Here is a 55,390-nt window from a genome sequence, read left to right as displayed (position 1 = left end):
TCGCTATTGCTTGGCCGCCAGTTCACCCGGGAAGAAGTGATTGTAAGCCAGCGTGTAATCGGGCTTGTTCATCAATTCGTAATAGGTGGTCCGCTTGACCCAGTCGCGCTGGCTGTCCAGCACCTTCTTGATGAAGGCGTCGCCTTCCAGCGTGGTGATCATCGCGCTCCATGCGTCAAGCTGGGCGGTCAGGATGTCGTCGGGGGTTTTCAGGATGTTCACCCCGTCCTCGTCCCGCAGCTTCAGCAGGTCGGCCGAATAGTTGTCCAGCGCGAAGGCGGTGTTATAGGTCGATACCGCCTCGACCCCGTGTTCCAGAATGGCGCGCAGATCCGGTTCCAGATCCTCGATCACGTCGCGGTTGAACAGGAATTCGAACGCCTCGGACGCCTGATGGTACGAGCCGAGGTAATAGTTCTTGGCGACGTCCTGCGCGCCGAAGCGAAGGTCGGATGAGGGGTTGTTGAACTCGAAGGCGTCGATGACGCCGCGCTCCATCGCCGGGACGATCTCGCCGCCCGGAAGCTGGGCGACCGACATGCCCATGGATTGCAGCAGATCGGCGGCCAGACCGACGGTGCGGTATTTCATGCCCTTGATGTCGGCCACGCCGTTGATCGGGTTCTTGAACCAGCCAAAGGGCTGCGCCGGCATCGGAAAGCCCAGCAATCCGACCACGTTCAGGCCCATGTTGTCCTGCGTCAGCTCGCGATACAGATCGCGGCCGCCGCCCTGATAGAACCAGCTCAGCATGTTGGTCGGGTCGCCGCCGAACACCGGGCCGGTGCCGAACAGCGACGCGGCCTTGTTCTTACCGTACCAATAGGCGCAAACCGAATGGGCGATGTCGATGACGCCGTCGCTGACGCCGTCCATGACCTGAAACGCGCCGACGACCGCGCCGGCGGGCAGCAGGTCGATCTTGATGCGGTCGCCCGACATGGCCTGCACGCGGTCGACATATTGCTGCGCCATGGTCTGCCAGATGTCCGATGCCGGCCAACTGGTCTGCATCTTCAGAACCAGCGGGGCCTGCGCCAGAACCGCCGGTGCGGCCAGCATCGTGCTTGCCGCGGCACCACCGGCGATGACGCCACCCCGACGAAGGAATGAACGCCGTGATACCGGCGCCGACGGCTTGTGTGGATCCGTTGTCATTCTTGTTTTCTCCTCCCTGTTAGCATTCGCCCGTTTTAGCGCCCCTCCCTGGCGATGAACCGTGCGGTTTTGAATGCAAAATTCAGTCTGCCTTCTAAACCGTCGCTCTGGCAACAGTTTAGTTCAGAAGTTTCGGATTACCGCGTTCCGGCAAGGCGCACGCGTGCCGTGGGGGCGCCTTGGCGCGCCGCCCATGGGCGTTCAGGCGGGCTGTGGCGCGGTAAAGTTCCGACCGTCCTTCAGCAGCGCCATGCCGGTCTGTTCGTCCGAGATCAGGACCGTCGGCGACAGGCCGTGCAGCGCCGCCCGGATCGCGGTGATCTTTTCCTTGCCGCCCGACACGAGTATCCGGTTCGGCGTGTTGCGGATCTGCGAAAGCTCGGTCGCGATGACGCGCTTGTTGATCTCATGATCCACGACCTGCCCGTCGGCGCCGATGAAATTATACAGCACGTCGCCCACCGCGCCCGCATCGACAAGCGACTGCCGTTCCTCTTCGGTCAGATAGCCAGTGCGGTAGCTGGTCGTCAGCGAGGCGATGTCGCCGACCGAGATCAGCGCCATGTCCATCTTGTCCGCCATCTGGAAAATCGCCGCGAGCCCGCAGCGATCCAGAAGCGCCCGCCGCGTCTCGGGGCTGTCGACGACCGCCGGGGCGGGGATCAGATAGCCCTCGGCCTGAAACAATTCGGCAAAGCGCCAGGCGAATTCGGCGGGGTTATAGCGCCGTGCGGCGGCGATGCCGCCCAACAGCGATATGACCTGAAGGTTTTCGATCGCATTGGCGGTGATGAAGGGCAGGGTGGCATATAACGTCCGCCCCCAGCCGACGCCGATCGTCGTCCCCGACTTTATTTCCTGCGACAGATAGCTGCCGGCGGCGGCGGCGATGACCGGGATCGGGTTCGCCCCGGGGTCGGCGTTGGGCGCGAGGATGACCCGTCCGATGCCGAATTTCCGCTCCAGCTCCTGCTCCATCCGGGCAAGTTCGCTGAGCGTCGAGGATATGGTGATGCGCACCTCGTTCCGCCGCCGGGCGTCGGCCAGAAGGCGCACGACCATGACACGGTTGATGCCAAGCTGCTTGGCGATTTCGTTCTGGGTCAGCCCGTCACCGTAATACATCCAGACGGCACGGGCGCGCAGCCGTTCGGATTCGTTCTGGGGTGCGATGGGTTGAGTCGCGGCGGTCATAGGCTCTCCGTCACCGGCGGCCGTTGCATGGGCGCGCCGGCAGTCTGGGTCATCTGAGGCCGGCCGGCGTAGCCTGCCCGAAGTCTCACTAGGACGCTATAACAGACGCGGGAATAGGTAAATTGATCAGTTCGGGACGCCGCCAGTGACAGCCGGACCCGCGCCACGTCCGAGGATGAGGCGACGCAGAAAGGCACGTGCAGTTCGCGCAGCACATCCGCGATGCCGGGCATCGGCTGGGCCTTGGCGCGGATCAGGTCAAGGATTTCGGCCGAAAGCTCCGGCGCGGCCTCGGGCGGCAAAACACCGCCCTCGCGGCCGGGTAGGGTGCGCAGGGTATCGGCCCGCTTGAGGCCGAGCATGTTCTGAAACGCCGCCGGTTCGATCGTCAGGCCGTGGCGCGCATAGACGTTGCGATAGGCTTCGGCGCTGAGCATCTCGGTATTCACCAGCACCCCGTCGCAGTCAAAGATCGCGGCCGTCATTCCGGTTTCCCCCGTTTCGTGCCCCGCGGCGGTCGCCGGTGTTCGGGGATGTTCATCGAAGACCCGGCGTCCGGACGTGGCACGATCATATCGGAACAGGCGATATTTGAACAGTTGTCTTTACAATGACACAAATGTGCAGTAGCTTCGCCTCAATGCTTTGGCGGAGGAGTTTTCACGATGCAGATCGCAAAGGTTGGCCTTGCGGCCGAGCTGCTGGCATATGCCGAAAAGCATGGCGAGGTCGTTGTCGGTCTGGCCGGCGCGGGGCAGATGGGCACCGATATGGTCGTGCAGATTGGTCTGATGCCGGGGGTGCGGCTGGGTGCGCTGTCCGAGGTCAACATGGACGCGGCCCGCGATGCGCTGCTGCTGGCGGGGTGGGGCAAGGACGACATCGTCAGCACCAATTCGGCCAATGACATCGACCGCGCGATCGGTAACGGCAAGGTCGTGCTGACCGAGGATTTCCGGGCGATGTGCATGTCGGGCAAAATTCAGGTGATCATCGACGCCACCGGCAACCCGAATATCGGCACGCTGATCGCGCTTGAGGCGTTCAGGAACGGCAAGCATGTCGTGATGCTGAACGTCGAGGCCGACATCACCATCGGCCGCCACCTTGCCGCCGAGGCGAAAAGCGCCGGCGTGGTCTATACCGGGGCGGCGGGCGACGAGCCTGCCTGCACGGTGGAGATCATGGGTTTCGCCCAGTCGCTCGGCTTTGAAATCGTCGCCGCCGGCAAGGGCAAGAACAATGCGCTGAAATTCGACGCGACGCCCGACCAGTACGAGGAAGAGGCCCGGCGGCGGAACATGAACGCGCGGATGCTGGTCGAATTCGTCGACGGCTCGAAAACCATGATCGAGATGGTCGCCGTCGCCAATGCCACCGGCCTTGTTCCCGATGTGCCCGGCATGCACGGCCCCGACGCCACCCGGGACGAACTGGCGCAGGTGCTGTGTACCAAGGCAGACGGCGGTATCCTGAACAAATCCGGCGTTGTCGATTATTCCATCGGCAAGGGGGTCGCGCCGGGCGTGTTCTGCATCGTCAAGCCGAAACACCCCCGGGTTCTGGAACGCATGGCGGACCTGAAGGTCGGGCCGGGGCCGTGTTTCAGCATCTTCCGCCCCTATCACCTAACCTCGCTCGAGGTGCCGCTGTCGGCGATCCGTGCCGTGATCAAGGGCCAGCCCGATATGGAGCCGGTCGATTACCCGGTCGCCGAATGCGTGGCGGTGGCCAAGCGCGACCTGAACCCGGGCGATACGCTGGGCAAGATCGGCGAATATGACTATCGCGGCTTTGCGATGACGTGGAAGGACGCGCGCGACCAGCAGGCGCTGCCGCTGGGTCTTGCCGAAAGCGCGGTGGTCAACAGGCCGGTCAAGGCGGGCGAGCGGCTGAGCTATGAAAACTGCACGCCGAACGACGATTTCGTCGTGACCAAGATCCGCCAGCGGCTGGATCAGGCGGACAGCCGCTTCGCCGACGCATGATGCGGCGCCCCGGTATCCGCTGAACACGCCCAAGGCGCGGCCGCACGGGGCGCAGGCCGCGCAGATTCCCCGTTCCCTGCAAAAGGTTCCGCTTTCATGGCCAAAACCAGCACCAGCGCAAAGAAAATTCAGGCCGCGTCGTCGGGGGATAACCGCCCCTATGCCTTTCGTACCTATGCGCCCGAGGTGCTGCGCGATGCGCTGCGTCAGATGTACCTGATCCGACGGTTCGAGGAAGGGGCCGAGGAAAGCTATACCCGGGGGCTTATTCACGGCACGATGCATCTGTCGATCGGGCAGGAGGCCAGCGCCGTCGGCACCTGTCTTGGCCTGCGCGACAGCGATCAGATCACCTCGACCCATCGCGGCCACGGCCATTGCATCGCCAAAGGGGCCGAGGTCGGGCGCATGTTCGCCGAGTTCTTCGGCAAGGAAACCGGCTATTGCAAGGGGCGCGGCGGCTCGATGCACATCGCCGACGTGGCACGGGGAAACCTTGGCGCCAACGGCATCGTCGGCGGCGGCATCCCGATCGCGGTCGGCGCCGCCCTGTCGATGAAGATGCAGAAACGCGACGATGTGGTGATCTGCTTTTTCGGTGACGGCGCCAACAACGAAGGCGCGTTCCACGAGGCGCTGAACATGGCCGCGATCTGGAAGCTGCCGGTCGTGTTCGTATGCGAGAACAACAAATACGGCATGTCGGTCTCGACCGAACGCTCGACCGCGGTGAAGCATATCGCCGATCGCGCGGCGGCCTATGCGATGCCCGGCGTCACCGTCGACGGCAACTCGCTTTCCGCCGTGACCGAGGCGGTTGACGCGGCCGTCGCGCGGGCCCGCGCGGGCGAGGGGCCTTCGTTGGTCGAGAACCTGACCTATCGTCATCGCGGCCATTCCAAAAGCGACCGCAACCGCTATCGCAGCAAGGACGAGATCGAGGAATGGGTCGCGCGCGATCCGATCGGGCGGTTCGAAGCCGAGTTGCAGGAATACGGCGTCATGGATCAGGCCCAGATCGACAGCCTGCGCGCCGAGGTCGAGACCGAGATCGCCGAGGCCATCGAATTCGCCAAGAACAGCCCGTCGCCGCGTCCCGAGGATGCGACACGCTTCGTCTATACCGCGTGAACCGGGCAGCAACGGAAAGCCATGATTATGAGCGAGACCCGCGAACTTTCCTATTCCCAGGCCATTCAGGAGGCCATCGCCACCGCGATGGAGGCCGATCCCCGCGTGTTCCTGATGGGCGAGGATGTGGGCGTCTATGGCGGTGCGTTTCAGGTCACCGGCGATCTGGTGCACCGCTTCGGCAGCGACCGGGTGATCGACACGCCGATTTCGGAACTGGGCGGCGCCGGTGTCGCGGTCGGCGCGGCGCTAACCGGAATGCGCCCGATCTTCGAGTTCCAGTTTTCCGATTTCGCGGCGCTTGCCATGGAACAGATCGTCAATCAGGCGGCGAAGCTGCGGTTCATGCTGGGGGGTGAGGTCTCGGTGCCGCTGGTCATGCGTTTTCCCAGCGGCTCGGGGACCGGCGCCGCCGCCCAGCATTCGCAAAGCCTCGAGGCGTGGCTGGGCCATGTGCCGGGTCTGAAAGTCATCCAGCCCTCGACCCCCCACGACGTCAAGGGCATGCTGCTGGCCGCCATCGAAGACCCCGATCCGGTCATGGTTTACGAACATAAGCTGCTTTACAAGATGAAGGGCGCGGTGCCGGAGGGCCATTATACCGTGCCCATCGGCAAGGCCGCCGTGCGCAGACAGGGGCGCGACGCGACCGTCGTCGCAACCTCGATCATGGTGCACAAGGCGCTGGCCGCGGCCGAGGAGCTCGCCGCCGAGGGGATCGAGCTTGAGGTCATCGACCTGCGCACGATCCGCCCGATGGACACGCCCACGATCATCGAAAGCGTCATCAGGACCGGCCGTCTGATCACCGTCTATGAAGGTGTGAAAACGCTGGGCATCGGCGCCGAGATCTCGGCCGCGATCGCGGAAAGCGAGGCGTTTGATTACCTCGATGCGCCGATCATCCGGCTGGGCGGGGCGGAATCGCCGATCCCCTACAACCCCGAGCTTGAAAAGGCCGTGGTGCCGCAGATCCCCGACATAATCCACGCCGCCCGCGCGCTGGTGAAGGGGGAAAGGTGATGGCAACCGAGGTCATCCTGCCCAAGGTCGACATGGATATGACCACCGGGCGCATCTCTCGCTGGCTGGTGAAGGACGGCGCGACGGTCGCGAAAGGTGCGGTCCTGTTCGAGATCGAGACCGACAAGGCGGCGATGGAAATCGACGCCCCGGCAGATGGGACGATCAGGATCACCGCGCCCGAAACCGGGGTCGAGATCGCGGTGGGTGAGCCGGTCGCATGGATCTTTGCCGAAGGGGAGGCGCCGGCCGAGCCGTCCCCGGCAGCCGCCGCAGCGGCGCCCCGTACGACAGGGGCGGCTGACGCCCCGGCTGAAGTGACGGCTGTGGCCGGACCGGCCGCGCCAGCACAAGCTGAACCGGCCACGCCGGCGCAAGCTGAACCGGCGGTGACCGCGCGCACCGGCACGCGCGCCACACCGCTTGCCCGCCGTCTGGCGCGCGAAAGCGGTCTGGATCTGGCGGCGGTGGCCGGCTCGGGCCCGCATGGGCGGGTTCAGCGCGCCGATATCGAGGCGGCCGTCTTGGCCGGTGCCACCTCGGCGCCGCCCGCCGCGTCGTTCCGCTGCGTCGGAAGGCCGGACGCCGCGCCGGCGCCGACAGCGCGCTTGGCCGCGGGGCTGTTGAACGCGGTCTGGCTGCGTCAGGGTGCGGGCGTGCCGGTGGTGATGATTCACGGCTTCGGGTCCGAACTGTCCGCGTGGCGGCCGTTTCTGGCCGAGGTTCCGGCGGACCGCGCGGTTCTGGCGCTGGATCTGCCCGCGCACGGGAAATCCGTCACCCGCGACGTCGCCGGTTTCGACGATCTGGTGACGCAGGCCGAGGATACGCTGACCGAAAGCGGCATCACCTCGGCGCATCTGGTCGGCCATTCGCTGGGTGGGGCGGTCGCGGCCGCGCTTGCCGGGGGGCTTCGTCTTGAGGTGCAAAGCCTGCTGTTGATTTCGCCGGCCGGGCTTGGGCCGGAAATGTCGCCATTCGTCGAGAATTTCGCCCGCGCCACCGAGGCCGCCGCGGTCGCGGGCTGGCTGCGCGAGGTGGTCCACGACCCCGCCAGTCTGTCCGACGCCTTTGTCCGAACCGTCGCCCGCACCCGCGCGGATGGCACGCAGGCCCTGGCACAGACCCGTCTTGCCTCGGCGCTTTTCGGCGGCGGCGTGCCGTCATTTTCGATCCGCCCGGCGCTGGCGCAGAACGCTTGCCCGACGCGCATCGTCTTCGGGCTTGAGGATCGGGTGTTCCCGTGGCGGCAGGTTCTGGGACTGCCCGGCTCCATTGCCTTGCACCTGTTCCAGCAGACCGGCCATATGCCGCAGGTCGAACAGCGCGAGGCGGTGGGGCGCATCCTGCGGCAGATGCTGAACTGAACGGACCGACCCTCCCCCGGTCCGTTCATCCCCCGCGCGTCCCCGGATGCGCGGGGTCTTTCATGGCTTGGCGGCGGAGCGGATCAAACAAGGGATAGGGCGGCAACGTCGCGGGCGCATCGCCGGGCGACAACGAAAAAAGCCGGACCCCCGGGGGCCCGGCATACTCGTAACGCAACCCCGGTGGTTCACAGCTCGGTCACGCAGCGTTTCGCGCGCGGGATCGCGGCGGAGCTCATCGACAGTTCGGTCACGCCGTTTTCGACGAAGAAGGGGATCAGGTCGGGCCGCGCGGCGGCCTCGCCGCAGACGCCGATCCAGATGCCGGCCTCGCGCGCGGCCTTGCATGCGGCGGCGATGGCGGCAAGCACCGCCGGGTGTTCGGTCCGGTTCAGGTTCGCGACCTTGGGGTTCAGACGGTCGGCCGCCATCACATATTGGGTCAGGTCGTTGGTTCCGATCGAGAAGAAATCGACCTGCCGCGCCAGATCGGCGGCCAGAAACACCGCGGCCGGGGTTTCGATCATCACGCCAAGCTCGAACCCGCCATGGGCGACGCCCTCGCGGTCCAACTCGGCCCGGCATTCCGCGAACAGTTGCTTGACCGCCTCGACCTCGCCGCCGTCGGCGATCATCGGCAACAGGACCTTGACGTTACCGACCACCGCCGCACGCAGCAGCGCGCGCAGTTGCGGCTTGAATATATCCCGCCGCTCCAGACACATGCGCACCCCGCGCCAGCCAAGGAAGGGGTTGTCCTCATGCTCGAAATCAACCCCGGCGATGGGCTTGTCGCCGCCGATGTCAAGCGTGCGGATCACCACCGGATAGGGCGCGAAAGCCTCGGCCAGCGTGCGATAGGTCCGGGCCTGCTCATCCTCGGTCGGCAGGGTCTTGCGTTCCATGAACAGAAATTCGGTGCGAAACAGGCCCACACCCATGGCGCCGGTCTCCAGCGCGCCCGGAATCTCGGCCAGAGTACCAAGGTTCGCGGCGACCTCGATCCGCTTGCCGGATCGGGTGACGGGTTCCACGGCGCGATAGGCTTCCAGCGCCTTGCGGTCGGCGGCCTCGCGGGCGATGGCCATGGACAGGGCGGTGCGGGTGGCGGCGTCGGGTTCGACAAAGACCTGGCCCGTGCCGCCGTTCAGCCCGATGGTCAGCGCCGATTTCAGCCGGTCTTCGGCGATCGCGGCGCCCAGCACGGCCGGAATACCATAGGCGCGCGCCATGATCGCGACATGCGAGGTCGCCGCACCCTTGCGACAGACGATGCCCGCCACATCGGCGAGTTTCGCCTTGGCCAGATCCCAGGCGGTGATCTCATCGGCCACGATGACCGCGCCGGGCGGCAATTCGGCCAGCGACACATCGCGCTCGCCCAGCAGCGACAGCACGATCTGGCGGGTCACGCTGCGCATGTCTTCGGCACGGGCACGGATATAGGGGTCCTCCATCGTCTCGAAATCGGCGGTGAGTTTCGTGCCCACGGTCATGGCGGCACTTGCCGCGTCCCGGCCATCGGCGATCGCCGCCCTGACGGCCTGATCAAAATCGGCGTCGCGGGCCAGATCAATCAGCGCGTCGATGATCCCGGCGGCATCGGCGCCGATATCGGGACGGTCCTTGTTGGCGGCGAAGCCGGCGGTCACGCTGTCGACCGCCGCGGTGAAACGCGCGGTCTCGGCGCCCATGTCGGCCACCGGCACGGGGTCGATTTTCAGCACCGGCGGAAAGAACGCGAAGGTCGGTCCCAGCGCCGTGCCCTCGCTGGCGGCGACGCCCCAGCCGTCGCGGTCGGGCGCGCCCTGTGGGGATGCGGTTTCGCCTTCGCCCTTCGCCGTGGCGGCGCTGGGGCCGGCTTTCTTCAGCGCCACATCGCCCGCGCCGGGGGTTTGCAGAAAGGTGGTCAGCGCGGAAAGCGCCTCGGCCTCGTCATCGCCGGTGGCAAGCAGCGTCGCCTCGTCGTTTTCCTTGATGCCCAGAAGCATCAGCTTCACCGCGGATTTCGCGCTTGCCGTCTGGCCGTTGCAGCTGATCTGAATGTCCGCGCCAAAGCTTTTGGCCAGCTTCACGAATTGCGTGGCCGGACGGGCATGCAGCCCGTCATGGACCCGGACGACAAAACTGCGCTCGATCATGGGCGTTACCTTTCAAGACTGGCGATGAGGTCGGGCGGTTCGCGCGGGAAAGCGGTGTGGGAAAGCGGTTTGGGGCGTCAGTTCCGGATGATGATTTCATTGCCGGCGGCGATGGCCGCGATCAGCGCATCGGTGTTCACGCTGCTGGCGCAGATCTCGCCCGGGCGCTGCGGGGTGTCGCTGTCGTTGAAGTTGATTACCACATGGCCGATGTCGCGGATCTTGTTCCATGCCAGATCGCCGATGCCGGTCAGCACCGCCGAGACATCGCCCACAAGGATCTCGGCCCCCGGCACCGGGGCATCGGGGTCCACGTCCTCGGCCAGTCGGTGCAGCACGGAAACCTCGGCCAGTTCATCGGGGACACCTTCGGCGAACAGGATCAGAACACCGCCCTCGACCAGATCGGCCACATCTGGGCCGACGGTGGTGATGGTGGTGCGCAGATAGGTTTTCATGGTGAACTCTCGCTTTTCTGGGTTTCGGCGGGCAGGCGGAGGGCGGGCGATGCGCCGCCTCCGCCTGCCGGGTCATCACAACGCGAAGCTGGCAAGCCAGGCGATCAGGACCGAGATCGGCCCGGTGATCTGGCGGCTCAGCAGCACCGCCGGGACGCCGATTTCGATGGTTTTCGGCTTTGCCTCGCCAAGCGCGAGACCCACCGGCACGAAGTCGCATCCGACCTGGCTGTCATAGGCGAACAGCGCCGGAAGCGCCATCGCGGGCGCGATCGTGCCATTGGCGATCTGCGGGCCGATGATCGCCATGCCGATGACCTGCGCGATGACCGCGCCCGGCCCGAGAATGGGCGACAGGAACGGCAGCGAGCAGATCGCCGACAGGATCACCAGACCGACGATGTTATTGGCCAAGGGGCCCATCGGGGCGGCCAGCAGATCGCCGATCCCGGTGTAAAGGATGAAACCGATCAGCATGGTCACGAAGGCCATGAAGGGCAGCACGTTGCGGATCACCTGATCAATCGTGCGGCGGCCGGCGTTGAAGAAGATGTTGACCACCTTGCCCATCGCCCGCCCGATCGAGGTGATCATGTTGATCAGCCCGTTATCCGCCGTGCCCCCGTCGTCGAACCCGGCCGCAACCGATCCGGCGCCCGCGCCGCCACCGCTGCCACCACTTCCGACACCGCCAGCCGAGGCTGTCGCGGCCGTCGCAACCGGCATCGCGCCGCCCTCGGCAAGGGTGATGTTTTCCGGCTTCACGTCCGAGACATAGATATCCTCGGTGATGAACTGCGCCAGCGGGCCGGATTGACCGACCGGGGTCAGGTTGACGGTCGGAATGCGCTTGCGCGGATAGACCCCGCAGCGCGCGGTGCCGCCGCAGTCGATCACCACCGCCGCGATCTCGCCTTCCGGCGGCGGTGAGCGGAAGCCGTCCACCGCCGTCCCGCCGGTCATCTCGGCAAGGCGCTGCGCGAGCGGCGGAATGCCGCCCCCGGTCACCGCGACGATCTTGTCGCGCTGCGGGGTCAGCTGGATCACCAGCGGGCCACCCCAGCCGTTCGGGCCATGTTCGATCCGGACTGCTTTGAATTCGTCACTCATCGAATGATCTCCCCCACCCGGCGATTACAGTTCGATCTTCTGGCGCGAGGCCATCAGACGGGTGATGTATTCGGTGACGATGCCGCGCAGCAGGATGACGATGACGCCGACGCCAAAGTAGAACATCGCCAGCCGCACGTGATAGCCCGAGGACACCGTGCCCACCGCCTCAAGCTGCTGGATGGCGACCAGAACGCCGCCCCAGACGAAATATTCGCCGGGGTTGGCGTGCGGGAACAGGCCAAGGATCGGGTGGCAGAAGGAAACGGCGGAATCGTAGAACGCCGGCTTGTGCTTTTCCTCAAGGAACGTGCCGAAGGTGTAGGCCATCGGGTTGGTCAGGAAGAACATCGCCAGAACCGGCAGGATGGTATACCGGGTCAGTGCGATCCGGCCGGCGAAGCGCGCGAAGCCATGGACCCGCTGTTCGCCGACCATCTCGGTCAGGGCATAGAAGGCGGTCATCAGCACGATCAGCGTGGGGATGATGCCGGTCACGAAGCCGGCGAAGGTCTCGCCGCCTTTCTGGAACACGCCGATGAAATGCTTGCCGATGCTGGTCAGCCACGAAAACTGTTCCTCTTGCGCGAGCCCCTGCACCTGATCGGCATAGCTGGGGCCGCCACCGGCATCCGTGGCAGTGGTGGCCGCCTGCGCATAGCGCAAAAGCTCGGCCCCCGCGCCATGGCCGCCGGTGGTGGTGGCGGTGGTGGCGGCGTGCTGGGCGCCCAGATTAAGCTGGTCCGCATAGGATCCGACCCAGGCCAGATAATGCGGCGCCATTTCCGTCGTCTGGATGGCGATATCTGAAATTGACACTTTGTCCCCCCTCCCTGGAAGGTGATGTTAACGTATGATCATGCGTCCGCTGACCGGTCAGGCCGGCTGCGGCTCCATCTCTACGGACTGACTACGTTTTGCTTTCTCAAGCTGTTCGACGGCCTTCGTCAGTGCGCCGACGCGGCCGTTCTGGTTTTCGCTGGTCCCGAGCGTGGCCTTCAGACGCGCCAGGCTTTGGCCTTCGTATTCGGGCAGGGGCAGGAATTTCGCGAAAACGCTGCGCCCCTCCATCACCATGACCTTGCGGACGATGGACTGCGGGTCGGTCACCACGATGGCGATGACGCCCTTGCCGAACCTGCCGCGAGAGTTGCCCGCACCCATGTGCCCGTCGGACCATTTTTCGGTGATGGCGGCCATCACGCTGCGGAAGTGACGCATCTGCATCCATGTCCCGACGCTTTGAAGCAGCCAGACCACGCCCAGGGCCAAAAGTGCGATTTTCCAGAGTTCCATCCCGTCAGCCTCCCTCCGACAGAAATTGGCAGAAGTGCAGGCACTTCCGCTCATCGTGTTGTGAGTGTACATTTGTAATTTTATATGTCAATATGTTCTGATATATGGGGGCGCGTGGTTTCCGCGCGGGTCGTTGTCACCTCTCTCTCGTTTCGCGCCGCGCGTTCCGTGGCACGGCCATTGACAGCAACATGCACCAATGCGGCGATCCCGGGCAGGGATTTATGCGCCGGGTTGTGTTTGATGGCTGGCGGCGCTGATAGCGACCCCGGGGGCAACCCGGTGTCCCGGATGGCGGCGACAGCGGTTCGTTCCGGCTAAAATACGTGCTGCAAAACCGCGCTGTGGGGTCATGCCGTCATGCCGCGCGGATGATTGCGTCACCGATGATGATGCCGCCTTCGGGTTTTCATTGACCGCGAGAAGCCCATCGGGAATCGTTCCGTGGTGAATTTTCGTGATGAAGTTGGGGGGCAATCAGATGACGGTCAGAATCGGTGTCATCGGCACGGGCATGATCGGGCGGGATCATACCCGCCGTATTCAACAGGTGCTGTCCGGCGCCCGGGTCGTCGCGCTAAGCGATTACGACCCCGCCGCCGCCCGCGCCGTGCAGGCCGGGCTGGTCCCCGAGGCACAGGTGTTTGAACGCAGCGAGGATCTTGTCGCCTCGGATCAGGTCGACGCGGTTCTGGTCTGCTCGACCGGCGCCACGCACGAGCCTTATGTTCTGGCCGCAATCGCCGCCGGCAAGCCGGTTTTCTGCGAAAAGCCGCTGGCCACCACCGCCGCAGGCGCCGATCGCATCGTCCGGGCCGAGGTCGATTTTGGCAAGCGTCTGGTTCAGGTCGGGTTCATGCGCCGCTATGACGCCGGTTACCGGATGCTCAAGCAGGTGGTCGACACCGAGATCGGCGCGCCGCTGATGGTTCACGCCGCCCATCGCAACCAGTCGGTGCCGGAAAGCTATGCGACGCCGATGGCGATCCACGACACCTTGATCCATGAAATCGACGTTCTGCGCTGGCTGCTGGACGATGATTATGTCTCGGCGCAGGTGGTTTTCCCGCGCCGGACCCGCCACAGCCACGCCGGGCTGGCCGATCCGCAACTGGTGCTGCTGGAGACGAAAAAAGGCGTCCGCATCGACGTCGAGATATTCGTCAATTGCCGCTATGGCTATGACATCCAGTGCCAGATCGTGGGCGAGGAGGGGCTTGCCAACCTGCCCGAGCCGATGGCCATTACGCTGCGCAAGGACGCGCGGCTTCAGAACGCGCTGCTGGTCGACTGGAAGGAACGCTTCATCGACAGTTATGACGTAGAGCTTGCCGATTTCATCGCCGCCGCCGCGCGGGGGACTGCCGTCGGCCCGTCAAGCTGGGATGGTTATGTCGCCGCGATCACCTCGGATGCCTGTGTCGAGGCGCAGGAAAGCGGTAAGATCGTGCCGATCTCGCTGCCAAAGCGGCCGGCGCTTTACGATCAGGGGTGACCATGCGGTTTGCGATCAACCATGTCTCGGTCCCGAAACTGGACATCGGCGCGTTCTTCGCCATGTGCCGGCGCCTTGGCGTGACCGAGGTCGAGATCCGCAACGATACGCCCGATGTGGTGGCACAGGTGAAACCGGCCGAGGTCCGCGCGGCGGCGGCCCTGCACGGCGTGACGATCCTGTCGATCAACGGCCTTTACCCCTTTAACCAATGGAGCGGCGACCTGCCCGACCGCGCGCAGCGGCTGGCCGATTATGCCGCCGCTTGCGGGGCGGGGGCGCTTGTCCTGTGCCCGCTGAATGACGGCCGGATGGTGCCGCATTCGCGGTCGGTGGCCGCGCTCGACGCGCTGAAGCCGATCCTGACCGAACGCGGCCTGCACGCGCTGGTGGAACCCTTGGGCTTTGCGACATCCTCGATGCGCACCAAGGCCGAGGCCATCGCCGCGATCACCGAGACCGGGGACGACGGCACCTATCGGCTGCTGCACGATACGTTTCACCACCACCTGTCAGGCGAGACGGCGGTCTATCCGCGGCGCACCGGGCTTGTTCACGTCTCGGGCGCGGGCAGGCCGGGCGCGGCGCCGCGCGACATGCAGGACAGGGATCGCGGATTGGTCGGGAATGGCGATGGTCTGGAAAATATCGGACAGCTTCGGGCACTTCTGGCCGGCGGCTATCAGGGGGTGATTTCCTTCGAGGCTTTCGCGGCCGAGGTGCACGATCTTCCCGATCCAGAAACTGCGCTGAAAACCAGCATGGCCTATGTCAGGGCGCAGATTTGACCGCCCCGGACCCGATGCCTTTATGGGGGTTTGTAACGATCGGCCGGGGTTCGGTTGATCAATATGGCGGTCCGTTGGAGAAGATGGGGTCTTTTTCAAAACACATCGGGCGCCCTTTGGCCAATAACGGCTATGGGGCGGTGCGGCTTGGGCTTCGGTCGGGGGTGATTACGGGTGTCGGCGACGCGCATACGGGCCGGCTCATCCGTGCAGGCGTCGATGTGCCCGGCGTCAACACCGACCCCGAGCGGCTGACGACGCTGTGGGGGCGGGATCGGGCGGATGCGGCGGCCATAGCCGATCCGGCGGCCGGGATCAGGCCGGAGCTCGGACGCAAGGTCCCGACTGAACCCCCGGGCCTTGGCGAGGCAGGGCAATGGCGAATGGCGGCACATCGCCGTGGCCGCCGCCGGCGACAGCGCGGAACTGCGGTCGTTCTGTGCCGATCACGTGGAACATGCCGCGCGTCGGCGGCTGCTGAATTGAGGGCTAAATGATCCGATACGGCACCAACCCCATCGCATGGGCGAATGACGATGACCGGTCCATCGGCGCCCATATCCCGACCGAACAGATCCTGCACGAGGCCGGCGCGCTGATCGGCTTTGACGGCATCGAGAACGGCCATCGCTGGCCCGACGACCCGCAGGCGCTGAAGGATCTGCTGGGGCGCCACGGGCTGCAATTCATCTCGGGCTGGTATTCGACCGAATTGCTGACCCGTTCGGTCGAGGATGAGATCGCGGCGGTGCAGGGCCATCTGGCGAAACTGAAGGCGAACGACTGCGCGATCTGCATCGTCTGCGAATGCTCGAACACGGTGCATGGCGACCCGGACGTGCCGGTGAACGACCGGCCCCGTCTGACGGCCGGAGAGATGGCGGCGTTCGGCGCCAAGGTCGAGGCTTTCGCGGCATATCTGGCCGGGCAAGGCATCACGCTCGCCTATCACCATCACATGGGAACCGTGGTCGAAAGCCCCGAGGAGATTGATGCCTTCATGGCGGCGACCGGGCCGGCGACGCATCTGTTGTTCGATGCCGGCCACTGTGCCTTTGGCGGCGGCGATCCGGCGCGGGTCTTGGCGAAACACGCCGCACGGGTGGCGCATTTTCACGCCAAGAATATCCGCCGCCCGGTGACCGAACAGGTGCGCCGCACGGGGATGTCGTTCCTTCAGGCGGTGAAGGCGGGCGCTTTCACCGTACCGGGTGACCCCGAAGGCGCGATTGATTTCGTGCCGCTTTTGCGGATTCTGGCCGATGCCGGTTATGACGGCTGGCTGGTGATCGAGGCCGAGCAGGACCCGGTTCTGCGAAACCCGCTGGAATATCAGTCTATGGGGTTACGCGCGCTGAAGGGCGCAGCGGCGCAAGCCGGGCTTGAAACGGGACCTGATATGGGGTCCTGATGCGGTTGGCGGCCAGGTTCGGGGGCGCTGCCCCCAATCCGGCGGGCGCCGGATTTCCCCCGGGATATTTTCACAAGGAAGATGAGGCAGATTGATGAGCGGACTTCTTCACAGGCCATTCGGCACGCATGGCAAGGTTCATCAGATCACCCCGGCGGACGCGGGCTGGCGCTATGTCGGCTTTTCGCTTTATCGCCTGCGCGCCGGTGAGACAGCCGCGGGGCAGACCGGGGCGAACGAGGTCATTCTGGTCATGGTCGAGGGCAAGGCCGCGCTGATGGCGGCGGGGCGGGATTGGGGCGAGTTGGGCGCGCGCATGGACGTGTTCGAGCGGACGCCGCCGCATTGCCTTTACGTGCCGAACGGTCAGGACTGGACGGCCACGGCGGTGACCGATTGCGTGATCGCGGTCTGCGCGGCGCCGGGACAGGGCGGGCATCCGGCGCGACGGATCGGGCCGGAGGGGATTTCATTGACCGGGCGCGGCAAGGGGACCAACACCCGCTATATCAACAACATCGCCATGGAGGGCGAAGATTACTGTGACAGCCTGTTGGTGACCGAGGTGTTCACCCCCGCCGGCCATTGGTCGAGCTATCCCAGCCACCGCCATGACGAGGATGATTTTCCCCGCATCACCTATCTTGAGGAGATCTATTATCACCGGATCAATCCACGGGACGGATGGGCGGTGCAGCGGGTCTATACAGACGATGGCACCCTTGACGAGACCATGGCGGTGCGCGACGGGGATGTGGTCTGCGTGCCGCGCGGTCATCACCCCTGCGGGGCGCCGCACGGTTTCGATCTGTACTATCTGAACGTCATGGCGGGCCCGCGCCGGAATTGGCGGTTCGTCAGCGCCCCCGAGGTCGCAAGCGTGATCGACAGGGATGCCTGACCCATCGCGGCCGAAAGCCGATCTCAGGCCGAGATGATCTGCAAAAGCGCGGCCCGCAGCGGCGCGTGCAGGGCGCCGGCCATTTCAAAGGCGGCGGCGCCATCCTCGCCCTGAACCACCATCGGCATATCCTTCCGGTGCAGGATCGGCGCGGCGAAAAGCGATTCCGAGAAGCCGGTGAATATCGACGGGCTTTGCAGGAACGGCCCGGTCAGGATGATCTTTTCGGGAAACAGCAACCGGCACAGGTTCGAGGTGATGCGCACGGTCTGGCGCAGCGCCTCGGCCATTTCGGGGATCTGCAGCAGGTCGAAACGGGCCGCGAGCGGGCCGAGCCGGGCTTCGTCCAGCGGCAGGTCGGGAAAACGCCGCGACAGCACCGGATAAAGCGCCCAAAGTGCTGCGACGGTTTCAAGGCAATCGACATTGCCGCAGGTGCAAGGGCGGCCGGCGTGGCTGTCAAGCCGCCAGTGACCGATCTCGCAGAACCGGCCCCGATCCTGATTGATGATGCCGTCGGGGGTTGCGAAGGCCCCGCCGATCCCGTAACCCCAATGCAGCAGCAGCACGTTCCGGGCATCGGCGGGGCCGTCGGCGATGCGCCCGGCAAGCTCGGCGTCCATGTTGCGGACCAGAACCGGCTCGGGCCCCAGATCCTTCAGCACCTCGCACAGGTCCAGATTGTCGATGCGGGGCCAGCGCGAAGAGAAACACCACAGCCGCGCGCCGACATCCAGAAGCCCCGAAAGCGAACAGACGGTGGCCACGTGATAGGCCCCGGCGGGCAGATGGCCAAGCGCCTGCCGGGCAAGCTCGTGCATCGCGCGGGCCATCGCGGCGTTGTCGGCCTGTTGCGGCGGAGAGACCGAGACGGTCGCCAGAACCCGGCCGGTACGGTCGACGATCCGCGCATAGATCGTGCTTGAGACGATATGCAGATAAAGCGCGACCAGCCGCAGCCGGTTCTCGGCCAGAAAGGCGGTCGGGCGACCGCGGCCCTGACCCCTGACCACATGATCGCGGATCAGATCGCGGCGGGACAGCTCGGCCACCAGAAGCGATACCGTGGTGGGACGCATGCCAAGCGCGCCCGCGACCTCGGCCCGCGTGGTGGCGCGGCCGCTGGCCACGACGTCGAAGACGCTCAGCAGATCGGCGGCATGGCTGCCTGAAAGGGGCGGGCTCGGGGTCATTTCAGCAGGTCCGGCAAGGTCATCGTCAGCGCCGGCACATAGGTGACCAGCATCAGCACGACAAACATCGCCAGATAAAACGGGATCAGCGCCGGGGTCGCGCGCTCAAGCGAAATCCGGCCGATGCTGGCGCCGACCAGAAGCGAGGTGCCGACCGGTGGCGTACAGAGGCCGATGCCCAGATTGAGGATCATCATCACGCCGAAATGGATCGGATCCATCCCGATGCTGGTGGCGATCGGCAGCAGGATCGGGGTCAGCAGCAGGATCAGCACCCCCATATCCATTACCATCCCCAGAAGCAGAAGCAGCAGGTTGATGGCCAAGAGGATCAGCGCCGGATTATCCGACAGCCCGAGTATCCCTTGGGCCAGAAGCGCAGGCACCCGCAGATAGGACAGCAGAAAGCCGAACGCCGATGAGGTCATGATGATCGCCGTGACCACCGCCAGCGTGGTCAGGGTCGAGGCGAATATCCGCAAAATGGCGGCCCGGTTCATGGTGCGATAGTAGAAGGTCGTCACCAGCAGCGCATAGATCACCGCCACGGCCGCGCTTTCTGTGGCGGTGAAGATGCCGGCGATGATGCCGCCGATGATGATCACCACGGTGAACAGGCCGATCATCGCGTCGGCGGCGATGGCCAGCCCCTCGCGCAGGCCATAGCGGCCGCCGCGCGGGTGGTCGTATTTGCGCGCCATGATCCAGCAGATCAGCATCAGCGACAGCCCCAGCATGATCCCCGGCACATAGCCGGCCAGAAACAGCGTGGAGATCGGCAGGCCACCGGCCGCCAGCGCATAAAAGATCATGTTCTGGCTGGGCGGGATCAACACGCCCTGCACCGACGAGGTGACCGTCACCGCAACCGAAAACCCCGGGCTGTATCCGCGCCGCACCATCGCCGGGATTAGGAAAGAGCCGATCGAGGCGACATCGGCGATGGACGACCCCGAGATGCCGCCGAACATGGTCGAGGCGACGACGTTGCCCTGCGCAAGCCCGCCGCGCATCCGGCCGACCAGCACGTCGGCCAGCCTGATGAGCCGGTCCGAGATGCCGCCCTCGGTCATGATGTTCCCGACGAGGATGAAGAAGGGCACGGCCAGAAAGGTAAAGCTGTTCAGCCCGTTGATCATGCGCTGCGCGACCAGCAGCATCGGCAGGCCGAGATAGAACGCCGTCATGATCGAGGCCAGACCCAGCGCGAAGGCCAGCGGAATGCGCAGGAACATCAGGACGAAGAAGCCGCCGACAAGGGTGGCGATACCGCCATAATCGACCGCCATGGCCTAGCTCTCCAGCGTGTCGTGGGCGCCGGCGGGAACCTGCCGCAGCGCGATGTTGGCAACTGCGTTCACCACACCCAGAGCGCCGCCGACGAGGGCGGGGAAATAAAGCCAAGCCTTCGGCAGCCGCGAGGCCGGCATCATCTGCGCCCCGGCCAGCGCCAGCAGGTCACGGCCGAACCACATCACCACCAGCATGAAAACCGCCATGCCGATCTGGGCGCCGTAATCCAGCGCGCGCGCCAGCGGGTGGGGCAGCATGTCGCGCAGGAAGGTGATCGCCAGATGCTCGTTGCGGCGGATGCCGATGGCGATGGCCAGCATCCCGAACCAGATCAGCATCAGAAGCGCGGCTTCCTCGGACCAGCTCGTCGGCCGGTTCAGCAGGTAGCGCAGGAAAACCTGCAACGCGGTCACCGCCGTGATGGCCGACAGAAGCCCATAGCAGATGACCGAGGCCACGGTGTTGATCCGGTCGATGACGCGCGCCGCAAGGGCGCGCGCGTTCCGCGCGCCAGTTTCCGCCATGCCCTACTGCACCTGTCCGATTTTCTCGATAAGCGGAACCAGATCGGGGAATTCGGCATAGATCGGTTCGACCGCCTTGCGGAACGGGGCGTTGTCGACCTCGATGATCTCGGCGCCGGCATCAATGACGGCCTGTTTCGCGGTATCCATCGCCTCATTCATGATCTGGCGTTCATAGAGGGCCGCTTCCTGCGCCGCCTTGGTGATCGCCTCTTGCTGGGCGGGGGGCAGGCCGTCGAATTTCGCCTTGTTCATGACCAGCACGGCCGGGGGGCTGAGGTGGCCGTCGACGGTGTAATTCGGCGCGACCTCGTAATGGGCCGAGGTCTGATAGCTGACATAGTCATTCTCGGCCCCGTCGATCACGCCGGTCTGAAGGGCCGAATAAACCTCGCCATAGTTCATCGGCGTGGGAACCGCACCCAACAGCTCGATCATGCGCAGTGCGATCGGCGCCGGCTGGACGCGGATCTTCATGCCCTTCAGGTCGTCGATGCTGCGCACCGGCTTACCCTTGACGGTATAGAAATTACGCGAACCCGCCTCCAGGAAAGGAAAGCCCTTCAGCCCGACGTCTTCCAGATCGGCCAGCACCTGCTGCCCGATTTCGCCGTCCAGAACGGCGAATTTGTGATCGAAGTCGCGGAAGATATAGGGCAGGGTAAAGACCCCCATCGACGGGCTGACATTGGCCAGAACGACCGAGTTCACCCGGGCGAAATCGACGATCCCGGCCTGCGCCTGTTCGATCGTTTCCGGCTCTTGGCCAAGCTGGGCGCCGTCAAAGACCTGCACCTCGACCTCGCCGTTCGAGTATTGCTTGACCAGTTCGGCGAAGCGTTTCATCGCGATGGTGACGGGTTTGGTGTCGGGCTGGTTCTCGGCCAGCCGCAGCACGGTTTGCGCGATGGCGCCGGCCGGAATCATCGCGGCGGACAAAGCCAGTGCGGCAAGCGTCGATTTCAGATGTTTCAAGACCGTTTCCTCCAGTTGGTCAGCCCTGACTATTCGGGGCAAAATCCCGGACGTCAATATTTTTTATCCAGACATGACAATAAATACAGCTTGTAAAACAAGACCAAAATGTGAGAATGATGGCGTTAACGAGTAATTTGGTTTCTCTTTTCCAACGACAATCGAATAAAAGGCGGGACATGCAGATCAGGCTTCATCCGGACAAGGCCGCGCTGGGCGCGGCCGCCGCGGCCGAGGGGCTGGCGGCGATCAATCGCGCGCTTGCCGACCGGGGCCGGGCGGTGATCATTCTGGCGACCGGCGCCAGCCAGTTCGAGATGCTGGCGGATCTTACCGCCGCCGATGTCGACTGGTCCCGGATCACGATCTTTCATCTGGATGAATACATCGGTCTGCCCGATACCCACCCGGCGAGCTTTCGCAAATACCTGCGGGAACGGGTTCTGGCGAAGCTGCCGGTGGCGCCGGAAAGCTTTGTCGAGATCAATGGCGAGGCGGCCGATATCGCGGCCGAGATCGCGCGGCTGAACGGTCTTTTGTCGCGCGAGACGGTCGATGTCTGCTTTGCCGGGATCGGCGAAAACGGCCATCTTGCCTTTAACGATCCGCCGGCGGATTTCGAGGTTTCGGATCCCTATATCCGGGTCCGGCTGGATGACGCCTGCCGTCGCCAGCAGATGGGCGAGGGCTGGTTCGCGACCGTGGACGACGTGCCGCCCGAGGCGATCTCGATGAGCATCCGCGAGATCATGCGGTCCCGGAAGCTGATCGTTCTGGCCCCCGAAACCCGCAAGGCGGTGGCGGTCAGAAACACCGTCGAGGGCGAGGTCAGCCCATTCGTGCCGGCCTCGATCATCCAGCGGCACGAGGATTGCACATTGCATCTGGATGATGCCTCGGCGGCGCTGCTTGACCCGGCGACGATCCGTCGATGACCGAACGGCTGACGGCGGGGCTGTGTGATCTTCAGGTCAACGGCTTCGCCGGGGTTGATTTCAACGATGCCGCGCTGACGCCTGCGGCGTTCGACCATGCCTTGCAGGCGCTCTTGGACACCGGGGTCACCACGTTTCTGCCGACCCTGATCACCGCCACGCCGGCCGATCTGGCGGCGCGGTTGCAGGCGCTGGATACCGCCGTCCGGCACAGCCGGCTGGGCCCGGCCATGGTGCCGGGTTACCATATCGAGGGGCCGTTTCTGAACCCGACCGACGGCTATGCGGGCTGTCATCCGGCGGCTGCGATGACCGCCCCCGACGCGGCGCTTTACGAAAATCTGCGGCCGGGTCTGTTCCGGCCCATTCTGCTGGTGACGCTCGCGCCCGAGCGGCCGGGCGCGATTGCAGTGATCCGGTCGCTGACGGACCGGGGCTGTGCCGTCGGGATCGGTCATTCCGCCGCCGATTATGCGGCGGTCGACGCCGCCGTGGCGGCGGGTGCGACATTGTCTACCCATCTGGGAAATGGTTTGCCGGCGCTACTGCCGAAACTGGACAACACGCTTCTGGCGCAGCTTGCCGCGCCGGGGCTGTCCGCCTGCCTGATCGCGGACGGGCATCATGTGCCGCCGGCCGCGCTGGCCGCGCTGGTGCGGCTGAAGGGGGCCGCGCGGGTCATATTGGTGACCGACGCGGTGGTGGCGGCCGCCGCGCCGCCCGGCAGCTACCGCTTTGCCGGGATGGAGGTGCAGCACACCGACGCGGGCGCCGTTGTCCAGCCGGGCAGGGTCAGCCTTGCGGGTTCCGCGCTTTGTCTGGATCAGGCGGTCCGAAACGTCGTGGAATGGGGCATCGCGCCATTCGCGCAGGCCGTCGCTTGGGCAAGTGACGCCCCCCACGCGGCGCTTGCCCGGGCGTTCGCCATGGCTGGCCTGACGGTTGATGCGGGCACCGTCGTATGGGACGACCAGATGCGCCCGGTCCGGGTCACGCCGGGGCGGGTCGTGGCCGCCCGGTGACCGGACCGCACTGCGTGCTGAAAGCCCTGACTCGGCGGATTGCGCCGCGACCGATGCGGCGCGGTGGCGACGCCGGTGCTGGCGGCGGTCAGCGCCAGGACGTATCCTGACTGCGCCGATCGGCTTGCCTTTGGCGGAACAGGGTCAGTGCCGCAAGCGTGCAAAGCGCGCCCGACAGCAGATAGGCGCCCGCCATCCACAGCCCGTAACGCTCGGTCAGGAACAGCGCGACGAAGGGGGCGAAGCCGGCGCCGAACATCCATGACAGGTCGGCGGTCAGGTTCGACGCGCTATAGCGGTTCTTCAGCCTGAACCCCGAGGCCACGGCCCCCGAAGATTGCCCGAAGGACAGCCCCAGCAGCGTGAAACCGACGATGACGTAAATCGATTCGCCGCTTAGCCCAAGGCTAAGGATCAGGGGCGAGACGATCGCGAAGGCGGCGATGGCGACGGCGCAGATCGTCAGCAGGCTGCGGCGGCCGATGCGGTCGGCGATGAACCCCGAGGCGATGATCGCGGCCAGCCCGAAGCAGGCGCCGACGATCTCGATCCACATCAGCCCGATGATGTTCTGCGGCGCGTGAAGATTGACCCAGCCCAGCGGAAACACCGTCACCATATGGAACAACGCCAGCGTGGCCAGCGGTGTGAAGGCGCCGATGATGATGTTCAGCCATTCTTCACGCAGGGTGACCAGCACCGGGCCGGGGCTGAGCTGGCGTTCCGAGAACAGCGTCTCGAACTCTTCGCTGACGACCATGCGCAGACGCGCGAAAAGCGCCACGACGTTGATCGCGAAGGCGACAAAGAACGGATAGCGCCAGCCGAAGCTGAGGAACTCCTCGTCGGTCAAGGAAAGCTTCAGGAAGATGAACAACCCCGCCGCCAGCATCAGCCCCAAGGGCGCGCCGAGTTGGGGCAGGGTGGCGTAACGCCCGCGCTGCGCCTCGGGGGCGTTCATCGCCAGAAGCGACGAAATCCCGTCCCACGCGCCGCCAAGCGCGGCACCCTGTCCCATGCGGAACAGGCAAAGGCTGGCGACGGTCAGCCAGCCTTCCTGATCATAGCTCGGCAGGAATGAGATCGCGACGGTCGAGGTGCCCAGCAGGAACAGCGACGAGGTCAGCTTGACCCCATTCCCGAACCGGCGGTCGATCTCGGTGAATATCAGCGTGCCGACCGGGCGCGCCATGAAGCCGAGCGCGAGCACCAGAAAGGCGTAAAGCGTCCCGTCGACCGGGGATGCAAAGGAAAACACGAAGGCCGGAAACACCAGCACGCAGGCGATGGCAAAGACGAAAAAGTCGAAAAACTCGGACGTGCGGCCGATGATGACCCCGATCGCCAAATCGGAAAGCCGGACCGGAGTGTGACCGCTTTCCGGGTGCTTGTCGGCGGCAGTATCCATGGCTTCTAACCTTCACTGTGGCGTCTTGCCGATCCGGCGCAAACCCATGCCTCGAACCGATGCCTCAAACCCATGCCCCAAACCCGTGCCCTGAACGGCCCCCCGGGGCAGATGCTTGGCCCGGGCCAGAGACCGGCGTTCGCCGCGGATCGAGCGGCGGAGTTGGCCCGACTCGGGCGTCTGCTCATTATAGACATTCAATTTCATCCTTGTCATGCTTGCCATCAAGTGGGAACAGACGGTGTTGAAACCGGGTCGCGACGACAGCCACGGACGATTTGACCGCGTTGCAATCCGGGCGATCCGGCCGACAGCAGCGCCGCAAGGCGACAAGACCGCTTCAGAACGAATGAGGGACTCACCCGATGATCCGTCGGCGACATTCCATAATCCTGGCGCTTCCCATCGCCCTTGCCGGATGCGCGTCCGAGGTGCTGGCCCCGTCCGGCGATGTCGCGGTCAAGCTGCGCGACGTGCTGGGAATCACCACCGCGCTGATTCTGGTCATCGTCTTGCCGGTGATGGCGGCGATCGTCTGGTTCTCGCTGCGCTACAGCAAGAAAAACCGTGATTCAGAAGCGCATTACGACCCGAAGTTCAGCCATTCCACGCAGTTGGAGCTGCTGATCTGGACGGCGCCGTTGCTGATCATCACCTGGCTGGGGGCGCTGACCTGGGTCAGCACGCACAAGCTTGACCCCTATCGGCCGCTGGACGCGGAAACCGCCGGGGTGACCGTGGGGGCCGAGCCCTTGGTGGTGCAGGTCGTCTCGATGGATTGGAAATGGTTGTTCATCTATCCGCAATACGGGGTGGCGACGGTCAACGAACTGGCCGCGCCGCTGGATCGTCAGATCCGGTTCGAGCTGACCTCGACCGAAGTGATGAACGCATTCTATGTGCCGACCCTCGCCGGGATGATCTACACCATGCCGGGCATGCAGACCCAGCTTCACGCGGTCATCAACAAGCCCGGTCAGTACCGTGGCATGTCGTCGCATTATAGCGGCGCCGGATTTTCGGGGATGAACTTTCCGTTCTACGGGCTGGATCAGGCGGGCTTCGACAGTTGGATCGAGAAGGCGCGGAACTCGGGTCAGGTGTTGACGCGGGATGCCTATCAGGCGCTGCTGAAACCCAGCGAGAACGTGCCGCCCGCGTATTATGCCCTGGGCGATCAGTCGCTTTACCACGACATTCTGAACCGATGCGTGAACGCGGGGCAGGTCTGCATGGACCAGATGATGAACCACGGCGCGCAGCAGGCCGCAGCCGCAAAACCCACCGCAGAACCCGCCGCGGAACCCGCCGCAAACGGTGCCGGACAGGATCATACCGGGCACGCCGCGATGCCGGACATGGCGCCGGGTGCGATGCCCGCCGCCGAATCCGCCGCCGAACCCGCCGCCGGACCAACCGCGACGCCGACCATGACATCCGCCGCCATGCCGGCGATGACGCCCCCCGACGCGCAGACCCCGACCCACGCCGACCACCCCGCGAACTGACAGGAAAAGATCATGGCCGCTGCCGCGCAACCAGTTGAAAGCTCTTTCCTTTTTGGTCGTCTGACGCTGTCCAAGCTGCCCTTGGACGTGCCGATTGTGGTGGGGACCTTCGTCGTGGTCGCGATCATCGGCGTCGCGGTTCTGGCGGCGATCACCTATTTCCGGCTGTGGGGTTCGCTGTGGCGGAACTGGCTGACCAGCGTCGACCACAAGAAGATCGGCATCATGTACATGATCCTTGGGCTGATCATGTTCCTGCGCGGCTTTGCCGATGCGCTGATGATGCGCCTCCAGCAGGTCTGGGCGTTCAATGGGTCCGAGGGCTATCTGAACGCCCATCACTATGACCAGATATTCACCGCCCACGGCACGATCATGATCTTTTTCGTGGCGATGCCCTTCATCACCGGGCTGATGAACTTCGTGGTGCCGTTGCAGATCGGCGCCCGCGACGTGGCCTTTCCGTTCCTGAACAATTTCAGCTTCTGGATGACGGTCGGCGGCGCGATTCTGGTCATGATCTCGCTTTTCGTGGGCGAATTCGCGATGACCGGCTGGCTGGCGTTCCCGCCGCTGTCGGGGATCGTGGCCAGTCCGACCGAGGGGGTCGATTATTATATATGGGGGCTTCAGATCGCCGGGGTCGGAACGACCCTGTCGGGTATCAACCTTCTGGTCACGATCCTGAAGATGCGCGCGCCCGGCATGACGCTGATGCGGATGCCGGTGTTCACATGGACGGCGCTGTGCACCAACGTGCTGATCGTGGCGACCTTTCCGGTGCTGACCGCGACGCTGGTGCTGCTGGCGCTGGATCGTTACCTGGGCATGAACTTCTTCACCAACGATCTGGGCGGCAACCCGATGCTCTATATCAACCTGATATGGATCTGGGGCCACCCCGAGGTCTATATTCTGGTTCTGCCCGCATTCGGCGTGTTTTCCGAGGTCGCCGCGACCTTCTGCGGCAAGCGGCTGTTCGGCTATAACTCGATGGTTTACGCGACCATCTGCATCACCATCCTGTCCTATCTGGTCTGGCTGCACCATTTCTTCACCATGGGCTCGGGGGCCTCGGTGAACTCGTTCTTCGGGATCGCGACGATGATCATCTCGATCCCGACCGGGGCCAAGGTGTTCAACTGGCTGTTCACCATGTATCGCGGCCGGATCCGGTTCGAGCTGCCGATGATGTGGACGGTCGCCTTCATGCTGACCTTCTGCATCGGCGGCATGACCGGCGTCATGCTGGCGGTGCCGCCGGCCGATTTCGTGCTGCACAACTCGCTGTTTCTGGTCGCGCATTTTCACAACGTGATCATCGGCGGCGTGGTCTTTGGCGTATTCGCCGGGATCAACTACTGGTTCCCGAAAGCCTTCGGTTTCCGGCTGGACCCGTTCTGGGGCAAGGTCAGCTTCTGGTGCTGGGTGATCGGCTTCTGGGTCGCCTTCCTGCCGCTTTACATCGTCGGGCTGATGGGCGTGACGCGGCGGCTGCGGGTGTTCGACGATCCGTCCTATCAGATCTATTTCGCCGTCGCCGGTGTTGGTGCGCTGCTGATCGCGGCGGGGATCGGCGCGCTGCTGATGCAGATCATGGTCTCGATCCGGGACCGCGACAGGCTGCGGGACGAGACCGGCGATCCGTGGCAGGGCCGCACGCTCGAGTGGTCGACCTCATCGCCGCCGCCCGATTACAACTTTGCGATGACGCCGGTGGTTTACGACATCGACGCATGGCAGGACATGAAGGACCACGGCTATACCCGCCCGCAATCCGGTTTCGCCCCGATCCACATGCCGAAGAACACCGGCGCCGGGATCATCCTTGCCGGGATCAGCACGGTGCTTGGTTTCGCGCTGGTCTGGCATATCTGGTGGCTGGTCGTGGTGTCCTTCGTCGGGCTGATCGCCACCGCCATCGCCCATACCTTCAACTATAACCGCGACTTCCACATACCGACCGCCGAGGTCGCCGCGACCGAGGACGCGCGCACCCAGACCCTGAGCAACGCGGTGTAGCCCCAGATGAACACCACGATCACCACCACCCCGAACGATCCGCGCGTCTTCCACCCCAAGGAAGAACCGCATCACCCCGAGGGGCACAGCACCTCGCTTGGCTTCTGGATCTATCTGATGAGCGATTGCCTCATCTTCTCGATCCTGTTCGCCACCTATGCGGTTCTGGGCCATCGCTATGGCGGCGGTCCGGGTCCGAAAGAGCTGTTCGACCTTGGGCTGATCGCGGTCAACACCGCGATGCTGCTGTGTTCCTCGATCACCTATGGCTTTGCCATGCTGGAGATGCACGAGAACAACCAGAAGGGCGTGATGAAATGGCTGGGCGTCACGGCGTTTTTCGGTCTGTGTTTCCTTGGCATCGAGCTTTACGAATTCTCGCACCTGATCCTTGAGGGCGCCGGGCCGTGGCGCTCGGCCTTCCTGTCGGCGTTCTTCACGCTTGTCGCGACCCACGGGCTGCATGTAACGTTCGGTCTGGTCTGGATGGCCACGCTGGTCGTGCAGGTGCGCAGGCACGGGCTGATCCCGGCCAACCGCCGGCGGCTTGAATGCCTGTCGCTGTTCTGGCACTTCCTCGACGTGATCTGGATCGGCGTCTTTACCTTCGTCTACCTCATGGGGATGATCTGATGAGCAGCACCGACACCCATCAGGGCCATGGCCACGGCGGCGAGCACCCTCATGATGACGGTGTTCATATGCCGCACGGGACGCGCAAATCCTATATCACCGGCTTCGTGCTGTCGGTCATCCTGACCGCGATCCCGTTCATTCTGGTGATGGCGGGCGGCTTCGCTTCGGGGCGGCTGACGGCATTCGTCGTGCTGGCCTTCGCCGTCGTGCAGATCGTCGTGCATATGGTCTATTTCCTGCACATGAGCCCGAAATCCGAAGGCGGATGGAGCCTGGTCTCGCTGGTCTTCACGCTGATCGTGCTGGTCATCGCGCTGGTCGGCACGATGTGGGTAATGTATCACATGGACGCCAACATGATGCCCGGCATGGCGACGATGCCCTCCGCCGGCGAGAATTGACCGCCGCCCGCCAGCGCCCCATGTGGCAAGTCGGGCTGGCGCTGTCGTTCGGTCTGGCGCTGGTGCTGATCTTCACGGCGCTTGGGGTGTGGCAGGTCGAGCGGCTGGGCTGGAAGCGCGATCTGATCGCCCGGGTCGAGGCGCGCGTGAACGCCGCGCCGGTGCCGCTTGCGGCGATCCGGGACATGGCGCCTGCGGATCAGGAATACCGCCGGGTCAGCGTTGCCGGCGTTTTCGATCATGACGCCGAGACGCTGGTTCAGGCGCTGACCGAGCTTGGCGGCGGTTATTGGGTCCTGACGCCCTTGCGGATGGCGGATGGCCGCACCGTGTTGATCAACCGCGGCTTCGTGCCGCAGAACCGTCGCCGCCCCGACACCCGCGCCGAAGGTCAGGTCAAGGGCACGGTCGCGGTCACCGGATTGGCGCGTCTGTCCGAGCCGGGCGGGACCTTTCTGCGCGCCAATGCCCCCGCTGCGGACCGCTGGTATTCCCGCGATCTGGCCGCGATTGCGGCAAAACGTGGTCTGGGCCCGGTCGAGCCGGTTTTCATCGACACCGATGCCACGCCGCAACCGGGCGGCTTTCCCGTCGGCGGGCTGACGGTGCTGCGGTTCCGCAATGCGCATCTGTCCTATGCGCTGACATGGTTCGCGCTGGCGGCGCTTGCGGCGGGTGGGGTGTGGCTGCTGATCCAGACCGCGCGTCGCACCGCGCGTTCGGCCGATGCCAAGTCCGGTCTGCGGGCCGACGGCCGCGGACGGGGTCGCGACGGTTGAAGCGGCGTTCTTCACATCTGCCCTTGCGCAGGGTCGTCATTTGCGGCCCGGCGTTCCGGCGCCCCGCCGGGCCGATGGCGTCATTGCGGCGGCGCGGGTATCACCACCGAAGAAACCGATGCTCCAGCACGGCGCCGATAATCGCCGCAAGCGCAATCGCTATCCCGTACCACGTCACATAGAAAAGCGGCGAATCCTCGGCGCAATGCAGGGTGTATCCGGCCGCCGCCGCCGTTCCCGACGCCAGCCCGACCAGCATGCCCGAAAAGGTCGGGCGGGTCGTGGCCCAGCGGCGCAGCGGAAAGCGAGGTGATCGACAACAGGCAGGCGGCGACGGTGGTGTCCATCAACGGGGGACCACTTGTCCCGGCGCGACCATCGCAAGCCGTCCGGTTAAGATCAGCAGCGCAAAGGCGAATGGGGTGAGAAGCGGCCAAAAGGGGATCGCCGCGCCGGGCCGAGCGCAGCGTCAGGACCAGCGCGATGCCGCAGGTGATCAGCGGAAGCACCGTCTTGGCAAGCGCAGGGGCCAAATCCGGTCTGAGGCCGAATAGGGCCAAGAACGCCCCCAGCCCGACAAACACCGCCCCGATGAGCGAAAGACCGATCAGCGCAAGTCCGATCAGGCCCAGCGGGACCGGCCTTGGCACCGGCGCGGCCGCCAGCCTGTCGATCAGGGTCTCGGTCGTGATCCGTGCGCTCATTTGCGCATCCTTTCGGCCAGCGCGGCCATGCCGCGCGCCCCGAGGGTCAGGGCTGTGGGATCGGGTCGGGACGGGATGTCGCGGATCAGCGGCTCCAGCGCGCCCACGCGCATCAGGTCCACGCCGCCCTTCGGAAGCTCCGTCGTCAGGCAGGTGCCGGCCGGAACCAGTTTCTCGGCATTGCCCTGATAATCGACTTTCGAGCTGCCGGCGCAGGTCGTGCCGGGGCCGGCGGTGCAATCGTTCTGCCCGGCCATGGCGACGCCGAAGCATTTCTGCATCTCCTGCGCCTGAACGGGGGTGACGGCCATGGAGCCAAGCGCGCATGCCAGCGCGGCGCCAGGTATCCGGCGGGGGTTCATCTCGGTCATCAGCGTCTGCTTCTCGGACGAAGGGCATGACTTTTGCCCTTCACCAGACAATGCGCGGCAGGGGCCGGATGTGTTACACCGCTCGCGAACAGGTGACCCGGGGGCGTCCGAGAGAGCGGCGGCTATTTGATCGAGCCGGCGACGTCCGGGGGCGCAAAGACATATTGAGTCAGCGGCTCAAGCAGCAGGCTTCCGTCGGCGATCTGCGGCGCAAGACCATGCCTTGGCCCGGGCAGGCTGACGCCGGGGCGGTAATACAGCGTCATCTTGTTGCCGGTCGGGTTCGTCGTCTGATCGAAACGGTTCGGTATGGCGTCATAGATCTGCTGAAGCTGCCCGATGCCCGAGGCTTTCGAGGGCTGCGAATCCCAGTTCGGGATCTTGGCGGTGTTCTTGGAATCGCCATAAACCTCTTTGGCCCAGGGCAGGTTGTCCCCGAAATAATCCGGCTCGGCGCCGCCGGACAGTTTGGTGCTGGCCTTGGCGTTACCGGACTGGTTTTCGCCGAAGAATTCGCCCTCGGCGCCAAAGACCTGCTCGATCGGCCTGAAACCGGAAAAATCCTTCTTCAGCGAAAACCCCGACTGCATCAGGGCCTTGGAGGCGACCCCGCCGACAATCCCCGGCCCGGTCCCCGAGATCGCGCCGTCAAGCCCGCTTGCCAACCCGCCAAGCGCGACATCGCCGGCGCATCCGACAGCCGTCACCGCAGCCGGATGACGATCGGTTGCTGGAAATTGACGGATTGTCCGTTCGGCGGCGGCGGCAGTTTCGGCATCCGCGTGGCCTGACGCGCCAGGGCCGAATCGCTGCGACTGTCGCCGGTTCCCTGCACCAGCCGGGCCGAGGTCGCACCGCTGGAACTGACAGACACGTCCACCACGGCGCGCAGGGTGCCCGAGGCGCCGCCGACGCGGGTGCGGCTCATGTGGGCGCTGACCCGCGCGCCGGCGATGCGCTGCCACGACGCGGCTGTCATGCCGGCATTGCGGCGGGCATTTCCGGCGCCGCCGCTTGGCGCTGCGGAGGCGGCCGCTCGGGCGGTGGCGGTCTGATGGCCGGTGCGCGTCTGTGCCTGCGCGCGCTCGGGCGTTTCGCGACGTTCGGCAGCGTCCCGCCGGTCATCGCGGGTGGGTTGACGGCGCGGTTCCTGTCGCGGCGCGGGCTGCGCCCTGGCCTCGGGGTCGGGCCGGTCTTGCCGGGCGCGGGCGGCGATGCGTTCGGGGCGCGGCGGCGGCGGGTGGCGCACGGCGGGCGCCAGACTGGCGAAATCCGGCGGCGGCAGAGGCACAAGCGGCGGAAGCACGGGATCAGGCAACGGGATCGGGGGTGCCGGAAGCAGTTGCGCCATGTCGGGCGGGGGCAATGGCGCGATCGGCGGAGGCTGGAAATCGGCCGCAGGTTCCGGCATTGGCTCGGGCCCCCTGGCGGCATCGGTGGAATTTTTCGGTTGCGCCGTGCCCGGGGCGACAGGGATAGCGGCCGGCGCCTCGGGCAGTCCGGGCGCCAGCGCAAGCTCGATCTCCACAGCGTCGGCCGGAACCGGCAGCGCCGCGGCCTCTTGTTGCATGGCCCAAAGCGCCAGCGCGACATGAACCGATGCGATCAGCGCCGCCATCGCGCACCAGAACATCACGCGGGGCAGGTCGCGGATCATCGGGGCGTTCCCCCGCCTTCGGAAACCGGCGAGCCCGGCATCGGCCGCGGGCCATCGCCAGCCGGTGAGGCGGCCGGCGCCGCGCTTGCCGGATCCAGCCCGACCAGCGCGATGCGCAGATAGCCCGCGTCACGCAACCGGTTCATCACCGCCATCAGATCGCCATAGGCGACACCCTGATCGGCGCGCAGAAAGATGCGCTGTTCGGGATCGTCGCCGGTCGCGGCGTTCAGCCCGGCGCGAAGATCGTCCGGCGTCACCGGATCGTTGCCCAGCGTCAACGACAGATCGGGGCCGACCGACAGCCAGACCGGCGCCTTGGGACGGCCCGAGGCGGGGGCGTTCGAAACCGGCAGATCGACATTCACATCCACGGTCGCAAGCGGCGCGGCGACCATGAAAATGATCAGCAGGACCAGCATCACGTCGATAAAGGGCGTGACATTGATCTCGTGGTTCTCGGCCAGATCGTCGTCCTGATACATGCCACCATACATACCGCCGGCCATCGGTTCAGATCCTTTGCCCGGCGGTGGCGTGATCCAGATCGCGGCTGACCAGACGCTCGATGCCCGCCGCGGAGGCGGTCAACTGCTGCCGATAGCCGCTGATCGCCCGGGCGAAAATGTTGTAGACCACGACCGCCGGAATGGCCGCGACCAGCCCCAAGGCGGTTGCCAGCAACGCCTCGGCGATGCCCGGTGCGACCACGGCGAGGTTCGTGGTCTGCGCCTCCGAGATGCCGATGAAGCTGTTCATGATGCCCCAGACCGTGCCGAACAGCCCGACGAAGGGCGCGGTCGCGCCGATCGTCGCCAGCACGCCGGTTCCGCGCCCCATCTGCCGCGCGGCGCGCAACTGGATCTGCTGCAGATGCGAGCCGATCCTTTCGCGCAGCCCGGCGCCGGCAAGCACCTCGGCCGAGCGGTTCATCTCGCGCGCGGTGGCCCGCATCATCTGAAAGACCGCGCCGGTGCCGTCGACGGTGGCGATGGCATCGCGCAGACTCGGCGCCGCTTCGATCCGGGCCGCGCCGCGACGGACCCTGAACATGGCGGTGACCAGTTCGATCGACTTGACCACAAGCACCGTCCAGGTCACGACCGAGGCCAGCATCAGCCCCAGCATGACGGATTTGACCACGATATCCGCCTGTTGAAACATGCTCATCGGCGACAGATCGTGCGGCAGCGCGGCGATGTCCTGTGCCTGCACCTGCGTCGGAAACACGGCGGCGAGACACAGCAGGACGGCGATCGCGATCAGATCAGCCCGGACCCGGAAAGGAAAGAATTGCGGCATGAGATTTGGCACCTCGTTCAGGTCAGCGGCGCGGATGAAGGGGGCGGCCCGCACGGCGGCGGGCGCCCCCCGGGGTTGCGATAGGACGCCTAGAATTTGCGCGTCAGCGTCAGTTTGACGTTCCGCCCCGGCGCCGGGCCGGTCATCCAGGTCGCGGGCGTATAGTCACGGTTGGTCACGTTATCTATGCCCAGATGCACGGTCGTTCCGGCCATCGCCCCGTCTTGCGGGGTCCATTCGGCGAATATGTCGTGCACGCCATAGCCGCCGCGATAGGTTCCATCCTGCTTGTCGCGGCCGGCCGCCAGCGTCGAGGTGATGCCGGCGCGCCATGCGCCGCCGCCGTCCCAGACTGCGCTGAGCACCGCGCGGTCGTTCGGCAGGCTGATCCCGTCGGGCATGTCGTCATCGTCGAAGGCGCCGTTCACCACCGACACCGCCGCCGCCAGCGTCCACGCGTCGGATCGCCAGGATGCCTCAAGCTCGCCGCCCCGCAGCGTGGCGCGGTCGAGGTTCACATAGGCCGGGGTCGGCGCGACGCCATCGGTGCGCACGATCATGTCGGTGATCCGGTTCTGGAACAGCGTCAGCTTGGCCGCCGCCTCGCCCGCATCGGACTGATGCGTCCAGGACAGGCCGATCTCGACGTTGCGGCCCTTTTCGGTCCTGAGATCCGGCGAGGGCGCGGCGCCCCTGAAGCCGTCATAAAGCTCGTCCACCGTCGGCATCCGGTTGACCCGCGCCAGCGAGCCGAACACCGACAGATCGTCGCTGAGCCGGTACATCAGCGCGATCTGCGGCTCGAAGGACGACGATTTCACCACATCGTCGGAATAGGTCACGCTGTCGGCGGGCTCGGTCCGCTGGCGTTCATAGCGCAGCCCGGTGTTCACGGTCAGCCGGTCCATCTCGATCTCTGACAGGGCGAATATGCCGGCGCCGCGGGTCTTGGCCTCGGGGTGGGACGACGACGTTACCGACGACGTCCGGTCCTGCCACAGCGTTTCGGCGCCGAAGGTCAGAAAATGACTGAACGCGCCCGAGGACAGATCGGCCACGTTCTGGGCCTTGAGCTTCCACAGCCCGTAATCGCGCCGGCCCAGCAGCGATGACATGATCGGTTCGGCGGGATCATCGCCCTGACGCACGTCCTTGATCGTATTGGTATAGGACAGGGTGACCTTCATGTTTATGCGTGGATCGGCGGGGTCGTAGCCCCAGACCAGCCGCGCGGTCTGATCGCGGGTGGTGATGTCGCCGACGCCCCAGCCCGGAAAGCCCGGGAAAAGCCCCACCTGTGCGCCCTCAAGCTGGTTGAAATCCTGATCCCGGCCCTTGGCTTCAAGATGCTGATAGCTGGCTTCAACATAGTGATCGCCGAAGCTCTGCTTGGCTTTCAGTAACAGGTTCGGCGTGGTCGAGTCCGCCCGCACGATCACGTCGCCATTGCTGTCGGTGCTGTCGCCCAGTTTGCGCAGTGCGAAGCCGGCAACCGCCTCGAAACCGCTGTCGTTGCGCCAGCCCCAGATCGCGCTGCCGAAGGCGCTGTCGGGGTTGGTGTCATAGCCCAGCCGCACCCGTCCGCCCTGTGCCGCGCCCTCGGGGATCAGATCGGCCGCTTCCAGTGTCTCCATCGCGATCACGCCGCCAAGCGCGCCCGAACCGTACAGCGTCGACGCGCCCGGTCCGCGCAGCACCTCGACCCGCTTCAGAAAGTCGGGTTCGACGAAAAGCGAGCCCTGACGATAGGATTCATAATATTTTTCCTCGCCGTCGATCATCTGAACGATCCCTGATTCCGACGCGGCCAGCCCGGCACCGAAGCCGCGGATGTTGAATGCCTGTCCGAAAAAGCTGCCCGAGCCGACGCCGGCGACGCCGGGCACCCGGTCCAGCACCTGACCGATGTTGTCGGGGGCGATCTGGTTCAGTTCGGCCTCATCCACCACGGTGACGGATTGCGGCACCTGCGAGGCGACCTTTTCGGTGCCGGCGCGCAGGACCACCGGGTCAAGAACGATGGTGCTCGGCGCGGTCTGTGCGAACAGGGCGTGCGGCGCGGCGGCCGAGGTCAGCAAAAGCAGAAGAACGGATGGGCGAGGGGACATGAAACCTCCTGAGGCGTTGCGGAATCGCTGGCTCAGGGGCTGGCGGGGTCTTGCGTTGGGTATAATTCCGAAGTATTTTTGTCAACAATTCACGTCCAGCTTTCTTGCCAGATGTTGCGCCCGTACATCGAACAACCAAAGGAAAGCCGGATGAACGATCTCTCTGCCGAAACCCTGCGCGCCGCGCGCCGCGATTCCACCCTGCGCCCGCTTGATCTGGCGCAATCTCTGGGCGTGCCCGAGGCGGCCTTGCTGAACGCCGAACTGGGCACAGGCGTGACCCGGATCGACCCGAAACCGGGGCGCCTGATACCGCTGGCCGGGGCTTTGGGCGAAGTGATGGCGCTGACGCGCAACCGCTCCTGCGTGATCGAGAAGGTGGGCACCTATCGGGAATTCCATGACGGCGATCACGCCGCGATGACCCTTGATGCCGAGATCGACATGCGCATGTTCCCCCGCCACTGGGTACATGGCTATGTGGTCGAGCTGGATGGCAAGCGGTCGGTGCAGGTGTTTGACGCCGCGGGCGATGCGATCCACAAGATCCACCTACGCGCGGAATCGGGCGCGGCCGCGCTGGCGGTGCTGCGCGATACGCTGGCGCTGTCCGACCAGACCCCGCCGACATTCGCCGAGCGCGCCGCCCCGGAAGGCGCGCGCATGGCCCCCGATCGCGCCGATGCGCTGCGCGAGGACTGGGGGCGGATGACCGACACCCATCAGTTCAACGCGCTGGTCCGGCGGCTGAAGATGAACCGGCTGGGCGCTTATCGGGTGGCCGGCGCGCCGCTGGTGCGGCCGCTGGCGATTGCGGCGGTGCCCGCGCTTCTCGACCGCGTGGCGGAAACCGGCCAGCAGGTGATGATGTTCGTCGGGAACATGGGCTGTATCGAGATCCATTCCGGCGGCTTTGGCAACGTCAAGCCGATGGGGCCGTGGCTGAATGTGCTGGACGACCGGTTTAACCTGCATCTGCGCGGCGATCAGGTGGCCGAGGTCTGGGCGGTGGACAAGCCGACCAAACGCGGCTCGGCCTTATCGGTCGAGGCGTTCGACGCGGCGGGCGAGCTGATTTTCCAGTGTTTCGGGATGCGCAGCGAAAAGGGCGGCGATCCCCGGACATGGGCCGCGCTGGTCGCCGATCTGCCCGCCGCGGTCGAGGTCGCGGCATGAGCCGTCATTCGATCGGCGCCGCGCTGCTCTTTGCGCTGGGGGCGGTGCCGGCGTCGGCGCTGGCAGAACCGCATCCCGATGCCGAACGGATCGTCGCCATCGGCGGCGCGGTGACCGAATTCGTCTATGCGTTCGGGGCAGGCGACCGGCTGGTGGCGCGCGACACGACCTCGACCTTTCCGCCCGAGGCGATGGCGCTGCCTGATGTCGGTTACATGCGCCAGCTTTCGCCCGAGGGCGTGCTGTCGATGCGCCCGGACCTGATCCTCGCCGAGGAAGGCGCCGGGCCGCCCGAGGCCGTGGCGCTGCTGAAATCGGCCGGCATCCCCTATGAGGAAATCCCCTCCGGCGCCTCGCCCGGCGGCGTCCTGGCCAAGGCCGATGCCGTCGCCGAGGTTCTGGGCGTCGCGGACGGCGCGCTTCGCGCCGCGCTGGAAGCCGATCTGACCCGCGCGGCCAAGGCCGATCGCGCCATCGCCACGCCGCAGCGGGTGCTGTTCGTGCTGTCGGCGCAGGATGACCGCTTGCTGGCCGCCGGCGCCGGAACCGGGGCCGAGGCGATCATTACGCTCGCCGGTGCGACGAACGCGGTTTCGGGGTTTCAGGGCTACAAGCCGCTGACCGACGAGGCGGTGATCGCCGCCGCCCCCGATGCCATCCTGATGATGGATCGCGGCGATGGCGCGACCGACCCCGAGGCGCAAAAGGCGCAGGTGCTGGCCATGCCCGCAGTGACCGCGACCCCCGCCGGCAAGGCCGGGCGGGTGATCCGCATGAACGGCCTTTATCTTCTGGGGTTCGGTCCGCGCACCGGCAAGGCGGCGCTGGACCTGCATCGCGCGCTTTACGGCGGCGCGTGATGGTGGCCCTTGCCGATACGCCCCGGATCGAGGGCAGCCGCGCCTATCTGGGCCGCCGCGCCGTCCTGGCTCTGACCGGGCTCGCGGCGGTCGTCGCGCTGATGTCGCTGGGGCACGGCGCCTCGGGGGTCAGTGCCCTCAGGACGCTGTGGGCGATGGTTTCAGGCGGCGCTGTCGATGCGACCGACGCAATCGTCATCACCCAGATCCGCCTGCCGCGCATGGTCGCCGGTCTGGCGGTGGGGGCGTCGCTCGCCGTGGCGGGGACGCTGATGCAGGGTCTGTTCCGCAACCCGCTGGCCGATCCGGGCTTGCTGGGCGTCAGCGCCGGCGCCTCGCTGGGCGCGATTTCGGCCATCGTGCTGGGCGGCGCCTTGCCCGTGGCGGTGCAGGGGCTGATGGGCTGGCATCTGGTTCCGGTCGCGGCTTTCGCAGGCGGCTGGGTCGCGATGCTGACCCTTTACGCCATCGCGACCCGCGCCGGCCGCACCTCGGTCGCGACGATGCTTCTGGCCGGGTTGGCGCTGGCGGCGATGATCTCGGCGCTGTCGGGGCTTGTGGTCTATCGGGCCAATGACGACCAGTTGCGGGACCTGACCTTCTGGGGAATGGGCTCGCTGGCCGGGGCAAGCTGGACCCGGCTGGGTGCTTGCCTGCCGATCATGGCGCTGGCCGCGGTGGTCGCGGCGACCCTTCCGCGCGGCCTGAACGCGCTGGCACTGGGCGAGGCGGTGGCGCTGCATCTGGGCACCGATGTGCAGCGGATCAAGCGCCGGGCGATCCTGTCGGCGGCTGCCCTGGCCGGGGCGTCGGTGGCCATGGCCGGCGGCATCGGCTTTGTCGGTATCGTCGCACCACATCTGTTGCGGCTGGTGATCGGGCCGGACCACCGCTATCTGCTGCCCGCCGCGGGCGCGTTGGGCGGGGCGATGCTGGTCGCCGCCGATATGGTCAGCCGCAGCATTGTCGCTCCGGCGGAACTGCCCATCGGCATCCTGACGGCGGTGATCGGCGGGCCGTTCTTTCTGTGGATCCTGCTGTCCAACCGACGGGTGATCGACCTATGAGCCTGAGCGTCACGCAACTAAGCTGGCACCGCGACGGTCGTGCGATCCTTGACGGCGTGGACCTGAGCGCCCGGGCAGGTGAGGTGACCGCGATCATCGGCGCGAACGGATCGGGCAAGACCACGCTGCTGCGCCATCTGACCGGCGAGATACCGGCCGAGCGGGGGTGCATCACGCTGGACGGCACCGATCTTGGGCGGATCGCCCCGGCCGAACTGGCCCGGCGCCGGGCGGTGCTGCCGCAGGCGGCAGCGCTGAGCTTTCCCTTTACCGTGGCCGAGGTGGTGGCGCTGGGGCTTCAGGCCGATCCCGCGCCGGATCCCGCGCGCATCCCCGCCGCGCTGGCCCGCGTCGACCTGCCCGGTCATGGCGGCCGGATGTATCAGCAGCTTTCGGGCGGCGAACAGGCGCGGGTGCAGCTTGCCCGGGTGCTGGTGCAGGTCTGGCGCCCGGTGACCGAGGCCGGACCGGCGTGGCTGTTTCTGGACGAACCGGTCAGTGCGCTGGACATCGCTCATCAGCTTTGGGTCATGCGCGAGGCGCGCCGCTTTGCCGAAGCCGGGGGCGGGGTGGTCGTGGTCCTGCACGATCTGAACCTGACCGCGATGGTCGCCGACCGGGTCGCGCTGCTCGACCGGGGCCGGGTGCTGGCGGTCGGTGCCCCGTCGGCGGTGCTGACCGGCCCGCTTCTTTCGGCCGCCTACGGCTGTCGCATCGAGGTCGGGGGCGTGCCCCCGTCAGGTCTGTTCGTGCTGCCGCAAATGGCGGCGGTGGCGGGCTGAAAGGCATCGGGGCTATCCCCGGCCAGTGACTGCGCGATATTGCGGGCTTCTGCCCGGGCGACAATCCGCGACCGGACCCTTCCGGATGGTCGCGCCCCGCCGGTGCTGAAAGCGTAAGCCCTTCTTACCCTTTCAGCACCAGCGCCGCGCCGCTGACGATGGAAAAGATCAGCACCGCCAGCCGCAGGGCGGGGCCATTGATGCCGGAATGCACGTGCCGCGCCAGCACGCTGCCGATCAGGACCGCCGGCGTCAGATAGATCGCGGCCAGTAACTGGGCCAGCCCGATCCGGCCGGCGATCAGCAGGATGACCAGCGAGATGATCTCGCCCAGCAGAAAGCAGGTGGCGAGGGTCGATCTTAGAACCGGGCCGGGGGCATGCTGATACAGCAGCGCCAGCGGCGGGCCGCCGATGCCGGTCGCGGTCTCGGTCACGCCGGTGAACAGCCCGGCGCCGATCGCGGCCGAAGGGGTCGGTTTGAACGGCGGCGACAGCAGCGCGACGACCGCGGCGAGGATGGTCAGAAGCCCGACCGCGATCTCCAGTTGCCGCACCGACAGCGCGACCAGCACCGCCATGCCCAGAAACGTGCCGAAGAACCGCCCGAGGGTGATCCAGCCGGCGCCGATCCGGTCGATGGCGCCACGCTCGTGCCAGCCGATCAGGAACTTCAGCGGCAACATCAGGATCAGCAGGGTGACGGGCAGATAGCTGGCGTCGAAAAAGCCGAAAACCGGCGCGATGATCAGCGCAAAACCCATCCCGACGGCACCCTGAATAAAGGCCGAGGCGCCGACCACCAGAGACAGGACAAGAAAAGCGGTCAGGGTCATCGTTACCTCGCCTGTTCGTGCAGCCAGTCGGCCAGCAACGGCCGCGTTTCGCCGTTCGGCCCGGTGACCGCCGTCGCCGCGCAAAGGGCGTTCAGCACCGCCTCTTCGGTCGTTTCGCAGGCGGCGCGAAACATCTCGTCGATGCGGTCGTCCGCAAGCCGCGTGACCGGGATCACATCGTTATCGGCGGCATGCGAAACCCGGTTCTGGGTGGTGAAGCCCAGCACGATGTCGCCGCTGCCATGGCCCCAGAAGGCGCCCAGCCGCGCGATCCCGGCACCGGCGCGGCGGCAGATGCGCTGCAACTGGCGCTGATCCACGGGGACGTCGGTCGCCAATACGACGATGATCGAGCCTTTTTCGGCCCCGGCGTCGCCGCGCGAGTCGGGTCGCCGGCCATCGGGCAGGACCAGATCCCCGTCGCGGCCGAAATTCGCCAGAACCAGCGCGCCCAGATAGCGCGTCACGCCCGCGATCCGGACCCGGCGCGAGGCGGTTCCGATGCCCCCCTTGAAGCCAAAGCAGGACATGCCAGTGCCGGCCCCGACCGAGCCTTCGGCGACCTTTGGCCCCGCCGCCTCGATCGCCCGCACCGCGTCCGCTTCGGTCACGGCAAGCGCCTGAATATCCGACAGCGGTCCGTCGTTGCATTCGCCGACCACCGCATTCACGGTCGAGGTGCTGCGTCCGATCGCCGGGTTTTCCGCGATGGCGCGGCGGATCAGCGCATTCACGCAGGTGCCGACGCCGAAGGTGTTGGTCAGCAGGATCGGGGTTTCCAGTGTGCCGAGTTCCGCCACCTGCACCAGCCCGGCGCTTTTGCCGAAACCGTTGATGACCTCGACCGCCGCGGTCAGCTTGTCCCGGAACAGGTTTCCCGGCTGCGGCAGGACCGCGGTCACGCCGGTGTTGATCCCGTTCCCGCGCAAGGTCACGTGACCGACCGCCACGCCCGGCACATCGGTGATGGCGTTTCGCGGCCCCGGTTCCATGATGCCGCATTCGATCCCGTATTCGCGCGCCCGCGCCATGTCAGCCCGTCCCTTCCAGATGCGCTGGCCGTCACGAGGCCAGTTTCGGAATGGCATCCAGCAACATGCGTGTATAGGGCTGTTTCGGCGCCTTGAATATCTGCTCGGCGCTGCCCGTCTCGACGATCTCGCCGTGGCGCATGACGACGACACGGTCGCACAGGTGATGCACCACCGACAGATCGTGGCTGATGAACAGAAGCGTCAGGTTCAACTGCCGCCGCAACTCCATCAGCAGGTTGATGATCTGCGCCTGAATAGACACGTCCAGCGAGGCGACGGGCTCGTCGCAGACGATGACCTCGGGCCGCATGGCCAGCGCGCGGGCGATGGCGATGCGCTGTCTTTGCCCGCCCGAAAACTGGTGCGGATAGCGGTTCGCAAGTGCGGGGTCGAAGGCGACGGCGCGCAGCCACCCTTCGACATAGGCGCGCGCATTGGCGCGCGTGCACAGCCCATGCGCCAGCGGTCCCTCGGCGATCGACTGAAAGATCGTGCGCCGCGGGTCCAGCGAGGCGAAGGGATCCTGAAAGATCATCTGGACCTTGGTGCCGCGCTTGTGGTCGCCCTCCATCACCGGTTCGCCGGCGACGCGGACGGTTCCGGCCGTGGGCGGCGTGATGCCGCAAAGAATGCGGCCAAGGGTCGATTTCCCCGACCCGGATTCGCCGACCAGCCCCAGAATCTCGCCCCGCGCGATGGTCAGCGACGCCTGTTTGACGGCATGGACCCTTGCCGGCTCGGTCTCGAAACCCAGCCGCATGCCCAGCCGCCGCAGCAGGCCGGGGGGCCGGGTGAAAACCTTGTCGATGCCGCGCATCACCACGAATTCGGGGTCGGGCGCCCGGTTCTGGCTTGCGCCGCCGAGTGCCGCCAGATCGAAACCGCCGGCGGCCTCGGTCGCGTCCGAAGCCAGCAACTGACCCGGTTTCGACCGCGACGGCAATGCCGCCAGCAAAGCCTGGGTATAGGGATGGGTCGGGTGGGTAAGCACCTGACGCGCCGGCCCGGCCTCGACGATCCGGCCACGGCGCATGACGGTGATGTTGTCCGCGATCGAGGATACCGTCGCCAGATCGTGGCTGATCCAGATCAGCGAGGTGCCCATCTCGCCGACCAGCGCCTTGACCACCTTGAGGATTTCGGCCTGCACCGACACGTCGAGCGCGGTCGTCGGCTCATCGGCGATGACCAGACGCGGCCGGTGCAGCAGCGCGATGGCGATGGCGACGCGCTGCCGCATCCCGCCGGAAAATTCGTGTGGATACTGGTCGACCTTGCGCGCCGCATCGACGATGCGCACCCGGTCCAGCGCCTCGACCGCACGGCGGCGGACCTCGGCGTCCGAGACGCGCTCATGCGCCCGTATCGCCATACCGATCTGGTCGATGATCCGGACGACCGGGTTCAGGGTCATCATCGGGTCCTGAAACACCATCGAGATGTCCTTGCCCCGGATGCGCCGCAATTCGCGTTCGTCCAGACCGACCAACTCGCGGCCGTCGAAGCGGATCGAGCTGCCTTCCTCGATCTGCCCGGGCTTGTCGATCAGCCCGATCAGCGAGAATCCGGTGATCGACTTGCCCGAGCCGGATTCGCCGACCAGCCCCATAACCTCGCCGCGTTTCATCGAGAACGAGATACCGTTGACGGATTTCACGATGCCGCGGTCGGTGTGAAACCATGTGCGCAGATCGCGCACGTCCAGAAGTTCGGTCATCGGCGCAGCCTCGGGTTCAACTGGTCGCGGATCTGGTCGCCGACAAGGTTGATCGCCATGATCAGGATGATCAGCGCCACCCCGGGATAGATGGCGATCCAGTAGCGGCCGGACATCAGGTATTGAAAGCCGTTGGCGATCAGCATGCCCAGCGACGGTTCGGTCGCGGGCAGGCCGACGCCAAGGAACGACAGCGTCGCCTCGAGCGAGATGGCCGAGGCCACCTGCACGGTCGCGACGACGATCAGCGGGGGCAGGGCGTTCGGCAGGATATGCCGGGTGATGACGAACCAGCCGCTCATCGGGACCGACAGCGCCGCCTGAACATAGTCCTTTTGCCGTTCGGCGGCGGCGGCGCCGTGGGCGGTGCGCACGAAATAGGCGTATTGCGCAAAGACCAGCGCCAGGATCAGTTGCGCCTTGCCCTGCCCAAGGATGGCCGCGACGACAAAGGCCAGAAGGATGGCGGGAAAGGACAGCTGGATATCGACGATGCGCATGATCAGCGCCTCGGTACGGCCGCCGACGTAAGCCGCGAAACAGCCGACGATGGCGCCGATGGAAAAGGCGATGGCGCCGGCCAGAAGGCCCATCTGCAACGAAATCCGCAGGCCATAGACGATCGCCGACAGCAGATCGCGGCCCTGACTGTCGGTGCCGAGGATGTGCAGCATCCCGTCGCCGCCGACATAGCCGGGCGGGCGGCGCGCATCGCGCAGCACCAGCGATTTCAGGTCATAAGGGTCCTGCGGCACGATGAAGGCGGCAAAGACGGCGACGAAGATGATGATCACCACCACCGCCAGCGCGACGACCGCGACCTTGTTGCGGCGGAAATCGCGCCAGAACTGGGCAAGGGGCGAGACGGCCCCCGTCGTGGTTGCATCCGCCATCTTAACGCACCCCCTGCCGCAGGCGCGGATCAAGCAGCGCATAGGTCAGATCCACGCAAAGGTTGATGACCACGAACAGCGCCGAGACCAGCATCAGATAGGCCACCATCACCGGCCGGTCGAGCGAGGTGATCGAATCGACGATCAGCTTGCCAAGGCCGGGCCAGCTGAAGATCGTCTCGGTCACCAGCGCGAAGGCCAGCGTCGAGCCGAGTTCAAGCCCGAAGATCGTGACCAGCGGGATCGCGATCAGCTTCAGCACATGGCGGCGCAGGATCTCGCGCTCGGGGATGCCGGCGGCGCGGGCGAATTTGATCGTGTCGGTCAGCATGACCTCGCGCGTGCCGGATGCCGCCAGCCGGCACATCATCGCCATCTTGAACAGCGACAGGTTCAGCGCCGGCAGCAGCAGATGCGACCAGCCGTTGAGGGTGAGGAATGAAAACGGCACCCCGAACAATTCGCGCGTCTGCCCGCGCCCGCCCGCCGGCAGAATGCCAAGCTGCACCGCAAAGACCATGATCAGCATCAGCCCGATCCAGAAGGTCGGCACCGAAAAGCCTAGAACCGACACCGCCATGATGATGCGCGCGGCGATGCTGTCGGGCTTGTACCCGGCATAGATGCCCAAAGGGATGCCGATGGCCGAGGCGAAGAAGACCGCGATCAGCGTCAGTTCAAGTGTCGCGGGCAGTTTTTGCGCGATCAGCGTCGCGACCGGCATGTTGAAAACGAAGGAACTGCCCAGATCGCCGGTCAAAAGCCGCTGGAGAAAATGCAGGTATTGTTGCCACAGCGGCAGATCGAGCCCGTATTGCTCGATCACCTGTTGGCGGATCGCCTGCGTCGCGTCGGGCGAGATCAGCACATCGACCGGGTTGCCGATCACATAAACCCCGGCAAAGACCAGCACCGACATGACCAGCAGCACGATCAGCGCCTGCGTCAGTCGACGGAAAATGAAAGATGCCATGGTCAGCCTCCGCAGCGTGATCGGTCAGTGCCAGCCGTGTTCGATCTCGGCCCGCGTTTCCTCGACCCCGACCTGCCAGATCGCCAGCATGTCCGCGTCCGGCCGCTGAAAGACGCCGTGATAATTGCCTTCGCCCAGCCGCTCGCGCTTGCGCCAGGCGTCGACCCGGCCCGTCGCGGCAAAGTCGATCCGCTCCTTGCTGAAATTCGGCACCATCGCGCCCTCAAGCCGGGTCCATGGGAAATTCTCCATCCAGCTTGCGTGTGACGCGGCCGGGTCGATTTCCTGCACCTTGGCCATGGTTGCGGGCGCGCGCCACCAGTCATGCAGCTTGACCGACGCATCGCGATGGTCGTTCATCCATTCGCTCAGCAGCGGCGCCACCGGCGAATTGCCGCCATGGCCGTTGACGATAAGGATCCGGCGAAAGCCGCCGCGATGAAGGCTGTCCAGCATATCCTCGATCACCGCCAGATAGGTGCGCAGCCGCAGCGTGACCGTGCCCGGAAAGGCGGCAAAGCCCGAGGCCATGCCGTAGGGCAGGCAGGGGAAAACCGGCACGCCCAGCGGCGCGGCCGCCTCGACGGCGACACGCTCGGCCAGAATCATGTCGGTGGCGAGGCTCAGATAGGCGTGCTGCTCGACCGAGCCGATGGGCAGAACGCATCGGTCGTCGACGGTCACCCGTTCCTCGACCTGGCCCCAGTTCATATCCTGAATACGCATCTTTGCCGCCTTTTTTCGGGTCCGCGCCGGACATGCCGGGGCACCGGCGGGCAGCCGGCAACCTGTCGCGACTCGGGTCAATTACAGTTCCATTAGGAACAAAAAATTAAGTTGACGCAAGGTATTTTTTGCAATTACTGTCCCAAATGGGACATCTAGCGCAAGATTATTCATTGTATGGACAACGAAACCCGCCAGTCGCTTTACGAAGGCCGCGCCGGCCGCGAGATGCCTCCGGTGGTTGAGGGTATCGCCGAGGACAGTCCGCTGCGCGCCCGGCTGTGGGAAAATCCGTGCTGGTTTTCGTTCCGGTTGAACTATCTGGCGCTGCATTTCAACAACCCGGTCTACGGCTTCATTCAGGACACGCTGGGCCTGCTGCGGCCCGATTTCGTCGTGCTGTGGTCGCTGTATATCAGCGGCGACACCACGCTGACCGATGTCGTCCGGGCATCCGGCTTTCCCAAGAACACGCTCAGCCGTGCGGCGAACAAGGTCCACGGCCTTGGGCTGATCGACCGGCAGGTCGACCCCGAGGATCAGCGCCGCATCACCCTGCGCCTGACCGACAAGGGCCGCGAGGCGGTCGAGACCGTCAAGGCCGCCATGCTGGGGCATGAGCGGCTGATGCTGGAAACCCTGACCCCGGCCGAGCGGCTGACCCTGTCCGACGTTCTGACGAAGCTGGTCGCCGCATCCGACGCATGGCCCGAGATCGCCCGGGAACGCATGCGGCAGGCACGAATTTCAACGGCGCAAACCAAGAAGAAAACGGCGCCAAATCACCCCGAAAGCACTCTATCCGAGAGGGAACCATGAAACTGAAACCCATGCTTCGCGCGGCACTTCTGGCAACCGCGCTTTCTTCCCCGATCGCCGGTTTTGCCGCCGATCTGGTGATCGCGACGAAATCGGGGCCGGCCTCGATGGACCCGCATTTCACCGCCACATCGGCCAATGCCGAGGCGACCAAGCAGATTTTCGACACGCTGCTGAAATCCGGCAATGATCTTCAGGTCGAACCCTTGCTGGCCACGGAATGGAAGCCGATCGACGACACCACCTGGGAATTCAAGCTGCGCGAGGGCGTGAAATTCCACGACGGGTCCGATTTCACCGCCGAGGACGTCAAGTTCTCGATCGAGCGCATTCCGAACGTGACCGGCCCGAACCCGACGACGATCTATGTCCGCCGCGTGGCCGGGGTCGAGATCGTCGATCCCCTGACCATCCGCATCAAGACCAACGGACCGGCCCCGACGCTGCCCAACGACCTGATCCGGTTGTTCATCGTGTCCAGCAAGGCTGCCAAGGATTATTCGACCAAGGAAACCTCGGCCGAAGGCTTCAACTCGGGCAAGGCGGCCATCGGCACCGGCCCCTATAAATTCGTAAGCTGGGCGCCGACGCAGGATCTGGTGCTGGAGAAGTTCGACGGCTACTGGGGCGGTCCGCAGCCGTGGGACAAGGTGACCCGCAAGGAAATTCCGAACGATGCCGCGCGCGTCGCGCAATTGCTGGCGGGGCAGGTCGATCTGATCTCGAAAGTCCCGGCCACCGATCTTGCCAGCATCGAGCAGGACAGTTCGCTGAAGGTGGTGAAAAACCCGTCCGCCTTCATTCCCTATCTGGAATTCGACTTCCGCGAGACGACGCCGCAGGTCTGGGACAATGCCGGCAAGAAACTGGACAAGAACCCCTTCCTTGATCCGCGCGTCCGCGAAGCCTTCGATCTTGCGCTGGACCGCGAGGCCATCACCGAGGTTGCTCTGGAAGGCATGGGGCTTATCTCGACCCAGTTGGTCACGCCCAACATCTTCGGCTATAACAAGGACATTCCCGCCCCGGTCTATGATGTCGAGCGGGCGCGGCAGTTGATGACCGAAGCGGGCTATCCCGACGGGTTCAAGGTGACGCTGGCCTATGCCAACGACCGGATGCCGACCGAGCTTGGCCCGACCATCGGCCAGCTTCTGGCCGCGATCAACGTCACCGTCGATGTTCAGGGCGTCCCGGCGACCGTGTTCAACCCGGCAAAGACCCGCGGGGAATATTCGCTTTACATGGCCTCTTGGGCCACGCTGACGGGTGAGGCGAATTACATGCTGTCCTCGCTGATGCACACGAACGACCCCGAAAAATCGCTGGGCGCGTTCAACGTGCGCGGCTATTCCAACCCCAAGATGGACGAGCTGATCGAGGCCGCCGCCGCCGAAATGGACGAAGCCAAGCGCAAGGCGCTGCTGGAAGAGGCCAACATGCTGGTCGCGACCGACCGCCCCGACCTGCCGCTGGCGATCAACGTCTCGGCCTGGGGGATGAAGGCCGACAAGGTGACCTATGATCCCCGCGCCGATGAGGACACCGTCGCGATGGACGTCCACCCCGTTCAGTAAGCGGTGAAAGATGCCGCCGCCCCTTTGCCTTTGGGGGCGGCGTCCTTCGGCCCGGTTTCCGCCGGGCCGCGTTTTTGTCTCACGGAGATCGCCATGAGCCTTGCGCCCGATACCCCACCCTATGTCTGGGACGAACCGACCTGGCGCGGCCTTGTCGATTTCGTCCGCGCCGGCCGTTCGCTGAAACCCGCCAACTGGCCCGGCGGCGCGCGCTGCGCGGTCGCGCTGAGCTTTGACAGCGATCACGAAACCAATGAATTGCGCGACGGCGGCAAATCCATCGGCCGGTTGTCCTGGGGCGAATATGGCGCCCGCCGCGGCGTGCCGCGCATCCGCGAGGTGCTGGACCGCTTCGGCGCCAAGGCCAGCTTCTTCGTGCCCGGGGTGTCGGCCGAGCTGCACCCGGACGAGCAGAAATCGCTGGTCGACGACGGCCACGAGGTCGCGCTTCACGGCTGGATCCACGAGGTGAACACCCAAGTGCCCACGGCGCAGGAACGCGAGCTGATGCTGCGCGCTGCCGACACGCTGGAGCGCATCACCGGCACCCGTCCGGTCGGGATGCGCACCCCTTCATGGGATTACAGCCCGACGACGCTTGCCATCGCCGAGGAACTGGGGCTGGTCTATGACAGCTCGCTTTTCGCCGATGACGACCCCTATGAGATCGTCAGCGCCGGCCGCCCGACCGGGATCGTCGAGCTTCCCGTCGAATGGATCCGCGACGACGCGCCCTATTTCATGATGAACCGTTTTGGCGCTCAGCGGCCCTATACCGCGCCGCCCGCCGTCCTTGACATCTTCCTGCGCGAATTCGAGGGCGCCTATGCCGAGGGCGGCTTGTTCCTTCTGACCATGCACCCGCATGTGACCGGCTATCGCTCGCGCATCTTCATTCTCGAGGAATTGCTGCGCCGGATCACGGAAAAGGGCGATTGCTGGGTGGCGACGCATGCCGACATCGCGCGGTACTGCGCGGATCAGGCGGGGATGGAGGTGCGGGGATGACGACCACGGGCAAACCGAACTGGGTGCTGGTCGTTCATGGCGGGGCGGGCACGATCCTGCGCAGCAAGATGACGCCTGAAAAGGAAGCGGCCTATCACGCCGCCCTGCGCCGGGTGCTGAGCGCCGGGGAGGCGGTCCTGTCCGCAGGCGGCCTTGCCGTCGATGCGGTCATCGAAGCCGTCGCGGCGCTTGAGGATGAGCCGCTGTTCAATGCCGGGCGCGGCGCGGTCTTTACCGCGGCCGGCGCGCAGGAAATGGACGCGGCGGTGATGGACGGGCGCGACCGGCAGGCCGGCGCGGTCGCGGGCATATTCGGGCCGCGCAACCCGGTCCGCGCGGCGCGTCTGGTCATGGACAGCCCGCAGGTGATGATGGCCGGACCGGCGGCGGTCGAGATGGCGCGAAACGCCGGGCTGCCTTTTGCGGACCGCGACTATTTCTTCACTCAGGCGCGGTGGGATGCCTTGCAGGAAACGCTGGCGCTGCGCGCGGCGGGCGGCGACGAGACCGACCCGGCGCGTCGTCACGGCACCGTCGGCGCCGTCGCCCTTGATACCCGGGGCAATCTGGCCTCCGCGACCTCGACCGGCGGCATGACGGCCAAGGCGCCGGGCCGGATCGGCGACACGCCGGTGATCGGCGCGGGCACGTTTGCGGATAACCGCACCTGCGCGGTGTCCGCGACCGGCCATGGCGAAATCTTCATCCGCTGGACCGCCGCGGCGGAAATCGCCGCCCGCATGCGCCATGCCGGCGAAACGCTGGACAAGGCCGCGACCGCCGTCGTGATGGAGGATCTGATGCCGCACGGCGGCTCGGGCGGGGTGATCGCGGTCGACGCACAGGGCAATGTGGCGCTGCCGTTCAACTGCGAAGGCATGTATCGCGGCATCGCCCGGCCGAACGAAGCGCCGCAGACGTTTATCTATCGCTGAGGGGCCGGCTGGAGGGCGAAGGCGGGAGGCGGCTCGTCCTTTCGGCCTTATCGGATGACGGGCATTTCCCGCGGTGCGCGCTTGGTCAGAAGACGCGGACCGTCCGGGGTTATCGCGATGTTTTCTTCGTGGACGATCATCTTGCCGGGGGCGTATTCCATTCCCGGTTCGATGGTCAGGACCATGTTCTCGACGATGATGGTGCCGTCGCCGAGCCGGTGCGATGGCGGTTTAGGGAACCGGGCCGGCACGGCGGTCATCAACGGCGCGCTCGGCCGGGGCCCGATGCCGGAACAGGTAACGAGGCTGACGAAGCGCGCGCCCTCACCGCGCGCCCATTCCCTTACCGCTCTCCGCAGGGGGTTTTACCCGTATCAATCCGTCGGTGAAGGGTTAGGCCCCGACACGATCAGGCGTCCACAAGACCGTCAGGGCCTCTGGCGCGCTAGCTCTGCAAAGGCAATGCCGTCAGCGCCGGTTCGATCAGCGCCTCCAGCTCGTCGCGCGTGGCGCCGTCGCGGGCCTGAAAGGAAATCGCCTGCATGACACCGTGGTAAAAGGCGGCAAGGCGGTTGACATCCATGTCACCCGGAAGCTCGCCCTCGTCCACGCCGCGTTCAAGGCGTTTGCGCAGCATTTCCACGGTTTTCCGGCGCGCCTGCATAAGATGGGCGCGCGCCGTCTGGTTCTCGGGCAGGCAGTTGACGACGCCAAGGATCAGAAGGCACCCGCCGGACTGCGAGGAAAGCGCCACATCGACGCTGCTCTGCAACGCGGCGCGAATGGCGGCTTTTGTCGTCGCGGCTTCGTCCAGCGCACGCTTTGGCGCCGAACCGACCGTAGCCAGATAAAGATCCACAGCCTCGTGAAAGGCGGCTTCCTTCGACCCGAAAGCCGCATAGAAGCTGGGCGGCGTGATGCCGATGGCGGCGATTAGATCGTTGATCTGCGCGCCCTCATAGCCTTTCGCCCAGAACACCTCCATCACGCGATGAAGCGCCTGATCGCGGTCAAAGCTGCGCGGCCGGCCCTTGATTGCCATCTCGATCCTTTCCGTAGTCGCTTTTATATAAATCGCTTGACCACAGTGGGCAAGGGCGATAGCCATTTCTATAGTCAGTAATATATAAATGGATGTTTTCTGATGACCAACGCCGAAACGCTGGGCAGATGCCCGCCATCGACAGGCTGCGAAGAACCGTCGTCCACAAGAATACCGCTGGCGGTCTATCTGCTTGCCGCGGCCGTATTCGCCACGACGACCTCGGAGTTCATGGTTGCCGGAATCATGCCGTCGCTTTCACAGGCGTTCGGCGTTTCGGTTGGTGAGATAGGCTATCTCATCTCGCTGTTTGCGCTTGGCATGACCATCGGCGGGCCGCTGGCCACCGCCTTCTTGCTGCAACTCCGGGTGCCGAACAAACCGGCGTTTCTTTGGCTGCTGGGGCTGTTTGTCATCGGCAGCGTGCTGACGGCCGTTGCGCCAAGCTACGCCATGATGGCGCTTGGCCGTGTCGTGCAGGGTGTGTCCAGCGGCGGATGCTTTGGAATAGGGTTGACGATCTGCGCCAATCTGGTCGCGCCGCAGTTTCGCGGTCGCGCCGTTTCCGTTGTCCTTGCCGGGGTGATGCTCGCCCCCGTAATCGGCGTTCCGGCAACGGCGCTGATCGACCAGACATTCGGGTGGCGGGTAAGTTTCTGGGGCATCGTCATGCTGACGGCGGTCGCCACGATGATTATTGCGGTCGGCGTTCCGTCATCGAAACCCGAGGATTTCACCGATCTTAGGTCCAGCTTTGCAGCACTCGGGAACGGGCGGCTTTGGGCGGCTTATCTGACCAGCGGACTTATCATCGGGGCGACGTTTGCGGCGTTCAGCTATTTCGCGGCCATTTTCACGCAGGTCGCGGGCCTGCCCGTCACCACCATTCCGGTGCTGCTGGCGATCTATGGTGTGGCCAATGTCGTGGGTAATCTGGTGATCGGACGTTTCGCCGACCGTTACACGATTCCGATCCTGATCGGCGGTCTGACGATCCTGGCCATTGCGCTTGCGGTCTTCGCGCTTTTCGCGGCGGACCCGGTCATCAGCATAGCGGCGTTCATCGTCATCGGCCTGTTCGGCATCACGATGAACCCGGCGATGGCGGCGCGGGTGATGCGCGCGGCAAATCCCGATCCGATGGTGAACGCCGTCCACTCCTCGGTCATTACCGGCGGGCTTGCTGTCGGCACATGGGCCGGCGGGTTGGGGATTGATGCCGGCTATGGCCTGACCGCACCGCTGTGGGTCGGGTTCGGCCTTGCGGTTCTGGGCCTTGTCAGCCTTGCCCCGGCAAAGGCACGCCGGATTTCCTGAGCACGGCCAAGGCGCGTGCGGGGCAAGCCGCCCGGTCGGGCATGTTGTCAGGCGTATATCGAGGCGGTTCAATGCCGCGGATCAGGGGTTTGCGTAGGCGCCCTATGCCAGGAAACCGTTGGCGGCAAAAACCAGCTTGCCGCACGAGTAAATGGGGCGGCCGGTGTCTGGATGGGCCGCTGTGACTGCAATTATATGTCGATGCGGCGGGGATAAACTCACGCGGCTTGACCCGGAAATTCAAAAGGAAAACCGGAACGATCGTTGCGCAATGGCTGCTGAATAATGGAACGCGGCGGTTTCTGGAAACCGGGTATTATTCGCTTGGGCATATGGCGAAATTTCCCGGAAGCGAATGCTTCGGCAATTTACCTTCAGGGTTCGCATAGTTTCCCTAGTGCAATCTCTGGACTGAACACCATCGCCAATAATATAAAGGGAAAATATCCGATATATGCGCCCCCCAGGTGGACGATTGGCCCGGATCAGCTTCGCTAGTTCGGACCCGGCGCGCAGACGACCATCTGCGAGGCCGAGAAGCGCGGTGAGGTCGCGCAGCGCCTCGATCTCACCTTCCGGTCCATGTTCCGGTATCGCAAAGAAGCGGGAAGTGATTCGCGAGGTGCAGCCAAGCCTTCCGAACCAGAACCATAAGGCGGCCAGCATCGCGGGACGTCAGCCTATGGAAAGCCCGGCCCGTCAAAAGCCACGCTTTGATGTCCGGCAGATGCACGGATACCGGAACGCGTATCGGAACCTCGGTCCTGGTTCCTGAACCGAGCGCCGACAAGATTCACCCAATTCCACAACATTTAGCGTGTTGGTGCGATATTCCGCCTTGTCGTGGGTGACGCACGGCGAACGCCAACCCATGGACAAGGCATTCCCCGCTAGTGTCGCTGTTGAAACTCAGCGTATCGCGCATCAGCGATCGGCCTTTTTCGGTGATCGGAGCGCCGGTTGCCGGTTAAGCGGAAATCTGCCGCCTCTGACGGCCGCTTCGGCCGTCGGTCGGACGGGCGGAGAAACGCCCGAACGCGGCTCCATTCACGCCGGGCCACGACGGCAATATCGAGGCGTGATCGGCAAAATTATGTTTCTATAGGCTTTTTCGATGCCGCCGAGCATTATCTTCACGCCGCAACAAGGAAATCATCGCTACCCCGGGACGCTGCAACCGCGTGATCGCACCCCGTGGCACGCTCTTGCGGCACGCGGAAAGGTCTGAACCATGTGTTCCAGATTCCACCTATCCCGACGCTTAATGCTTTGGTAAAGGCAAAGCGCGTCAGCCCACGTTTCCGTCACACCCAGCAAGGTACAGTCATGGCTAATTTGACCGGCAGCAGCAGACCCGAAGTTCTTACCGGAGGGGCAGGGGCCGATTCCGTTACTGGCGGCGCCGGGAACGACGTGATCCGTGGCGACAACCTGCTCGCCAACGGTACGTTCGAGGGGAATAACCTCGAATCGGGATATAACAGTAATACCGTAGCGGCTGGATGGACGCGCTATAACCCGAATAATACCACCCAGGGCGTCGGCCAACAGGTCCATACTTTCACGACTGGCGCGGCGAATTACATCGACACCGGAAACCAGAATGGCGTCAAGCAAGGGCTGGAGCAGAATACGGGCGTTACTTACGACCGTAACCAAAGCTATAATTTTACACTCGACGTAGGCGGTCAATACGCTGGCGGAACCGGGACGGGCAGGTATGGGCCAAGCCCGGTTACGGTCGAAATCTATGTCGGAACGACCCGCATTGGCACGACGACCTATACGTTCCCGTCCAATTATGTTGCCGGAACGATGAATACGATCAGTCTGCCGATCGCGGTAGGGGCCTCCGCCGCAACGGGTCAGATAAGCGTAAGAATTTTCGTTGAATCAATAAACAACGCGAATAACCGGCAGACCATCATCGACAATGCGTCCTTGACCACGACCGGCGTTGTCCCCGGGGGCAACGACACGCTTGATGGCGGGCTCGGCAGCGACACGATTTATGGTGACGCCGGAAACGATTCGATTCTGGGCGGGGCCGGCGCTGACACGCTTTACGGCGGTACGGGCAATGACACCATCTACGGGGACGACGTTGCCGGCACCGACACGCTCGGCGGCGCGGATTACATCGACGGCGGCGCCGGCAATGACAGCATCGTCGCGGGCATCGGCAACGATACCGTGACCGGCGGTGCCGGGGGCGACACGATTCTGGGCGGCGCGGGAAGCGACACCATCTATGGGGCACCTCGATTTTTCACTGAATTCCTCTGAACGGACGAGATCAGCGGCTTGAAGCGGGGACTGCGACCGCCCGC

Annotated in this window: 53 protein-coding genes and 1 pseudogene; 25 read left to right on the top strand and 29 right to left on the bottom strand. The window is 65.2% G+C overall.

What is annotated here, in order from left to right:
• Window positions 1-3 precede the first annotated feature (3 nt).
• From ACFSCT_RS05775 to ACFSCT_RS05765, 3 genes are all read right to left on the bottom strand, one after another.
• Window positions 4-1,158 carry a TRAP transporter substrate-binding protein gene (locus ACFSCT_RS05775; RefSeq protein ID WP_379140889.1) on the bottom strand — a complete coding sequence of 385 codons (1,155 nt, stop codon included), beginning with the start codon at window positions 1,156-1,158 and terminating at the stop codon, window positions 4-6.
• A 201-nt stretch (window positions 1,159-1,359) separates the two neighbouring features.
• Window positions 1,360-2,352 (bottom strand): sugar-binding transcriptional regulator, encoded by a 993-nt coding sequence (locus ACFSCT_RS05770; protein WP_379140887.1) that lies wholly within the window; start codon window positions 2,350-2,352, stop codon window positions 1,360-1,362.
• The gene (locus ACFSCT_RS05765) at window positions 2,349-2,837 is read right to left on the bottom strand and encodes an HAD family hydrolase (RefSeq protein WP_379140885.1); all 489 of its coding nucleotides are present in this window, start codon (window positions 2,835-2,837) and stop codon (window positions 2,349-2,351) included. The genes ACFSCT_RS05770 and ACFSCT_RS05765 overlap by 4 nt, the downstream gene beginning before the upstream one ends.
• Window positions 2,838-3,017: 180 nt before the next feature.
• Here ACFSCT_RS05765 and ACFSCT_RS05760 point away from each other — a divergent pair, with 180 nt between their 5' ends.
• From ACFSCT_RS05760 to ACFSCT_RS05745, 4 genes are all read left to right on the top strand, one after another.
• Window positions 3,018-4,340: an NAD(P)H-dependent oxidoreductase gene (locus ACFSCT_RS05760; RefSeq protein ID WP_379140884.1), complete on the top strand. Its 1,323-nt coding sequence runs from the start codon at window positions 3,018-3,020 to the stop codon at window positions 4,338-4,340.
• A gap of 96 nt (window positions 4,341-4,436) precedes the next feature.
• Window positions 4,437-5,471, top strand: coding sequence for a thiamine pyrophosphate-dependent dehydrogenase E1 component subunit alpha (locus ACFSCT_RS05755; protein ID WP_379140882.1), 1,035 nt, complete (start codon window positions 4,437-4,439; stop codon window positions 5,469-5,471).
• 27 nt (window positions 5,472-5,498) lie between these two features.
• Window positions 5,499-6,494 (top strand): alpha-ketoacid dehydrogenase subunit beta, encoded by a 996-nt coding sequence (locus tag ACFSCT_RS05750; RefSeq protein WP_379140881.1) that lies wholly within the window; start codon window positions 5,499-5,501, stop codon window positions 6,492-6,494.
• Window positions 6,494-7,861 (top strand): acetoin dehydrogenase dihydrolipoyllysine-residue acetyltransferase subunit, encoded by a 1,368-nt coding sequence (locus ACFSCT_RS05745; protein ID WP_379140879.1) that lies wholly within the window; start codon window positions 6,494-6,496, stop codon window positions 7,859-7,861. Before ACFSCT_RS05750 ends, ACFSCT_RS05745 begins: the two co-directional genes overlap by 1 nt.
• 188 nt (window positions 7,862-8,049) lie before the next feature.
• On the opposite strand, the gene ptsP is transcribed toward ACFSCT_RS05745, so the two are convergent.
• The 5 genes from ptsP to ACFSCT_RS05720 form a co-directional block, all read right to left on the bottom strand.
• Window positions 8,050-10,002 (bottom strand): phosphoenolpyruvate--protein phosphotransferase, encoded by a 1,953-nt coding sequence (gene ptsP / locus ACFSCT_RS05740; protein WP_379140878.1) that lies wholly within the window; start codon window positions 10,000-10,002, stop codon window positions 8,050-8,052.
• A gap of 77 nt (window positions 10,003-10,079) precedes the next feature.
• Window positions 10,080-10,460 carry a PTS glucitol/sorbitol transporter subunit IIA gene (locus ACFSCT_RS05735; RefSeq protein ID WP_379140876.1) on the bottom strand — a complete coding sequence of 127 codons (381 nt, stop codon included), beginning with the start codon at window positions 10,458-10,460 and terminating at the stop codon, window positions 10,080-10,082.
• A gap of 75 nt (window positions 10,461-10,535) precedes the next feature.
• On the bottom strand, window positions 10,536-11,570 hold the full coding sequence (srlE, locus tag ACFSCT_RS05730) for a PTS glucitol/sorbitol transporter subunit IIB (protein ID WP_379140875.1): 1,035 nt from the start codon (window positions 11,568-11,570) through the stop codon (window positions 10,536-10,538).
• A gap of 24 nt (window positions 11,571-11,594) precedes the next feature.
• Entirely contained in the window at window positions 11,595-12,389 is a 795-nt protein-coding gene (srlA, locus tag ACFSCT_RS05725; protein ID WP_379140873.1) for a PTS glucitol/sorbitol transporter subunit IIC, read from the bottom strand.
• Window positions 12,390-12,446: 57 nt separating this feature from the next.
• Complete coding sequence (locus ACFSCT_RS05720; RefSeq protein ID WP_379140870.1) at window positions 12,447-12,866, bottom strand: transcriptional regulator GutM; 420 nt, start codon at window positions 12,864-12,866, stop codon at window positions 12,447-12,449.
• Between the two features lie 481 nt (window positions 12,867-13,347).
• Between ACFSCT_RS05720 and ACFSCT_RS05715 the strand changes: the two genes are divergently transcribed.
• The 4 genes from ACFSCT_RS05715 (at window position 13,348) to iolB (ending at window position 17,461) form a co-directional block, all read left to right on the top strand.
• Window positions 13,348-14,361, top strand: coding sequence for a Gfo/Idh/MocA family protein (locus tag ACFSCT_RS05715; RefSeq protein ID WP_379140868.1), 1,014 nt, complete (start codon window positions 13,348-13,350; stop codon window positions 14,359-14,361).
• Between the two features lie 2 nt (window positions 14,362-14,363).
• Window positions 14,364-15,149: a TIM barrel protein gene (locus ACFSCT_RS05710; RefSeq protein ID WP_379140866.1), complete on the top strand. Its 786-nt coding sequence runs from the start codon at window positions 14,364-14,366 to the stop codon at window positions 15,147-15,149.
• Between the two features lie 493 nt (window positions 15,150-15,642).
• On the top strand, window positions 15,643-16,560 hold the full coding sequence (iolE, locus tag ACFSCT_RS05705) for a myo-inosose-2 dehydratase (RefSeq protein ID WP_379140864.1): 918 nt from the start codon (window positions 15,643-15,645) through the stop codon (window positions 16,558-16,560).
• A 94-nt stretch (window positions 16,561-16,654) separates the two neighbouring features.
• A complete protein-coding gene (gene iolB, locus ACFSCT_RS05700) occupies window positions 16,655-17,461 on the top strand; it encodes a 5-deoxy-glucuronate isomerase (protein WP_379140862.1) in 807 nt (268 codons plus the stop codon).
• Window positions 17,462-17,484: 23 nt separating this feature from the next.
• Here iolB and ACFSCT_RS05695 read toward each other — a convergent pair whose 3' ends face one another.
• Genes ACFSCT_RS05695 through ACFSCT_RS05680 form a run of 4 tightly spaced genes read right to left on the bottom strand, consistent with a single transcriptional unit; the run spans window position 17,485 to window position 21,446 of the window.
• Window positions 17,485-18,654 carry an ROK family protein gene (locus ACFSCT_RS05695; RefSeq protein ID WP_379140860.1) on the bottom strand — a complete coding sequence of 390 codons (1,170 nt, stop codon included), beginning with the start codon at window positions 18,652-18,654 and terminating at the stop codon, window positions 17,485-17,487.
• Window positions 18,651-19,943, bottom strand: a complete 1,293-nt coding sequence (locus ACFSCT_RS05690) for a TRAP transporter large permease (RefSeq protein WP_379140859.1) — start codon at window positions 19,941-19,943, stop codon at window positions 18,651-18,653. The genes ACFSCT_RS05695 and ACFSCT_RS05690 overlap by 4 nt, the downstream gene beginning before the upstream one ends.
• Before the next feature lie 3 nt (window positions 19,944-19,946).
• A complete protein-coding gene (locus ACFSCT_RS05685; protein ID WP_379140857.1) occupies window positions 19,947-20,471 on the bottom strand; it encodes a TRAP transporter small permease in 525 nt (174 codons plus the stop codon).
• A 3-nt stretch (window positions 20,472-20,474) separates the two neighbouring features.
• Entirely contained in the window at window positions 20,475-21,446 is a 972-nt protein-coding gene (locus ACFSCT_RS05680) for a TRAP transporter substrate-binding protein (RefSeq protein WP_379140855.1), read from the bottom strand.
• A gap of 179 nt (window positions 21,447-21,625) precedes the next feature.
• On the opposite strand from ACFSCT_RS05680, the gene ACFSCT_RS05675 reads away from it, so the two are divergent.
• Window positions 21,626-22,381, top strand: a complete 756-nt coding sequence (locus ACFSCT_RS05675) for a glucosamine-6-phosphate deaminase (protein WP_379140853.1) — start codon at window positions 21,626-21,628, stop codon at window positions 22,379-22,381.
• The gene (locus ACFSCT_RS05670; protein ID WP_379140851.1) at window positions 22,378-23,403 is read left to right on the top strand and encodes a hypothetical protein; all 1,026 of its coding nucleotides are present in this window, start codon (window positions 22,378-22,380) and stop codon (window positions 23,401-23,403) included. The genes ACFSCT_RS05675 and ACFSCT_RS05670 overlap by 4 nt, the downstream gene beginning before the upstream one ends.
• Window positions 23,404-23,491: 88 nt before the next feature.
• Here ACFSCT_RS05670 and ACFSCT_RS05665 read toward each other — a convergent pair whose 3' ends face one another.
• Complete coding sequence (locus ACFSCT_RS05665) at window positions 23,492-24,811, bottom strand: MFS transporter (RefSeq protein ID WP_379140850.1); 1,320 nt, start codon at window positions 24,809-24,811, stop codon at window positions 23,492-23,494.
• Between the two features lie 365 nt (window positions 24,812-25,176).
• Between ACFSCT_RS05665 and cyoA the strand changes: the two genes are divergently transcribed.
• The 5 genes from cyoA to ACFSCT_RS05640 are packed head-to-tail and all read left to right on the top strand — an operon-like array spanning window position 25,177 to window position 30,157.
• On the top strand, window positions 25,177-26,319 hold the full coding sequence (gene cyoA / locus ACFSCT_RS05660; protein WP_379140848.1) for a ubiquinol oxidase subunit II: 1,143 nt from the start codon (window positions 25,177-25,179) through the stop codon (window positions 26,317-26,319).
• Window positions 26,320-26,331: 12 nt separating this feature from the next.
• Entirely contained in the window at window positions 26,332-28,341 is a 2,010-nt protein-coding gene (cyoB, locus tag ACFSCT_RS05655) for a cytochrome o ubiquinol oxidase subunit I (protein WP_379140846.1), read from the top strand.
• 6 nt (window positions 28,342-28,347) lie between these two features.
• Complete coding sequence (cyoC, locus tag ACFSCT_RS05650; RefSeq protein WP_379140843.1) at window positions 28,348-28,974, top strand: cytochrome o ubiquinol oxidase subunit III; 627 nt, start codon at window positions 28,348-28,350, stop codon at window positions 28,972-28,974.
• The gene (gene cyoD / locus ACFSCT_RS05645) at window positions 28,974-29,378 is read left to right on the top strand and encodes a cytochrome o ubiquinol oxidase subunit IV (RefSeq protein WP_379140842.1); all 405 of its coding nucleotides are present in this window, start codon (window positions 28,974-28,976) and stop codon (window positions 29,376-29,378) included. The genes cyoC and cyoD overlap by 1 nt, the downstream gene beginning before the upstream one ends.
• On the top strand, window positions 29,375-30,157 hold the full coding sequence (locus tag ACFSCT_RS05640; RefSeq protein WP_379140840.1) for an SURF1 family protein: 783 nt from the start codon (window positions 29,375-29,377) through the stop codon (window positions 30,155-30,157). The genes cyoD and ACFSCT_RS05640 overlap by 4 nt, the downstream gene beginning before the upstream one ends.
• Before the next feature lie 80 nt (window positions 30,158-30,237).
• Here the strand turns inward: ACFSCT_RS05640 and ACFSCT_RS19555 are convergent, their stop codons facing one another.
• The 7 genes and pseudogenes from ACFSCT_RS19555 to ACFSCT_RS05605 form a co-directional block, all read right to left on the bottom strand.
• Window positions 30,238-30,861 carry a hypothetical protein gene (locus ACFSCT_RS19555; RefSeq protein WP_465263173.1) on the bottom strand — a complete coding sequence of 208 codons (624 nt, stop codon included), beginning with the start codon at window positions 30,859-30,861 and terminating at the stop codon, window positions 30,238-30,240.
• A gap of 68 nt (window positions 30,862-30,929) precedes the next feature.
• Window positions 30,930-31,232, bottom strand: a pseudogene (locus ACFSCT_RS05630) (BufA1 family periplasmic bufferin-type metallophore); the annotation flags it as partial.
• A 122-nt stretch (window positions 31,233-31,354) separates the two neighbouring features.
• Window positions 31,355-31,939, bottom strand: a complete 585-nt coding sequence (locus tag ACFSCT_RS05625; RefSeq protein WP_379140837.1) for a hypothetical protein — start codon at window positions 31,937-31,939, stop codon at window positions 31,355-31,357.
• Window positions 31,936-32,889, bottom strand: a complete 954-nt coding sequence (locus ACFSCT_RS05620; protein ID WP_379140835.1) for a TonB C-terminal domain-containing protein — start codon at window positions 32,887-32,889, stop codon at window positions 31,936-31,938. Before ACFSCT_RS05620 ends, ACFSCT_RS05625 begins: the two co-directional genes overlap by 4 nt.
• On the bottom strand, window positions 32,886-33,398 hold the full coding sequence (gene exbD / locus ACFSCT_RS05615) for a TonB system transport protein ExbD (RefSeq protein WP_379140833.1): 513 nt from the start codon (window positions 33,396-33,398) through the stop codon (window positions 32,886-32,888). The genes ACFSCT_RS05620 and exbD overlap by 4 nt, the downstream gene beginning before the upstream one ends.
• 4 nt (window positions 33,399-33,402) lie before the next feature.
• Window positions 33,403-34,191 (bottom strand): tonB-system energizer ExbB, encoded by a 789-nt coding sequence (gene exbB, locus ACFSCT_RS05610; RefSeq protein ID WP_379140832.1) that lies wholly within the window; start codon window positions 34,189-34,191, stop codon window positions 33,403-33,405.
• A gap of 89 nt (window positions 34,192-34,280) precedes the next feature.
• Complete coding sequence (locus tag ACFSCT_RS05605; RefSeq protein ID WP_379140830.1) at window positions 34,281-36,299, bottom strand: TonB-dependent receptor domain-containing protein; 2,019 nt, start codon at window positions 36,297-36,299, stop codon at window positions 34,281-34,283.
• A gap of 150 nt (window positions 36,300-36,449) precedes the next feature.
• On the opposite strand from ACFSCT_RS05605, the gene ACFSCT_RS05600 reads away from it, so the two are divergent.
• Genes ACFSCT_RS05600 through ACFSCT_RS05585 form a run of 4 tightly spaced genes read left to right on the top strand, consistent with a single transcriptional unit; the run spans window position 36,450 to window position 40,184 of the window.
• Window positions 36,450-37,475 carry a hemin-degrading factor gene (locus ACFSCT_RS05600; protein ID WP_379140828.1) on the top strand — a complete coding sequence of 342 codons (1,026 nt, stop codon included), beginning with the start codon at window positions 36,450-36,452 and terminating at the stop codon, window positions 37,473-37,475.
• Complete coding sequence (locus ACFSCT_RS05595) at window positions 37,472-38,335, top strand: heme/hemin ABC transporter substrate-binding protein (RefSeq protein WP_379140827.1); 864 nt, start codon at window positions 37,472-37,474, stop codon at window positions 38,333-38,335. Before ACFSCT_RS05600 ends, ACFSCT_RS05595 begins: the two co-directional genes overlap by 4 nt.
• Window positions 38,335-39,402: a FecCD family ABC transporter permease gene (locus tag ACFSCT_RS05590; protein WP_379140825.1), complete on the top strand. Its 1,068-nt coding sequence runs from the start codon at window positions 38,335-38,337 to the stop codon at window positions 39,400-39,402. The genes ACFSCT_RS05595 and ACFSCT_RS05590 overlap by 1 nt, the downstream gene beginning before the upstream one ends.
• The gene (locus ACFSCT_RS05585; RefSeq protein ID WP_379140823.1) at window positions 39,399-40,184 is read left to right on the top strand and encodes a heme ABC transporter ATP-binding protein; all 786 of its coding nucleotides are present in this window, start codon (window positions 39,399-39,401) and stop codon (window positions 40,182-40,184) included. The genes ACFSCT_RS05590 and ACFSCT_RS05585 overlap by 4 nt, the downstream gene beginning before the upstream one ends.
• 124 nt (window positions 40,185-40,308) lie before the next feature.
• Here ACFSCT_RS05585 and ACFSCT_RS05580 read toward each other — a convergent pair whose 3' ends face one another.
• Genes ACFSCT_RS05580 through ACFSCT_RS05555 form a run of 6 tightly spaced genes read right to left on the bottom strand, consistent with a single transcriptional unit; the run spans window position 40,309 to window position 46,362 of the window.
• Window positions 40,309-41,019, bottom strand: a complete 711-nt coding sequence (locus tag ACFSCT_RS05580; protein ID WP_379140822.1) for a sulfite exporter TauE/SafE family protein — start codon at window positions 41,017-41,019, stop codon at window positions 40,309-40,311.
• A 2-nt stretch (window positions 41,020-41,021) separates the two neighbouring features.
• On the bottom strand, window positions 41,022-42,050 hold the full coding sequence (locus ACFSCT_RS05575; protein ID WP_379140820.1) for a DmpA family aminopeptidase: 1,029 nt from the start codon (window positions 42,048-42,050) through the stop codon (window positions 41,022-41,024).
• Between the two features lie 31 nt (window positions 42,051-42,081).
• Complete coding sequence (locus ACFSCT_RS05570; RefSeq protein ID WP_379140818.1) at window positions 42,082-43,770, bottom strand: dipeptide ABC transporter ATP-binding protein; 1,689 nt, start codon at window positions 43,768-43,770, stop codon at window positions 42,082-42,084.
• Window positions 43,767-44,663: an ABC transporter permease gene (locus ACFSCT_RS05565; protein ID WP_379140816.1), complete on the bottom strand. Its 897-nt coding sequence runs from the start codon at window positions 44,661-44,663 to the stop codon at window positions 43,767-43,769. The genes ACFSCT_RS05570 and ACFSCT_RS05565 overlap by 4 nt, the downstream gene beginning before the upstream one ends.
• Window position 44,664: 1 nt before the next feature.
• Complete coding sequence (locus tag ACFSCT_RS05560) at window positions 44,665-45,636, bottom strand: ABC transporter permease (RefSeq protein ID WP_379140813.1); 972 nt, start codon at window positions 45,634-45,636, stop codon at window positions 44,665-44,667.
• Window positions 45,637-45,660: 24 nt separating this feature from the next.
• The gene (locus ACFSCT_RS05555) at window positions 45,661-46,362 is read right to left on the bottom strand and encodes a creatininase family protein (protein WP_379140812.1); all 702 of its coding nucleotides are present in this window, start codon (window positions 46,360-46,362) and stop codon (window positions 45,661-45,663) included.
• Between the two features lie 177 nt (window positions 46,363-46,539).
• Between ACFSCT_RS05555 and ACFSCT_RS05550 the strand changes: the two genes are divergently transcribed.
• From ACFSCT_RS05550 to ACFSCT_RS05535, 4 genes are all read left to right on the top strand, one after another.
• The gene (locus ACFSCT_RS05550) at window positions 46,540-47,181 is read left to right on the top strand and encodes a MarR family winged helix-turn-helix transcriptional regulator (RefSeq protein ID WP_379140809.1); all 642 of its coding nucleotides are present in this window, start codon (window positions 46,540-46,542) and stop codon (window positions 47,179-47,181) included.
• Window positions 47,178-48,758 carry an ABC transporter substrate-binding protein gene (locus ACFSCT_RS05545; RefSeq protein WP_379140807.1) on the top strand — a complete coding sequence of 527 codons (1,581 nt, stop codon included), beginning with the start codon at window positions 47,178-47,180 and terminating at the stop codon, window positions 48,756-48,758. The genes ACFSCT_RS05550 and ACFSCT_RS05545 overlap by 4 nt, the downstream gene beginning before the upstream one ends.
• Before the next feature lie 93 nt (window positions 48,759-48,851).
• Entirely contained in the window at window positions 48,852-49,766 is a 915-nt protein-coding gene (locus ACFSCT_RS05540) for a polysaccharide deacetylase family protein (protein WP_379140806.1), read from the top strand.
• Complete coding sequence (locus ACFSCT_RS05535; protein ID WP_379140804.1) at window positions 49,763-50,701, top strand: isoaspartyl peptidase/L-asparaginase family protein; 939 nt, start codon at window positions 49,763-49,765, stop codon at window positions 50,699-50,701. The genes ACFSCT_RS05540 and ACFSCT_RS05535 overlap by 4 nt, the downstream gene beginning before the upstream one ends.
• A 47-nt stretch (window positions 50,702-50,748) precedes the next feature.
• Here ACFSCT_RS05535 and ACFSCT_RS05530 read toward each other — a convergent pair whose 3' ends face one another.
• Together ACFSCT_RS05530 and ACFSCT_RS05525 are read right to left on the bottom strand one after the other, a co-directional pair.
• Window positions 50,749-50,961 (bottom strand): hypothetical protein, encoded by a 213-nt coding sequence (locus ACFSCT_RS05530; protein WP_379140803.1) that lies wholly within the window; start codon window positions 50,959-50,961, stop codon window positions 50,749-50,751.
• 185 nt (window positions 50,962-51,146) lie between these two features.
• A complete protein-coding gene (locus ACFSCT_RS05525; protein ID WP_379140802.1) occupies window positions 51,147-51,743 on the bottom strand; it encodes a TetR/AcrR family transcriptional regulator in 597 nt (198 codons plus the stop codon).
• 102 nt (window positions 51,744-51,845) lie between these two features.
• Between ACFSCT_RS05525 and ACFSCT_RS05520 the strand changes: the two genes are divergently transcribed.
• Window positions 51,846-53,060, top strand: coding sequence for an MFS transporter (locus ACFSCT_RS05520; protein ID WP_379140800.1), 1,215 nt, complete (start codon window positions 51,846-51,848; stop codon window positions 53,058-53,060).
• A gap of 240 nt (window positions 53,061-53,300) precedes the next feature.
• Here the strand turns inward: ACFSCT_RS05520 and ACFSCT_RS05515 are convergent, their stop codons facing one another.
• Window positions 53,301-53,726 (bottom strand): hypothetical protein, encoded by a 426-nt coding sequence (locus ACFSCT_RS05515; RefSeq protein ID WP_379140798.1) that lies wholly within the window; start codon window positions 53,724-53,726, stop codon window positions 53,301-53,303.
• Window positions 53,727-54,386: 660 nt separating this feature from the next.
• Between ACFSCT_RS05515 and ACFSCT_RS05510 the strand changes: the two genes are divergently transcribed.
• The gene (locus ACFSCT_RS05510; RefSeq protein ID WP_379140796.1) at window positions 54,387-55,346 is read left to right on the top strand and encodes a calcium-binding protein; all 960 of its coding nucleotides are present in this window, start codon (window positions 54,387-54,389) and stop codon (window positions 55,344-55,346) included.
• Window positions 55,347-55,390: the final 44 nt, after the last annotated feature.

Origin of the sequence: Paracoccus pacificus (genome assembly GCF_042680785.1) — a bacterium.
GTDB classification, from domain to species: Bacteria; Pseudomonadota; Alphaproteobacteria; order Rhodobacterales; family Rhodobacteraceae; genus Paracoccus; species Paracoccus pacificus.
The sequence above is the reverse complement of the archived record's forward strand: the minus strand, read 5'-3'. Positions and strand labels throughout refer to the sequence as shown.

What these genes read in the sequence shown, in the direction of transcription:
- ACFSCT_RS05775 (WP_379140889.1), bottom strand. Translation starts at nt 1,158, where the DNA reads ATGACAACGGATCCACACAAGCCGTCGGCGCCGGTATCACGGCGTTCA.
- ACFSCT_RS05770 (WP_379140887.1), bottom strand. Translation starts at nt 2,352, where the DNA reads ATGACCGCCGCGACTCAACCCATCGCACCCCAGAACGAATCCGAACGG.
- ACFSCT_RS05765 (WP_379140885.1), bottom strand. Translation starts at nt 2,837, where the DNA reads ATGACGGCCGCGATCTTTGACTGCGACGGGGTGCTGGTGAATACCGAG.
- ACFSCT_RS05760 (WP_379140884.1), top strand. Translation starts at nt 3,018, where the DNA reads ATGCAGATCGCAAAGGTTGGCCTTGCGGCCGAGCTGCTGGCATATGCC.
- ACFSCT_RS05755 (WP_379140882.1), top strand. Translation starts at nt 4,437, where the DNA reads ATGGCCAAAACCAGCACCAGCGCAAAGAAAATTCAGGCCGCGTCGTCG.
- ACFSCT_RS05750 (WP_379140881.1), top strand. Translation starts at nt 5,499, where the DNA reads ATGAGCGAGACCCGCGAACTTTCCTATTCCCAGGCCATTCAGGAGGCC.
- ACFSCT_RS05745 (WP_379140879.1), top strand. Translation starts at nt 6,494, where the DNA reads ATGGCAACCGAGGTCATCCTGCCCAAGGTCGACATGGATATGACCACC.
- ptsP (WP_379140878.1), bottom strand. Translation starts at nt 10,002, where the DNA reads ATGATCGAGCGCAGTTTTGTCGTCCGGGTCCATGACGGGCTGCATGCC.
- ACFSCT_RS05735 (WP_379140876.1), bottom strand. Translation starts at nt 10,460, where the DNA reads ATGAAAACCTATCTGCGCACCACCATCACCACCGTCGGCCCAGATGTG.
- srlE (WP_379140875.1), bottom strand. Translation starts at nt 11,570, where the DNA reads ATGAGTGACGAATTCAAAGCAGTCCGGATCGAACATGGCCCGAACGGC.
- ACFSCT_RS05720 (WP_379140870.1), bottom strand. Translation starts at nt 12,866, where the DNA reads ATGGAACTCTGGAAAATCGCACTTTTGGCCCTGGGCGTGGTCTGGCTG.
- ACFSCT_RS05715 (WP_379140868.1), top strand. Translation starts at nt 13,348, where the DNA reads ATGACGGTCAGAATCGGTGTCATCGGCACGGGCATGATCGGGCGGGAT.
- ACFSCT_RS05710 (WP_379140866.1), top strand. Translation starts at nt 14,364, where the DNA reads ATGCGGTTTGCGATCAACCATGTCTCGGTCCCGAAACTGGACATCGGC.
- iolE (WP_379140864.1), top strand. Translation starts at nt 15,643, where the DNA reads ATGATCCGATACGGCACCAACCCCATCGCATGGGCGAATGACGATGAC.
- iolB (WP_379140862.1), top strand. Translation starts at nt 16,655, where the DNA reads ATGAGCGGACTTCTTCACAGGCCATTCGGCACGCATGGCAAGGTTCAT.
- ACFSCT_RS05695 (WP_379140860.1), bottom strand. Translation starts at nt 18,654, where the DNA reads ATGACCCCGAGCCCGCCCCTTTCAGGCAGCCATGCCGCCGATCTGCTG.
- ACFSCT_RS05690 (WP_379140859.1), bottom strand. Translation starts at nt 19,943, where the DNA reads ATGGCGGTCGATTATGGCGGTATCGCCACCCTTGTCGGCGGCTTCTTC.
- ACFSCT_RS05685 (WP_379140857.1), bottom strand. Translation starts at nt 20,471, where the DNA reads ATGGCGGAAACTGGCGCGCGGAACGCGCGCGCCCTTGCGGCGCGCGTC.
- ACFSCT_RS05675 (WP_379140853.1), top strand. Translation starts at nt 21,626, where the DNA reads ATGCAGATCAGGCTTCATCCGGACAAGGCCGCGCTGGGCGCGGCCGCC.
- ACFSCT_RS05670 (WP_379140851.1), top strand. Translation starts at nt 22,378, where the DNA reads ATGACCGAACGGCTGACGGCGGGGCTGTGTGATCTTCAGGTCAACGGC.
- ACFSCT_RS05665 (WP_379140850.1), bottom strand. Translation starts at nt 24,811, where the DNA reads ATGGATACTGCCGCCGACAAGCACCCGGAAAGCGGTCACACTCCGGTC.
- cyoA (WP_379140848.1), top strand. Translation starts at nt 25,177, where the DNA reads ATGATCCGTCGGCGACATTCCATAATCCTGGCGCTTCCCATCGCCCTT.
- cyoB (WP_379140846.1), top strand. Translation starts at nt 26,332, where the DNA reads ATGGCCGCTGCCGCGCAACCAGTTGAAAGCTCTTTCCTTTTTGGTCGT.
- cyoC (WP_379140843.1), top strand. Translation starts at nt 28,348, where the DNA reads ATGAACACCACGATCACCACCACCCCGAACGATCCGCGCGTCTTCCAC.
- cyoD (WP_379140842.1), top strand. Translation starts at nt 28,974, where the DNA reads ATGAGCAGCACCGACACCCATCAGGGCCATGGCCACGGCGGCGAGCAC.
- ACFSCT_RS19555 (WP_465263173.1), bottom strand. Translation starts at nt 30,861, where the DNA reads ATGAGCGCACGGATCACGACCGAGACCCTGATCGACAGGCTGGCGGCC.
- ACFSCT_RS05620 (WP_379140835.1), bottom strand. Translation starts at nt 32,889, where the DNA reads ATGATCCGCGACCTGCCCCGCGTGATGTTCTGGTGCGCGATGGCGGCG.
- exbD (WP_379140833.1), bottom strand. Translation starts at nt 33,398, where the DNA reads ATGGCCGGCGGTATGTATGGTGGCATGTATCAGGACGACGATCTGGCC.
- exbB (WP_379140832.1), bottom strand. Translation starts at nt 34,191, where the DNA reads ATGCCGCAATTCTTTCCTTTCCGGGTCCGGGCTGATCTGATCGCGATC.
- ACFSCT_RS05605 (WP_379140830.1), bottom strand. Translation starts at nt 36,299, where the DNA reads ATGTCCCCTCGCCCATCCGTTCTTCTGCTTTTGCTGACCTCGGCCGCC.
- ACFSCT_RS05600 (WP_379140828.1), top strand. Translation starts at nt 36,450, where the DNA reads ATGAACGATCTCTCTGCCGAAACCCTGCGCGCCGCGCGCCGCGATTCC.
- ACFSCT_RS05595 (WP_379140827.1), top strand. Translation starts at nt 37,472, where the DNA reads ATGAGCCGTCATTCGATCGGCGCCGCGCTGCTCTTTGCGCTGGGGGCG.
- ACFSCT_RS05590 (WP_379140825.1), top strand. Translation starts at nt 38,335, where the DNA reads ATGGTGGCCCTTGCCGATACGCCCCGGATCGAGGGCAGCCGCGCCTAT.
- ACFSCT_RS05585 (WP_379140823.1), top strand. Translation starts at nt 39,399, where the DNA reads ATGAGCCTGAGCGTCACGCAACTAAGCTGGCACCGCGACGGTCGTGCG.
- ACFSCT_RS05580 (WP_379140822.1), bottom strand. Translation starts at nt 41,019, where the DNA reads ATGACCCTGACCGCTTTTCTTGTCCTGTCTCTGGTGGTCGGCGCCTCG.
- ACFSCT_RS05575 (WP_379140820.1), bottom strand. Translation starts at nt 42,050, where the DNA reads ATGGCGCGGGCGCGCGAATACGGGATCGAATGCGGCATCATGGAACCG.
- ACFSCT_RS05570 (WP_379140818.1), bottom strand. Translation starts at nt 43,770, where the DNA reads ATGACCGAACTTCTGGACGTGCGCGATCTGCGCACATGGTTTCACACC.
- ACFSCT_RS05565 (WP_379140816.1), bottom strand. Translation starts at nt 44,663, where the DNA reads ATGGCGGATGCAACCACGACGGGGGCCGTCTCGCCCCTTGCCCAGTTC.
- ACFSCT_RS05560 (WP_379140813.1), bottom strand. Translation starts at nt 45,636, where the DNA reads ATGGCATCTTTCATTTTCCGTCGACTGACGCAGGCGCTGATCGTGCTG.
- ACFSCT_RS05555 (WP_379140812.1), bottom strand. Translation starts at nt 46,362, where the DNA reads ATGCGTATTCAGGATATGAACTGGGGCCAGGTCGAGGAACGGGTGACC.
- ACFSCT_RS05550 (WP_379140809.1), top strand. Translation starts at nt 46,540, where the DNA reads ATGGACAACGAAACCCGCCAGTCGCTTTACGAAGGCCGCGCCGGCCGC.
- ACFSCT_RS05545 (WP_379140807.1), top strand. Translation starts at nt 47,178, where the DNA reads ATGAAACTGAAACCCATGCTTCGCGCGGCACTTCTGGCAACCGCGCTT.
- ACFSCT_RS05540 (WP_379140806.1), top strand. Translation starts at nt 48,852, where the DNA reads ATGAGCCTTGCGCCCGATACCCCACCCTATGTCTGGGACGAACCGACC.
- ACFSCT_RS05535 (WP_379140804.1), top strand. Translation starts at nt 49,763, where the DNA reads ATGACGACCACGGGCAAACCGAACTGGGTGCTGGTCGTTCATGGCGGG.
- ACFSCT_RS05530 (WP_379140803.1), bottom strand. Translation starts at nt 50,961, where the DNA reads ATGACCGCCGTGCCGGCCCGGTTCCCTAAACCGCCATCGCACCGGCTC.
- ACFSCT_RS05525 (WP_379140802.1), bottom strand. Translation starts at nt 51,743, where the DNA reads ATGGCAATCAAGGGCCGGCCGCGCAGCTTTGACCGCGATCAGGCGCTT.
- ACFSCT_RS05520 (WP_379140800.1), top strand. Translation starts at nt 51,846, where the DNA reads ATGACCAACGCCGAAACGCTGGGCAGATGCCCGCCATCGACAGGCTGC.
- ACFSCT_RS05515 (WP_379140798.1), bottom strand. Translation starts at nt 53,726, where the DNA reads ATGCTGGCCGCCTTATGGTTCTGGTTCGGAAGGCTTGGCTGCACCTCG.
- ACFSCT_RS05510 (WP_379140796.1), top strand. Translation starts at nt 54,387, where the DNA reads ATGGCTAATTTGACCGGCAGCAGCAGACCCGAAGTTCTTACCGGAGGG.